Below are 57,671 nucleotides of genomic sequence, written 5' to 3' on the forward strand. Positions count from 1 at the left end.
CGCAGCGCAGGGCCGCCCCAAGCAAGGCCAGCCCCCTCGGGGGGCAGCGACCCGCGCAGCGGCGGAGCGTGGGGGCTGCGCGGCCGCAGCGCAGGGCCGCCCCAAGCAAGGCCAGCCCCCTCGGGGGGCAGCGACCCGCGCAGCGGCGGAGCGTGGGGGCTGCGCGGCCGCAGCGCAGGGCCGCCCCAAGCAAGGCCAGCCCCCTCGGGGGGCAGCGACCCGCGCAGCGGCGGAGCGTGGGGGCTACTGCCTTAGAAGGTGCGGGTGCGCCATGTCGTTGATGTCGGCCCAGTCGAGCTGCATGGGCTGCGTGTCGACGAAAGCCGGCTGGGTGTCCATGGCCATGTCGTCAAGGAAGCCCGTGTCGCGTGCCTCTGCAGCTTGTATTCGGGTTCCTGCTCCACGTCAAACTGGCGGCCGGGCGGGTTGTCGGATGCAGCTTCACTGCACTGGGTTTTGTAGGCCGCCTCTTGCAAGCCCCTCAGCGCCTGAAAGAAGGCCTCGGTTTGCTCGCGCGGGTAGTCGATGGCGTCCCGTCCTTCGCGCAAGGTGCGCAGCACGCCCGGAATGACCTCCATCAGCCGCGGCCGGTTGCGGCTGGCCAATACCAGCTGACTCGACCACAACAGGTCGGACAGGATGTCGGTGTAGCGCGGGGCGGGCGATTCCGTGGGCGACAGCGCGCTCGCCGGGTCCGCAGAGGCCGCAGCGTCCATGCGGGCCTGTGCCCTTTCTGCCCCGTGGGGCATAGGGGGCCTATGCCGGCCATTATGGCCAGCATGGGTTTCCCCAAAAACAGGGAGTGGGCATGGAAATGCCCGCTATTTCAGGGCTTTTCGAGCAAGGCCTGCCAGCCCGCAGCACCTAAGCCGCGCAAGGTCTGCAGGTTGCGCGCCACGATCTGCTCTGCATCGCCCGCGTCCGAGGCCACCGCCCGCTCCACGCTGTCTTCGCGCAGCAGATGCAGCGTGGGGTAAGGCGCGCGGTTGGTGCAGTTGGTCACGTCGTCCGGCGTGGTGCCTTCAAACTGAAACTGCGGGTGGAAACTGGCGACCTGGATGAGGCCTTCCAGCTCGTGCTCGGCCACCACGTCGTCCACCACGTTCTGGAAATCGTTGAACACCTCGAAATCGGGGAACAGCGTAGGGTGCACCAGCAGCGTGGTGTCGATCTCTTCAGCGGGGGTGGCCTGCAACAAGTCCAGCTCTCGGTCCAGCTCATCCAAAAAAGCATCCAGATGCCGCGCCGAACTCACCACGATGCGCACCTGGTTCTTCACGTACACCGCACGCGCAAAAGGACACAGGTTCAGCCCGATCACGGCCTTTTCAATCCAGTGGCGGGTGTCGGCCAGAACTTGTTCGTCAGTCATGAGAGAAAGCGCAATTCGAGAGAGGGGAAATTCAAACCAGAATGCCGCGGAACCGGCTTTGCGGTGCCGCAGGCATTGCCCCCAGTGGGGGGTGACGCGCCGCAGGCGCGGCGCGGGGGGCATCGTGTTCACCCCAAAGCTTTGTAGCGGAAGCGCTTGGGCTTGGCACCCTCTTCGCCCAGGCGCTTCTTCTTGTCGGCTTCGTACTCTTGGTAGTTGCCGTTGAAGAACACCCACTGGCTGTCGCCTTCGGCGGCCAGGATGTGCGTGGCAATGCGGTCCAGGAACCAGCGGTCGTGGCTGATAACCAGGGCGCAACCGGCGAATTCGAGCAGCGCGTCTTCCAGCGCGCGCAGGGTTTCCACATCCAGGTCGTTTGAGGGTTCGTCCAGCAGCAACACGTTGCCGCCTTCTGCCAGCGTCTTGGCCAGGTGCAGGCGGCCGCGCTCACCACCGGAGAGGCTGCCCACGCGCTTTTGCTGGTCGCCGCCAGAGAAGTTGAAGCGGCCACAGTAGGCACGGCTCGGCATCTGGAACTTGCCCACAGTGATCATGTCCAAACCGCCCGAGATGTCTTCCCAAACGGTTTTTTCGTTCGCCAGATCGTCGCGACTCTGGTCCACCACGGCCATTTTCACGGTCTGACCGATCTTCACTTCGCCGCTATCGGGCTGCTCTTTGCCGCTGATCAACTTGAACAGTGTGGACTTGCCGGCACCGTTGGGGCCGATGATGCCGACGATGGCACCCGCCGGGATCTGGAAACTCAGGTTGTCGATCAGCAGGCGGTCGCCGAAGGATTTGCTGACGTTCTTGAACTCAAACACCTCGTTGCCCAGGCGCTCGGCCACGGGAATGAAGATCTCGTTGGTTTCGTTGCGCTTCTGGTAGTCCACATCGCTCAGTTCCTCGAAGCGGGCCAGGCGGGCTTTGCTCTTGGCCTGGCGGCCCTTGGGGTTCTGGCGCACCCACTCCAGTTCCTTCTTCATGGCCTTGGTGCGGGCGTCTTCGGTGCGCTGTTCTTGCTCCAGGCGGGCTTCTTTCTGCTCCAGCCAGGTCGAGTAGTTGCCTTTGTAGGGAATGCCGTGGCCGCGGTCGAGTTCCAAAATCCACTCAGCCGCGTTGTCCAGGAAATAGCGGTCGTGGGTGATGGCCACCACGGTGCCCGGGAAGCGCTTCAGGAATTGCTCCAGCCATTCCACCGACTCGGCGTCCAGGTGGTTGGTGGGTTCGTCGAGCAGCAGCATGTCGGGTTTGGACAGCAGCATGCAGCACAGCGCCACACGGCGTTTTTCACCGCCAGAAAGCAGGCCGACTTTGGCTTCCCAGGGCGGCAGGCGCAACGCGTCGGCGGCAATTTCCAGCTGGTGCTCACTGTCGGTGCCGGCGGTGGAAATGATGGCTTCAAGCTGGGCCTGTTCGGCTGCCAGGGCATCGAAGTCGGCGTCTTCTTCGGCGTAGGCGGCGTACACCTCGTCCAGGCGCTTTTGCGCAGCGCGCACGCCGCTCATGCTGGCTTCCACCGCTTCGCGCACGTTTTGCTCAGGGTCGAGCTGTGGCTCTTGCGGCAGGTAGCCAATGCGGATGCCCGGCATCGGGATCGCTTCGCCCTCGATTTCCTTGTCGATGCCGGCCATGATTTTCAGCAGCGTGGACTTGCCCGAGCCGTTGGTGCCGAGAACGCCGATCTTGGCGCCGGGGAAAAAAGAGAGCGAGATGTCTTTGAGAATCTGGCGTTTGGGCGGCACGATTTTGCCGACCTTGTTCATGGAAAAAACGTATTGAGCCATTGCTGTGTTTGCCTGAGAAATATGCAGCCCGGATGGGCGCTGAACCCAAGATTATCCCAGCATGCGACAATATGCGTTGTTGAGCACTTCAGTTGGCTCAACACCAGCCCTTTGCTGGGGTGTGCAAAAACCACTTGTTGCCACCAAACTCTTGAATCCATCTGCCCCAGACTGGCCAGGCGCTGCTCCTCACACGGAACCGGCAACTGGAGTGGCCGATGCCCCCAGCGCCCTGGACGGGCGCCTCATCAAGCAATGAACTTCGACGATCTGAATCTGGCTCCGGCCATTGTGCAAGCTGTGCGCGAGCATGGCTACGAAACTCCCACCCCCATCCAGGCCGAGGCGATTCCCGCCGTGCTGGCCGGACGCGACCTGCTCGGTGGCGCCCAGACGGGCACCGGCAAAACCGCCGCGTTCACCTTGCCCATGTTGCACCGCCTGCAGGCTGGCGAACGTGCCAAGAACCGCTTCGGCGGCGTGGCCATCCGCGCGCTGGTGCTCACGCCCACACGCGAACTCGCCGCTCAGGTGGAAGAGTCGGCGCGCGTTTACGGCAAGCACCTGTCGTTGACCTCCACCGTCATTTTTGGTGGCGTGGGCATGAACCCGCAAATCAACGCCATGAAACGCGGCGTGGACATTCTGGTCGCCACCCCAGGCCGCCTGCTGGACCTGCAGCAGCAGGGCTTCCTGGACCTCTCCGGCGTGCAAATGCTGGTATTGGACGAAGCGGACCGCATGCTTGACATGGGCTTCATCCACGACGTAAAGAAGATCCTGGCCCTGGTGCCCAAGGAAAAGCAGAGCCTGCTGTTCTCGGCCACCTTCAGCGACGAGATTCGCGACCTGGCCAACAACCTGCTCAAAGACCCGCTGAGCATCCAGGTGACCCCGCGCAACACCACGGTGCAGCGCATCACCCAGGTGATCCACCCGGTAGGCCGTGGCAAGAAAAAAGCCCTCTTGGTCCACATCATCCAGCAGCACAATTGGAGCCAGGTGCTGGTGTTCACGCGCACCAAATTCGGCGCCAACAACGTGGCCGAGTTCCTGACCAAAAACGGCATCCAGGCCATGGCGCTGCACGGCAACAAGAGCCAGGGTGCCCGCACCCAGGCGCTGGCCGGGTTCAAGAGCGGTGAAATCCGCGCACTGGTGGCCACCGACATCGCGGCCCGCGGCATCGACATCGACGAGCTGCCACACGTCGTGAACTACGAGATTCCGAACGTCAGCGAAGACTATGTGCACCGCATTGGCCGCACCGGTCGCGCCGGCAAGAGCGGTGAAGCCGTGAACCTCGTGAGCCTTGACGAAGAAGGCTTCATGATGGACATTGAGCGCTTCACCAAGCAACAGATTCCGGTGCAGATGTTCCCCGAATTCATGCCCGAGCCGGGTGAGAAGGCCGAGCCCATCGCGATGGGTCGCCAGACCATCTGGGGTGGCGCCGGCAAGCCGCCGAGCCGCGACGTGATGGCAGCAGCGGCCAAGGCTGCTCGCACAGAAATGATGCAGCGCGTGCGTGAGAAAAAAGCAGACGCACCGCAAGGCCGAGGCAACGGCAACGGTGGTGGCCAGCGCCAGCGCCCTGCCGGTGACGGTGGACAGCCCGAAGGCCAACGCAGCGAAGCCCGCCGCCCACAGGGTGGTGGTCAGCGTCCGCAAGGCAATGGCGGCGGTGGCAATGGTCAACCGCGCAACGCCGGTGGCCGCGGCGGCGCACAAGGTCAGCGCCCACCGCGCCAGGCCCAGGGCGACCGCATGGACCGGGGTGACCGCCCCGACCGTGGCGACCGCGGCCCAGCCCGCGGTGAAGGCGGCGCCGAGCGCCAGCCCGGCCCGAATGCCCACCTGGGCAGCCTGCGCATTCGCGAGCCGCGCCCACGCGCAGCAGCGCCTGGCGGCCAGCCCGATCCGTTGCGCACCAGCATCGACTCATTGGGCAGCCGTGGCGCGCGCAACAACCGCTCGGGCCAAAGCCAGGGCCGTGGCGGCCCCGGCCGCAACAGCGATACGCCACGCACAGGCCCTGCCGATCCACTGCGCACCAACTACGGCCGCATTCGGTAATCGGTTCCCCCCGCGCCGCCTGCGGCGTCACCCCCCGAGGGGGCAACACCTGCGGCCGGGCAGAGCCCGTTCCGCGGTGTTCTGGGTGGGGCACTGCGCTCCGGGATTTGAGTCTGATCTCGTTTGCGACTTCCCTTTGTCTCGCAGGCTGCCCCTGGGCTAAAGTGGACCCATGGAAACCGATCCCTCACTGCTGCCCGCCCTTCCCGCCAACGCCCCGTCTGCCCTTGCTGGCACCGGGGCGTTGTCGCATCTGCCGCCGCGCTTTGCCACCCTCATGGTCGCCACGGCGAATGTGCTGAATCTGGCGCAACCAGGACGGCATTTCTACGATGGGCAAGACCCCTACAGCCAGGCCGAGTTCGAGCGCAAAGTCAACTGGCTGGGCGAGCGCATCAAGGTGCTCAACGCCGATGTGCTGGCGGTGCAAGAGGTCTGGGACGAGGTGGCCCTTCGCGCCGCCATTGCGCGCAGCGGGCTGCAATACAGCGCCGTGAGCGTGCCCGGCACCGAGAACGGCCCTGGCCAACATGGCGCACAAGGCACACCCCAGGTTGGCATCGTGACGCGGCTGAAAGTGGAGTCGATTGAGTCTCTGGCCGACTTTCCCGACGCTGCGGTGGTGGATGTGCCAGGCATTGGTTCGCAAACCAAGTTCGAGCGCCCGCCCCTGCTGGCCACGCTGCGCATGAAACACGGCCAACCCGTCGCCTTCATCACCGCGCATCTCAAGTCCAAACGACCCAAATTTCTGCAGGACGCCAACGGCCAACCCCTGGAAGACCCCGCCGACCCGGCGGTGCAGGCGGTTGCCTCACTGCGTTCGCTCATCATGCGGGCCAGCGAAGCGCTGGCGCTGCGCTTGAAGGTGGTCGAGTTGCTGCACCGCACCCGCCTGCCACTGGTACTCATGGGCGACCTGAACGACAGCCCGCACAGCGTCACCACCCAGCTGATTGCAGCCACCTCGCAAACGGCCTTCGACAAAGGTGCACGCGACCACGCGCTCTACAGCGCCTGGGACGTGCAGGGCGAGGCCGCGCTGCGTCGCGACGTGGCGTATTCCCACATTCACCAGGGCTACCCGGAAGTGCTGGACCAGGTGCTGGTGAGCGAAGAGTTTGTGGCCACCAGCCGGGCCAGCCTGGGCGACGTGCGTCGGGTGGAGGTGTTCAACGACCACCTGTTTGAAGGCCGCGACCGCAGCCGCAGCGACCACGGTTTCGTGCGCGCGCTGCTGCGCGTGCGCTTGCCCGAGCCGGCCGTCGGCTGATCAGCCACGCACAAACAGCGTCACCAGCGGCTCGTCGCCCACCTGCTGGCTCCAGTGGCCGTGCCGGGTTGGGTCAAACACGGCACCGGCTGGCAACGTGTCGGCCGAATAAAAATGCTCGCCGGGACCGAACACGCGCGAACTGCCGTCTTGAAGACCAATTTCCATTTGGCCCTGCAACACAAACAACCATTGCGGTGCACCGGTGCAATGAAAAGCGCTGCGAAAACCCACCGGGCTTTGCCGCAGCTGGTAGCCGCCAGAAGACATCAGCGGCGACAGCTGGGCAGCGGGCGTGCCTTCGCTCAGCGCCACAGTTTCATCGCGAAACTTCGCGCGGCCATCGGTGTCGGTGTACAGCACCACTTTGTTGAAAACACTCATCGCGGGCTCCTGAAAGGGGTGACTGGTTGTACCAGAAGGCCAACCAGCAACCCGCCTGAGCAGCCACACGCATGCAAACGGCCGATTGACTGTGGGGTCAACCGGCCGTTGTCAGCGCCGACACCGTCAGCGATGTGGACTTTGCGGGGTAAGTTCAGTTGGACGCATTGGTGGGGTAGCGTTTGGGAAACAGCTCGTTGAGCTTTTGGCCCGACTCGCCACCGGCCACGATGTCACCCGTGCGCTGCGCTTCGCGCAACTCGGCACGCACCTGCTCGCGGGTCTTGCCCTGGGCCGTGGCGGTGGCGGGATAGCGGTTGGGGTAAAGCTCATTGAGCTTCTGGCCGGTTTCGCCGTCCGCCACGATGTCGCCCGTGCGCTGGGCTTCACGCAGTTCGGCGCGCACCTGTTCACGGGTCGTTCCTTGGGCCGTGGCTGTGGCGGGGAAGCGGTTGGGGTACAGCTCGTTGAGCTTCTGGCCGGTTTCGCCGTCCGCCACGATGTCGCCCGTGCGCTGGGCTTCACGCAGTTCGGCGCGCACCTGTTCACGGGTTTTTGGAGCATCGGTGTCGGCAGCCAGGGCCTGGCCAGCGGACAAAGCAGCGACAGCCAGCGTGACAGCGGTTAGATAAGAGCGGTTCATGGTGATTTCCTTGAGGTTGAATGAAAAAAGTAAGTGCATCTGGATCGTGCCTAGACAGCGCCTTTGCGTCTTTTCAGTGCGGTTTCGCTTCATTGCACTGTGTTTCACTGCATTTCAAACAGGCCACTGGACCTGTCTGCGCATCGCTTGCTGTCTGGCATCGAAGCGTTAAACGGTTGTTTTTCGCTGCGATGGATGAACTGTAAAGTTTCCAATAAAGAAGAAAAATAGGCCAAAAACCATTGTTGAATTGCTGTTTCAGCAATAATTGAACCCTTGAAACCCGATAACCCATACCTATGGACCGACTGAGTTCGATGCGTGTTTTTCAGCGGGTGATCGATGAAGGCGGCTTTGCCGCTGCCGGACGCGCCCTGGACATTTCACCGGCCGTGGTCACCCGGCTGGTGGCCGACCTAGAAGACCACCTGGGCACCCGCCTGCTGCACCGCACCACGCGGCGCCTGTCGCTCACCGAGGCGGGGGCAGCCTACCTGGAGCGGGTGCGCCCGATTCTGCAAGACGTGGACGAGGCCGACGCCCTGGTGAGTTCACAGACCACCGAACTGGCGGGCGTGCTGCGCATCCTGGCGCCGCCGGTGCTGGCCACCCATGTGCTGGCTCCGCTGGTGGCGGGTTTTCGCCAGGCCTACCCCAAAATCGTGCTGGACATTGAAGTGGCAACCTACCGCGAGCCGCCTATTGAAGACTTCGACCTGACGCTGATTGGCGCAGACGCGTCGTTCGACGCCAACGTGATCGCCCGGCGCATCAACGTGACCGAAGCCATTCTGGTGGCAGCGCCGAGCTACTTGGCGGGCCGGCCAGCGCCGCAGGTGCCAGAAGGCTTGCTGCACCATGCCTGCCTACGAATCAAGCCCGAAGGCCTGGGCAAGCGGCCGTGGACGCTGTTTCGCTCGGACCGCCCCGAAGAGAAGGCCGAACTGGAAGTGCAGCCGGTGCTGTGGGCCAACCACACCGACACCCTGCTCGGCGCCACGCTGGGCGGTGCCGGTATTTCGGCCATACCAGTAGAGCTGGCCGCGCCGCACCTGGCCAGCGGCGCCTTGGTGCGCGTGCTCAGCCCCTGGATTGCGGGGCGCTTCACGCTGTACGCGGCGCTTCCCAGCCGCAAGTTCATGCCGCAACGCACCCGCGTTTTTCTGGACTACCTGAGCGTGCAAACGCAGCGCTCGGTGCTGCGCGCGCTGGCCGCCTGTGAAGGCTGCTGACGCAGCAGCCGGGTGCGCCACCCCAGCGCCGTGCGTGTTTCGAGCGGATCGGCGGGAAAAGCGCTCAGCCGCTCATGCCACGCAGGCCGGCTGCCAGCGCTCCAGCAGCGCCTTCAGGGCGTCTGCGCGCACGGGTCGGTTCAGCGCGCCCACCGACAGCAGTCCGTAGGCCTCGGCGAGCGTCGTGGCCATTTCCAGCACCCGGTGGTCGGTGCTGCTGACCATGGCCAGTGCACCTTCAAATTGCCGGCGTGCCAGCTCTTGCACCAGTTCAACACCGTCCATTTGCGGCATGTTCAAGTCAATCAACAGCAGCAGGAGACGGGTGTTCGCGCCGCTTAGGTGCTCCAACAAGGCCGCGCCATTGGCAAAGGTCTGCACTGGCACGCTGACCAGCCCTTTCAAAAGGCCCTGAAGCTGTACGAGGTGCTGGCTGTCGTCGTCCACACACAAAATACGGGGCTCACCGGCCGCGCCGGTGTCGGTTCCATCGCCAAAGTAGGGCTTCAGCAAGCCCATGCCCGGGCGCAGCTGTCCCGCCAACGCCAAGAGTTCCTTGGGTCGGCCGGAGCGCCAGGCCAGCTCCATACGGTCAAACACATCCCCCAAGGCCACAGCACCCACCGCCCGCGAAGACGACTTCAGGCGGTGCCCCACCAGACCCGCTGCCGGCCAGTCCTGCTGCGACAAGGCCGCCTCCACCTCGGCAATGCCAGCTTCCAGGTTGGCCATGAACTGCAGTTGCAAGCTCTTGATGGTTTCGGCATCGTCGCCCACCAGGCGCGCCAGGGCGCCGCCGTCGACACCGTCGCGCGGCGCGGGCGCAGGGGTTCGGCCTACAGCGGGTGGACTGCTGCTGGCAGGCATCCAGTGTTCGAGCAGCGCTCGCAAGTCGTTCAGCGCCATCGGCTTGCTGAGGTAACCATCCATGCCCACCGCCAGACAGCGCTCAGAGTCACCGCGGCTGGCGTTGGCCGTGAGCGCAATGATGGGCAAGCGGTGATTGGGCAACGGCCGCGGTACCTCTTCCTGGCGCAGCGCACTGGCCAAGGCATAGCCGTCCATGCCGGGCATGAACAAGTCGGTCAGCAACAGGCCGTAACGGTCCGGGCGGGCGCGCCAGCGCTGAAGCGCTGCCAGACCATCGCCCACCGCTTCCGAAGCAAAGCCCAGCAGGTCCAGCTGCCGCTGGATCACTTTCTGGTTGACCTCGTTGTCGTCAGCCACCAGCACCAGGCGCCCCTGAATGGCGGCCAGCTCCGCGTCCACGGGGGGTCGTTCAGGTGGGGCATACAGGTCCGCCGCCAGGGTGGGCTCACCCGGTTCATGCGCCGCCAGCAGCGCCACGGCGTTGAGCAACGTGCGCACATGCAGGCCGTCCATGTTCAGGTGAATTTTGTGGGCCAGAGGGCCTGGTGCAGCCTGCGGCGCACCGCGCTGCACCACCACCAGTGGGTGCTGCGCCAGCTGCTGGGCCAGCCCGGCGTCGCCGGCTATGGCCTCTTCGGCGGCCACCACCACCACGTGTTGCTCGGCAGGGCGAAGGGCGAGCAACCAGTCGGCCGGCGTGCGGCACAGCTCCACATGGGCTCCGGCGGCCCGAAAGTAGCAAGCCCAGTCGCTGGCCAGGTCCTCGTCATCCAGCAGCAGGTTGACGCACACGCCAGTCAATTCCGGCATGGGCACCGCTGCGTACGCACCGGGCACCGGCTGCAAAGGCAGATCAACCGTGAACACGGTGCCCCTGTCCGCCTCGCTATGAAGCGCCATCGTGCCCCTCATGGCCTGCACCAGGCGCTGGCTGATCACCAGCCCCAACCCCGTGCCACCGTATTGCCGGTTGGTGGCCAGATCGCCCTGCACAAAAGCGTGAAAGACGCGCTGCTGCACCTCGGGTGACATACCGATGCCGTTGTCTGCCACCACCAGGCGCAGGGTGTCGGGCGCCGCTTGCGTCAGCCGCAACGACACCCGCCCGGCGTGTTCCAGCCCGGCCGAGAACTTGATGCTGTTGCCCACCAGGTTGATGATGATCTGGCGCAGCCGGACGCTGTCGCCCAGCAGCTGGGGCGGCAACTGGGGGTCGACAAAAGCGCGCAGTTGCACCTGGCGCACCGAGGCCATGGGTTGAAGGATGTCGCAGGCTTTTTCCACCACCTGCAAAGGCTCCATGGGCAATGCCTCCAGGGTCAGGCGCCCTGCCTCGATTTTGGAAAAGTCGAGGATGTCTTCGATCAGCCTCAACAGCGCCTGGCCCGACTCCAGAATGGTCTCAGCCATGTCGTGCTGCTGGGGTGACAAGCGGGTCTGCAGCAGTACCTCAGCCAGCCCGATCACGCCGTTCATGGGCGTGCGTATCTCGTGGCTCATGGCCGCCAGAAAAGCGCTCTTGGCGGCGCTGGCGGCTTCGGCCGATCGGCGGGCACGGTCCAGCTCTTGTGTACGCTGCTCTACCAGGTCGTCCAGCTGGGTGCGGTAGCGGTCAAGGTCTTCGCCCATGCGGCGCTTTTCGGTGATGTCCTCTTTCACCGCCAGGTAGTGGGTCACGGTGCCGTCGGACGAGCGCACCGGCGAAATCACCGCAAACTCAATGTAGAGCGACCCGTCTTTACGCCGGTTGTTGAGAAACCCGCGCCACACCTTGCCTGCGGTGAGTGCGCCCCATAGCTTGCGGTAGCGCGAATTGGGTGTCAGCCCCGACTGCAGGATGCGCGAATTTTGACCCATCAGTTCGTCACGGGCATAGCCCGAGGACGCGATCGCGGCCCGGTTCACGTATTCGATGTTGGCGTCCAGATCGGTGATGACGATGGCTTCTGACGCCTGCTCGGCCGCCAGTGAGAGCTTGCGCAGCATGTTGCCCTCGGCCCTGCGCTGGCTCACGTCGCGCAACACCAAAATCTGCCGTCCGTCGTCAAACGTGCGGGCAGTCACCTCAAAAAAACACACGTGCCCATCGGGGTGGCGGTAGGGCCACTCCACCGCGCCAGACGCCTGCAACATCGCCAACGCCGGGGTACCGTCGCTGCGCCCCCAGCGCAGCTCGGCCAGCGGGCGGTACATGAGTGCAGCCCGGGCAAAACCCAGCAGGCCTTCAGCTTCCGGATTCACGTCCACCACGCGCTGCTGGGCGTCCACCATCAGCACACCGTCGGGCAGCTGCATGAACAGCAAGTCGCGATAGACCTGGGCTTCAAGCCGGTCGGTGATGTCCAGCATCACCCCTTGCACCACCGGCGCCGCCCCGTCCGTGGGTTGCAAGATGCAAATGGCATCTTGAAAGTGCCGCCAGGCACCGGCTGCGTTGCGCAAGCGGTAGGTCAGCTCAAACGGCCGCCCTGCGGCCACCCCACGGGCGAGCGCGTCCAGCGTGCGGTCGCGGTCTTCCGGGTGCAATGCCTGCAACCAGGCCTGCGGGTGGGCTTGCCATTCGTCGGGGGTAAACCCCAGCTCTTGCACCCGAGGGCTCACATACAAAGTGGTGCTGGTCCCGTCCATCGCAGCGCGGTACACAATGCCCGGCGACTGCTCGGCCAACTGGCGAAAAGCCTGCTCGCTTTCGCGCACAAGGTCTTGCTCATACCGGCCCATCAATACGTTTTCCACCGCGTGCGCCAGGTCCACCAGCAGCGCGCGCTCGTCGGCGCTCAGGGTGCGGGCCTGCGGCCCCATCACACACAGCGTGCCCACACGGCGACCGTTGACCCGCAGCGCCGTGCCAGCCATGAAACGAACGCCCGGTTCGGCCGCCACCAGCGGGCTGTGCGCCAATTGCGGGTCCAGGGTGGCGTCAGACACCACCAGCACGCCGTGGCTCTGGAGCACCTGAGCACAAAAAGACAGGTCGGTACAGGCCAACGGCGGCTCACAACCCATGGCCGTGAGAACCCATTGCCGCTGATCGTCACCCACACTGACCACGGCCATGGTGCACTGGAAGGCATGGGCGACCACAAGGGTCAGATCGTTCAGGGTTCGCTCGGACGCTGCGTCCAGCCGGGCGATGGAACGCAAGGACTGCAGCCGAGACAGCTCGTCGGCTGGCAGGAAAGAAGATGGCATGAAAAAGTGGGTGGACAAAAGCGCGAAACATCCGAAACACGCGGCAGCGCGCCGAGTGCAGATGGAAAAAGAGGAGCGGCTGCAAGACTTTGCCGACTACCGGCCTTCAGCGCTGTGGGGAATTCTGGATAACCGTTTGTAAGATACAACTCGAATATGCGTTTATTCACTTAAGTGGGAACACCCTCTTGTGGCTGCGCCATAAAAGAAGTTTGGCGTTTGCGCGCGGGCCACACCGCCACCAGGCCTGACACGCCCCCCATGTCGTTCAAGCCCAACACGCGGATTCCTTCGCGCAGCGCCGTGTCCCCACAGCCCGCATCGGTCAACACGCAGTGCCAGGGAGCCGGCGCGATCGCCGGCGTGTGCTCGAGTGCCACGTCCACCGGGGCACCCCTCGCATGGGAAAGCCGGTGTCGGCCCTGATCCACCAGCTGCCACCGCTGAAGTCCATCGCTGGCAAGACCCACTGCGTTGCGCTGAGCAGCGTCTGCTCATCAGAGCAGGCCGAATCTACCGTTCAAATTCGCGAAGCTCTTTCATCAAAACGCTTCTCTATTGATCCGGCCCTGTGAAGTCACTACTTTTTCGACCGACCTCCCAATCTGCGACACAGGGGATGGATTCAAACTTCGCAGGACAGGATCAATAAATTGAAGTCGCCTAGCAGGCTGTTCTTTTCCTGACACAGCAAGGCTGAGCGTTTGCATGAGGACAAGGGCCTGCTTACAGCCTGTTGAAGGGCTTGAAAAAAAGGGGCATCTACCTCCGATGGCATCTGCACTCATCTGCCTGGTAAGCCACACCACAACGACCTGCGGGCAGCGAAGACGATCCCGACAAGGTTCGTCCGTGTGGTGGCGAAGCGACGAGGGCCCGCAGGTGCGCCACGATCAGGCTTCACAAAAAGGGAAACAGATGGCTCAAACCGCACAGATTGTGGGCACCGTTGAATACCGTGGGGGCGATGGTCCGACGGTCGAAATTCGCAAAGGTCCGGTGGAGGTATCGCTCTCGGTCACCGATGCCACGCCGAGCTGGATTGAGGAGGACGTGCATGGCGCCGCTGCCATGCCCGTCGGCGACCTCCAACGCTACTTGGACGAGGGGAAAATCAAGCTGGATGGACCGGTACGGGATGAACCAACCTGAGCCAGCACAGCGCCAGAAAGTATTGTCCATGCGGCGCCAAATGCCAGGACGTCGGTAAAGCCAGTGGCGCACACAAGAAGCCAGGGGGGCCCGAACCGTCGCCGGCTCGGGCCCCCCTTGGTTGGGCAGCGCTGGAGACGCTTACTTCTTGGCTGGCGGCAGGTCGGTACAAGACCCGTGCGCCACCTCCGCCGCCATGCCGATGCTCTCGCCCAGCGTCGGGTGGGGGTGGATGGTCTTGCCGATGTCCACGGCGTCGGCGCCCATCTCGATAGCCAGCGCAATCTCGCCGATCATGTCGCCCGCGTGCGTGCCGACCATGCCGCCGCCCAGGATCTTGCCGTGGCCATGGGCCTCGGGTGAATCGTCGAACAGCAGCTTGGTGACGCCTTCGTCGCGGCCATTGGCAATGGCTCGGCCGGAAGCTGTCCAGGGGAACAGGCCCTTCTTGACCTTGATGCCCTGCGCCTTGGCCTGGTCCTCGGTCAGGCCCACCCAGGCCACTTCAGGGTCGGTGTAGGCCACGCTGGGGATCACGCGGGCGTTGAAGGCGGCCGCGGCCAGTTCCTTGTTGCCCTGCAGTTCACCGGCAATGACTTCTGCCGCCACGTGCGCCTCGTGCACCGCCTTGTGCGCCAGCATGGGCTGACCCACGATGTCGCCAATGGCGAAGATGTGCGGCACGTTGGTGCGCATCTGGATGTCGACGTTGATGAAGCCGCGGTCGGTCACCGCCACGCCGGCCTTGTCGGCGGCGATCTTCTTGCCGTTGGGTGTGCGGCCCACCGCCTGCAGCACCAGGTCGTACACCTGCGGCGCGGGCGCGGTCCCACCGGGCTCAGCGCTCTCAAACGTCACCTCGATGCCTTCAGGCAAGGCGCGCGCGCCCACCGTCTTGGTCTTGAGCATGATGTTGTCGAAGCGCTTGGCGTTCATCTTCTGCCAGATCTTGACCAGGTCGCGGTCAGCGCCCTGCATCAGACCGTCCATCATTTCCACCACGTCCAGGCGGGCGCCCAGCGTGCTGTAGACCGTGCCCATTTCCAAGCCGATGATGCCGCCGCCCAAAATCAACATGCGCTTGGGCACTTCCTTCAGCGCCAGTGCGCCGGTGCTGTCCACCACGCGCGGGTCGTTGGGCATGAAAGGCAGGCGCACCGCTTGCGAGCCGGCCGCGATGATGCATTTCTTGAACGCGATCACCTGCTTCTTGCCGGTTTTCTCTTGCGAGGTGCCGGTGGTTTCTTCCACTTCGACGTGGTTGGCGCCCACAAACGCACCGTAGCCGCGCACTACTGAGACCTTGCGCATCTTGGCCATGGCGGCCAGGCCGCCGGTGAGCTTGGTGATCACCTTTTCTTTGTGACCACGCAGCTTGTCGATGTTGACCGTCGGCGCGCCAAAGTCCACGCCCAGATCGGCCATGTGGCTCACCTCGTCCATCACCGCCGCCACATGCAGCAGGGCTTTGGAAGGGATGCAGCCCACGTTCAGGCACACACCGCCCAGCTGCGCATACCGCTCGACCAGCACGACCTTGAGGCCGAGGTCGGCCGCCCGGAAAGCGGCCGAGTAGCCGCCGGGGCCGGCGCCGAGCACCAGCAGGTCGCACTCAATGTCGGCGCTACCGCCGAAACTGGCTGGAGCAGGTGCCACCACGGCAACCGCCGGAGCGGGTGCTGGCGAAGCCGCCGCAGCAGGCGCTGCCGCTGGCACAGCAGGAGCACTGGCAGCGCCCTCACCTTCAAGCACCAGCACCACCGAACCTTGCTTGACCTTGTCGCCCAGCTGGACCTTAAGCTCCTTCACCACACCAGCGTGCGACGAAGGAATCTCCATCGACGCCTTGTCGGACTCCACAGTAATCAGGCTTTGTTCGGCCTTGATGGTGTCGCCGGGTTTGACCAGCAACTCGATCACGGCCACTTCGTCGAAGTCGCCAATGTCCGGAACCTGAATATCAATCAGTGCCATAAATTTCCTTATTCGGTTGGGGTCAGAGCACCGCTGTGCGGTGGTCTGACCCGCAAGGCATTAGAGGAGCACACGGCGGAAGTCGCCGAGGATCTGGCCGAGGTAGGCGTTGAAACGGGCCGCAGCGGCGCCGTCGATCACGCGGTGGTCCCAGGTCAGGCTCAGGGGCAGCATGAGGCGCGGCTGGAAGGCCTTGCCGTCCCACACCGGCTCCATATTGCTCTTGCAGACACCCAGGATGGCGACTTCGGGCGCGTTGATGATGGGCGTGAAGTAACGCCCACCAATGCCACCCAGGCTGGAGATGGTGAAGGTGGCACCGCTCATTTCAGCCGGACTCAGCTTGCCGTCGCGCGCCTTCTTGGCCAGTTCGCCCATTTCCTGGCTGATCTGAAGCACGCCTTTCTTGTCGGCGTCCTTGATCACCGGCACCATCAGGCCGTTGGGCGTGTCGGCGGCAAAGCCGATGTGCCAGTACTGCTTGTAGACCAGCGAGTCGCCATCGATCGAGCTGTTGAACTCGGGGAATTTCTTGAGCGCAGCGACACAGGCCTTGATCAGGAAGGCCAGCATGGTGACCTTCACGCCGCTCTTCTCGTTTTCCTTGTTGGTGGACACGCGGAAGGCTTCGAGGTCGGTGATGTCGGCGTCGTCAAAGTTGGTGACGGCCGGGATCATGATGGCGTTGCGCAGCAGGTTGGCGCCGCTGATCTTCTTGATGCGGCCCATCTCCTTGCGCTCGATGGGGCCGAACTTGGCGAAGTCCACCTTGGGCCAGGGGATCAAGCCCAGCTCGGAACCACCACCGCCAGTAGCGGCTGGGGCCTTGGCCTTCTGGGCGGCGGTTTGTACCGCGCCGGCCATGACCGACTTGGTGAAGCCCTGCACGTCGTCCAGCGTGATGCGGCCCTTGGGGCCTTTGCCCTGCACTTCGGCCAGCGGCACGCCGAGTTCGCGAGCGAACTTGCGCACCGAAGGCGAGGCATGCGGCAGGCCCAGCGCAGGGGAGGCGGTGGGGTTGTGGGCGGGTGCTGCGGCCGGTGCCGATACCGTGGCAGCGGCTGGAGCGGCCACGGCAGCTGCGGTAGCGGGCGCCGCAACGTTCGCTGCGGCCACGGGTGCCGGCGCAACGGCGCCAGCAGCGCCTTCCAAAATCGCCAGCAGGTCGCCAATGTTGACGGTATCGCCGACCTTGACCTTGAGTTCCTTCAAAACCCCAGCGTGCGACGAAGGAATCTCCATCGAAGCCTTGTCCGACTCGACCGTGATCAGGCTTTGCTCCAGCTTGATGCTGTCGCCTGGCTTGACCATCACCTCAATGACGGCGACGTCTTTGAAGTCGCCAATGTCGGGCACCATGACGTGAACAGGACCCGACGCGGCGGGCACCGCTGAGGCCGCAGGCGCCGCGGCGGGCACCGCTGAGGCCGCAGGCGCCGCAGCGGCCACCGGGGCGGCAGCGGGTACTGCCGCCACGGGGGCTGCGGCTGCCGCGTCACCCGCAGCCTCCACCACCAGCACCACCGAACCTTGCTTGACCTTGTCACCGATGGCCACGCGCAGTTCCTTGACGACGCCCGCCGTCGAACAGGGAATTTCCATCGAGGCTTTATCGGACTCCACCGTGATCAGCGACTGCTCAGCCTTCACCGTATCACCCACTTTGACCATCAACTCAATGACGGTCACTTCATCAAAATCCCCGATGTCAGGGACTTGTACTTCTATCAATGCCATATCTGTCTCCAATCAGATGTTCAATGCGCCGAGCGCGATACCTTCACCCCAAGAAGCCACAAGACTGGCATGCCAGCCGGCTGGTTTCACCCCTGTCGGGAGCAGTGCTGCAGACGCTGCCGGGGTGGGTGGGCTTCATGCGTAAAGGGGATTCACTTTGTCGGTCTTGATACCGTACTTGGCAATCGCTTCAGCCACCTTGGCCACTGGCACGGTGCCCTCTTCGCTCAGCGCCTTGAGCGCTGCCACCACGATGTAGTGGCGGTTGATCTCGAAGTGCTCGCGCAGCTTGCTGCGGAAGTCGCTGCGGCCAAAACCATCGGTGCCCAGCACCTTGTAGGTGCGGCCCTTGGGAATGAACGAACGGATCTGCTCGGCGTAGTTCTTCATGTAGTCGGTGGAGGCCACCACCGGGCCGGCATGCGGCTGCAGCTGCTGCGTCACGAAAGGCACGCGCTGTGCTTCGGTGGGGTGCAGCAGGTTGAAGCGCTCGGCGTCCTGGCCATCGCGGGTCAGCTCGTTGAAGCTTGGGCAGCTCCACACATCGGCCTGCACACCCCAGTCCTGGGCCAGCAGGTCTTGCGCGGCGATCGATTCGCGCAGGATGGTGCCGGAGCCCAGCAGCTGCACACGCATGTCGCCGGCAGCACCGGGCTTGCACAGGTACATACCCTTGATGATCTGCTCTTCGGTGCCGGGTGTGAGACCGGGCATGGCGTAGTTTTCGTTCAGCAGCGTCAGGTAATAGAACACGTTGTCCTGCTTCTCCACCATGCGCTTTAGGCCATGGTGCAGGATCACGCCGACTTCGTGCGCAAACGTCGGGTCGTAGCTGATGCAGTTCGGAATGGTGCCGGCCAGGATGTGGCTGTGGCCGTCTTCGTGCTGCAGGCCTTCGCCGTTCAGCGTGGTCCGGCCCGAGGTGCCGCCCAGCAGGAAACCGCGCGCCTGCATGTCGCCCGCAGCCCAGGCCAGGTCGCCAATGCGCTGGAAGCCGAACATCGAGTAGTACACGTAGAACGGCACCATGATGCGGTTGCTGGTGCTGTAGCTCGTGGCCGCCGCGATCCAGCTGCTCATGCCGCCGGCTTCGTTGATGCCCTCTTGCAGGATCTGACCGGCCTTGTCTTCCTTGTAGTACATGACCTGGTCTTTGTCGACCGGGGTGTAGTTCTGACCTGCCGGGTTGTAAATACCGATCTGGCGGAACAAGCCTTCCATGCCAAAGGTGCGGGCCTCGTCCACCAAAATCGGCACCACGCGCGGGCCCAGAGCCTGGTCGCGCAACAGCTGGGTGAGGAATCGCACGTAGGCCTGGGTCGTGGAAATTTCACGGCCTTCAGCGGTTGGCTCCATCACGCTCTTGAAGGTGTCGATCGAGGGCACGGTGAAGCTCTCGTCGGCCTTGGTGCGGCGCTTGGGCAGGTAGCCGCCCAGGGCCTTGCGCCGCTCATGCAGATACTGCATTTCCGGCGTGTCGTCGGCTGGCTTGTAGAACGGCAGGCTGGGCAATTCACTGTCCGGGATCGGCAGGTTGAAGCGGTCGCGGAAGATCTTGATGTCTTCGTCGGTCAGCTTCTTGGTCTGGTGCACGTTGTTCTTGCCCTCGCCCGACTTGCCCATGCCAAAACCCTTCACGGTCTTGATCAGAAGTACGGTCGGCTGGCCCTTGTGGTTCACCGCCTTGTGGTACGCGGCGTACACCTTTTGTGGGTCGTGACCACCGCGCTTCAAGTTCCAGATGTCGTCATCGGAGAGGTGGGCCACCATTTCCAGCGCCTTGGGATCGCGGCCGAAGAAGTGCTTGCGCACGTAAGCACCATCGTTGGCCTTGAACGACTGATAGTCGCCGTCGAGCGTGTCCATCATGATCTTGCGCAGGGCGCCGTCTTTGTCGCGAGCCAGCAGTGGGTCCCAGCCACTGCCCCACAGCAGCTTGATGACGTTCCAGCCAGAGCCACGGAACTCGCCTTCGAGCTCCTGAATAATCTTGCCGTTGCCGCGCACCGGGCCGTCCAGGCGCTGCAGGTTGCAATTCACCACGAAGATCAGGTTGTCCAGGTTTTCGCGCGCAGCCAAACTGATGGCGCCCAGCGACTCGACCTCGTCCATTTCACCGTCGCCGCAGAACACCCAGACCTTGCGGTTCTCGGTGTTCGCAATGCCGCGGGCGTGCAGGTACTTCAGAAAGCGCGCCTGGTAGATCGCCATCAGCGGGCCCAGGCCCATGGACACCGTGGGGAACTGCCAGAACTCGGGCATCAGCTTGGGGTGCGGGTAGCTCGAAAGACCCTTGCCGTCCACTTCCTGACGGAAGTTGAGCAACTGCTCTTCGGTCAGGCGGCCTTCCAGGTACGCGCGGGCGTACACACCGGGCGACACGTGGCCCTGGATGTAGAGGCAATCGCCACCGTGGTTTTCGTTTTCAGCGTGCCAGAAGTGGTTGAAGCCGGCGCCAAACATGTGGGCCAGCGAGGCAAAAGAGCCAATGTGACCGCCCAAGTCACCGCCGTCTTCGGGGTTGTGGCGGTTGGCCTTCACCACCATCGCCATGGCATTCCAGCGCATGTAAGCGCGCAGACGCTCTTCAATTTCGATGTTGCCCGGGCAACGGGCTTCTTCGTTGGTCTCGATCGTGTTCACATAGCCGGTGTTGGCCGAGAACGGCAGGTCGATGCTGTTTTGGCGGGCTTCTTCAAGCAGCTGCTCCAGCAGGAAGTGGGCGCGGTCCGGACCTTCCCGCTCAATCACGGCGGCCAGCGCCTCCATCCATTCACGGGTTTCCTGGGAATCCACATCCCCGGCACCACGGCCATTGAGAGCGTCGATCGCTGACATATGTTTGTCTCCTATTGGTTTGAACAAAGCTTACGGCGGCCCTTCCGCCCTGTCACGAATTTTCCCACAGCTTTTTCAAAATTTCAATATGTGCTTTTAGTTTCTATATTGTGAAATATTAGTGAACACGAAACAACGCATGAACCGACCGCATTTGCGCGCGCACAGCGCTGGCGTGGGAAGCTCTCACGTAGACTTCGGTTCAGATGATTCCTTTGCCCAGCACACCGCCCAACGTACCCACCCCGCCCGCAGCCTCCAACTGGTGGAAGCGCTGGTGGCGCAAGCTCCCGCCCTCGCGGCAAGACCGTTTTGCAACGCTCGCGCCGCTGCTGTCGGTGCTGCTGTTTCTGTCGGCCATCGTGGTGGCCATCACCTACCTGCGCTATGAAGAACTTGAGCGCGAACAGGAAGCGGTGACCCGCGACGTGGAGTACGCGCAGCAGCGCCTGCGCCTGCGCCTGCTAGAGCGTCAGGAACAGCTCATGCGGCTGGCCCGAGAGGTGGACAACAAGGAAATCTTGGACGAAGAATTTGAGTTTCAGGTTGAATCGCTGATCAGCCAGTTCCCCGAACTGCTGGCCGTCACCTGGGTCGATAGCCGGCGCAATGTGTTGGCCAGCTACGCGTCACCCAGCGCGCCGCCCCACCTCGCCCGTTTGCCGGGCCGTGCCTTGGCGCCAAACGAAACCGACGGCTCGTTTGACTTGGCGCGCGACCTGCGCCAGCCGATCTATTCGCGCCCGATGGGCGAAGACCCTCGCCTCGCAACGCTCATGTTGCAGGTGCCTTTGTCCGAACAAGGGCGGTTTGCCGGCACCGTCATGGGCGAATATTCGGTGGACGGGCTGATGCGTTTTGGCATCCCGCCCGAGGTAATGGCCCGCTACGCCGTGGCGCTGCTCGATGACCGGGGCCGCGTGCTGGCGGGCAGCCTGCAATCGTCCAACGGGGTGCTGCGCCTGCTGCCCTGGTCGGAACAGCCGCTGGAGCATGAGGTGGCCGTGTCCCCGGTGGGCAACGGCCTGATCTTGAAGGCCCAGGGCTACCGCACCTCACAAGACATCGTGGGCAGCGGCTTCTTCTGGGTCATCGGCGCGCTGAGCGCCCTCACCGTGTGGATGCTGCTGGGCACCTGGCGCCACACGCGTCGGCGCGTACAGGCGCAGCAAGCGCTGGTGGCTGAAACCAATTTCCGCCGCGCCATGGAAAACTCCATGCTCACCGGCATGCGCGCGCTGGACATCCAGGGCCGCATCACCTACGTGAACCCAGCGTTTTGCTCCATGACGGGATGGACCGAAGGCGAGCTGGTGGGCCGCACCGCGCCGTTCCCCTACTGGCCCGACGACGACCACGACCAACTTACCGCGCGGCTGGAGGACGAGCTCAGCGGGCGGTCGACACCGGGCGGTTTTGAGGTTCGGGTGCAGCGCCGCGACGGCAGCATTTTTGACGCCCGCATGTACGTGTCGCCCCTGATCGATCCCAAAGGACACCAGACCGGCTGGATGACCTCCATGACCGACATCACCGAGCCCAAGCGCATTCGTGAAGAACTGTCGGCGTCGTACGAGCGCTTCACCACGGTGCTGGAAAGCCTGGACTCGGCGGTGTCGGTGGCGCCGCTGGGTAGCGACGAAATGCTGTTTGCCAACAAGATGTACCGCCTGTGGTTTGGCACCCGGGGCCAGGGCCACCGGCACCTGGTGGAGCTGGCCGGCAACCAGCCCACGCCGAGCCCGGACAATGGCGATGCGGTGGACGCATTTGCCGGCATGCCGACCGACACCCTGACCGAAGCGGGCGCAGAAAACGCCGAGGTTTTTGTGGAAGAACTCGACCGCTGGCTGGAGGTCCGCACCCGCTACCTCACCTGGGTAGACGGCCGGCTGGCCCAGATGGTGATTGCCAGCGACATCACGCCGCGACGCAACGCCGAGGAACAGGCTTCGCGCCAAGCCGAGCGCGCACAAACTGCCAGCCGCCTGATCACCATGGGTGAAATGGCGTCCAGCGTGGCGCACGAACTCAACCAGCCACTCACCGCCATCAGCAACTACTGCAACGGCATGATTTCGCGCGTGCAGGAAGACCGCATCACGCAAGACGAGTTGCTTGGTGCCCTGGAAAAAACCGCACGCCAGGCCCAGCGCGCCGGTCAGATCATTCAGCGCATCCGTGCCTTTGTGAAGCGCAGCGAACCCAACCCCACGCTGTCCGACGTGTCGCTCATGGTGAGCAACGCGATCGAGCTGGCCGACATCGAACTGCGCCGGCAGCAGGTGCGCCTGACGCCCTACGTCGCGGCCCGATTGCCCAACCTGCTGGTGGACCCGATCCTGATCGAACAGGTGCTCATCAACCTGCTGAAGAATGCCGGCGAAGCCATCGCGCAAGCGGGTCGCCTGCCCGGTCAACGGCATGTGGAGTTGCGCGTTGGCCCCAAGCGCCAGGACGACCAAGACGTGGTGGAATTTGCAGTGCGCGACTCGGGCAGTGGCGTCCCCGACGAAATGATCGAACGCATCTACGAAGCGTTTTACAGCACCAAGAGCGAAGGCATGGGCATTGGCCTCAAATTGTGCCGAAGCATCGTGGAATCGCACCACGGAAGGATGCAAGTTCAGAACATCTACAATGGCGCCGAAGTGGTGGGCTGCTGCTTCAGCTTCTGGATCCCCGTGGTTTCACGGCTGCGACCCGAAGGTACGACAGACAGCACCACCGCACAGTCGTTGACGGACATAGAAAGAGCGAGATGAGTTTGATCCCCAAAAAAGGCACCGTCTATGTGGTCGATGACGACGAAGCCGTGCGAGATTCTTTGCAATGGCTGCTGGAGGGCAAGGACTACCGGGTGCGGTGCTACGAATCTGCAGAAGCTTTCCTAAGCCGCTATGACGCACGCGAAGTGGCCTGCCTGATTGCCGACATTCGCATGGGCGGCATGACGGGGATGGAATTGCAAGACCGCCTGATCGAACGCCAGTCACCGCTGCCAATCGTATTCATCACGGGCCACGGTGACGTACCGATGGCAGTCGAATCCATGAAAAAAGGTGCCCTGGACTTTATCCAGAAGCCGTTCAAGGAAGAGCAACTGGTGGCGTTGGTCGAGCGCATGCTGGAACGCGCCAAAGAAGCGTTTTCCACCTACCAGCAAGCAGCCAGCCGCGATGCACTGCTCTCCAAACTGACCAGCCGCGAAGCGCAGGTGCTAGAGCGCATTGTGGCCGGACGCCTGAACAAGCAAATCGCTGACGACCTGGGCATCAGCATCAAGACGGTCGAGGCTCACCGCGCCAACATCATGGAAAAACTGGGTGCCAACACCGTGGCCGATCTGCTGAAAATCGCCTTGGGTCAGACACCAGCCAAAGCCTGACAGACAGACACTTGAACAGCCCTATCGACGCCTGCCCTCACCGGCGGGCGTTTCCGTTTCAAAACCACTCCTGTCCCAACGCCATGACCGCCCAACTGATCGACGGCAACGCCCTCTCCCGCCAACTCCGTGCCGACGTCGGCGCCCGCGTGACCGCGCTCAAAGCCAGGGGCGTCACGCCCGGTCTGGCCGTGATTCTGGTGGGCGATAACCAGGCCTCTCAGGTGTACGTGCGCAACAAGGTCAAGGCCTGCGAAGATACCGGCATGCACTCGGTGCTGGAAACCTGGCCCGCCAGCTTGACCGAGGCCGAACTGCTCGGCCGTGTGGATGCGCTGAACAGGGACACCTCCATCCACGGCATCCTGGTGCAGCTACCGCTGCCCGCCCACATCGATGCACAAAAGGTGATCGAAGCGATTGACCCGGCCAAGGACGTGGATGGTTTTCACATCGCCAGCGCTGGCGCACTGATGACCGGTATGCCCGGTTTCTGGCCCTGCACGCCCTACGGCTGCATGAAGATGCTGGAAAGTATTGGATACGACCTGAAAGGCAAACACGCGGTGGTGATCGGCCGCAGCAACATCGTGGGCAAACCCATGGCGCTGATGCTGCTGCAAAAAAATGCCACCGTCACCATCTGCCACAGCGGTACCAAAGACCTGAAAGCCATGACGCTGCAGGCCGATGTGATCGTGGCTGCCGTGGGCAAGCGCCATGTGCTCACCGCTGACATGGTCAAGCCCGGTGCCGTGGTGATCGACGTCGGCATGAACCGCAACGAGGAAGGCAAGCTCTGCGGCGACGTTGACTTTGAAGGCGTGAAAGCAGTAGCGGGCTACATCACTCCGGTGCCCGGCGGCGTAGGCCCCATGACCATCACCATGCTGATGGTGAATACGCTGGAATCGGCTGAACGCACGAAGTGATCGCCCCGCGCCGTCAGCGCTGTGCTGATGGGCGTTACGACGGATTTCGGGGCGATAGCCTCCAGAGCACAGCGCCCGCACACAGCCACTGCCCCAGCACCATCAGCGTGCCCAGGCTGTGCCACAGGCGCAAATCGCCACCCGTAGCGCGCGCCGTCACGATCTTTTGTGCAACACCAAATTCTTGCAGCAGCGCCAGCAGCATGGCCGCGAGCACAAAGCCCATGGTGGTGAGCACCCGCTGCATGGCCTGCACACGAGCCGGGTCTACCGCCTCACCCGCCCGAGGAAAGTGCGCTGCGGAACGCTGACGGCGCAGCAACAACAGCAACACCAGGCCGAGTCCCAAACCTGCCCAGCATTGCAGGGAAAACAGCCTGGCCGCGACCGGACCCGCCACCGCAGGGCTGCCCAGGCTGGCAAACAGCGTGGGCACAGCCACGAAGCTGATGCCCGAGATACCGCCCCACCAAAGGGCTGCTACGAGAACCGCCAGTTGCTGTATCACAAGCCCGTCACTCGTAGCGCACCGACACAATGTCGTAGCGCCGGGTACCGCCGGGAGCCTGCACCTCGGCGGTGTCACCCTCTTCTTTGCCAATCAGCGCGCGCGCAATGGGGCTGCTGATGTTGACCAGGCCCAGCTTGAGGTCGGCCTCGTCTTCCCCGACGATCTGGTAAGTCACCGGCACACCGCTGTCTTGGTCCTCCAGTTCCACGGTGGCACCAAACACGATTCGGCCCCCGGCATCCACCGTCAGTGGATCGATGATCTGGGCCGCAGACAGCTTGCCTTCAATCTCAGCGAGGCGACCTTCGATAAAACCCTGACGGTCTTTGGCAGCATCGTATTCGGCGTTTTCGCTCAGGTCACCCTGCGCGCGCGCTTCGGCAATGGCGTTGATCACCCAAGGGCGGTCAACCGTCTTCAGGCGGTGAAGTTCTTCCTTCAGTTTCTCGGCGCCGCGCTTGGTGATGGGGATAGTGGACATAAGATTGATTCTCCAAAAGCAAACCGCCGGGCGTTGCCGCTCGGCGGTGTTCATGAAAAGAGATTATGCCGCGAAAGAAACAGGCGCTCGCCGGGTGGCGGTGCATTTGAAACCAAAAATGAAAACGGGCACCAGCGCCGTTCAGCACCGATGCCCAAGGTACCCAAGCCGCAAATAGCGACCGCTATCAGGCCGTCAGTTGCGCGTGCATTTCCTGCACCGAAATGACGCCCAGGCTGTCGATGTACTTCATGCCTTCCACCGCCGCTTCAGCACCTGCGATGGTGGTAAAGGTGGTGACGCGGGCCAGCAAGGACGAGGTACGGATCTGGCGCGAATCGGCGATCGCGTTGCGGCGCTCTTCCACCGTGTTAATCACCAGCGCAATGTCACCGTTCTTGATCATGTCCACAATGTGCGGGCGGCCTTCGGTCACTTTGTTCACGGTTTGCACCGGCACGCCAGCGGCGCTGATGGCAGACGCCGTGCCGCGTGTGGCCACCAGGTCAAACCCCATGACCACCAGTTCGCGCGCAATCTCCACAGCGCGAGGCTTGTCGTTGTTCTTCACCGTCAGGAAAACCCGCCCGGTAGTGGGCAGCTTGGTACCCGCGCCGAGTTGACTCTTCACAAAGGCTTCGCCAAAGGTCTTGCCCACGCCCATCACCTCGCCGGTGGACTTCATCTCGGGGCCGAGGATGGTGTCCACACCCGGGAACTTGACGAAGGGGAAGACGGCCTCTTTGACGCTGAAATAAGGCGGCGTGACCTCTGCACCAATGCCCTGATCGTCAAGCGACTGACCGGCCATACAGCGCGCTGCTACCTTGGCCAGCTGGATACCTGTGGCCTTGGAAACGAAGGGCACCGTGCGCGAAGCACGGGGGTTCACTTCCAGCACAAAAATCACGTCTGTCTTTTCGCCGCTGGCATCTGTTTCCTGGATGGCGAACTGCACGTTCATCAAGCCCACAACGTTCAGACCTTCGGCCATGGCCGCCGTCTGGCGCTTGAGCTCGTCCACCGTGGCCTTGCTCAGGTAGTAAGGCGGTAGCGAGCACGCCGAGTCGCCGCTGTGCACGCCTGCCTGCTCAATGTGTTCCATCACACCGCCAATGAACACGCGGCCGGTGTGGTCGCGTATGGCGTCCACGTCGCACTCAATCGCGTCGTTCAAAAAGCGGTCCAGCAACACCGGTGAGTCGTGGCTGACCTTGACAGCTTCGCGCATGTAGCGCTCCAGGTCGCGCTGCTCGTGCACGATTTCCATAGCCCGGCCACCCAGCACATAGCTGGGGCGCACCACCAGCGGGTAACCCAGGGCAGCAGCTTTTTCCAACGCTTCAGGCTCGGTGCGGGCGGTGGCGTTGGGCGGCTGGCGCAGGCCCAGCTCGTGCAGCAGTTTCTGAAAACGTTCACGGTCTTCTGCCGCATCGATCATGTCGGGCGTGGTGCCGATGATGGGGACGCCGTTGGCCTCCAGGCCCAAAGCGAGCTTGAGCGGCGTCTGGCCACCGTATTGAACGATCACGCCCAACGGCTTTTCCTTGTCCACAATTTCCAGCACGTCTTCCAGTGTCAGCGGCTCGAAATACAGGCGGTCGCTGGTGTCGTAGTCGGTGGATACGGTTTCCGGGTTGCAGTTGACCATGATGGTCTCGTACCCGTCTTCGCGCATGGCCAGAGCGGCGTGCACGCAGCAGTAGTCGAACTCAATGCCTTGCCCGATGCGGTTCGGGCCACCGCCCAGCACCATGATCTTTTTGTTGGTCGTTGGCTCGGCTTCGCACTCGCCATCACCGTGGCCTTCGTAAGTGGAGTACAGGTAGGCGGTGTCGGTGGCGAACTCGGCCGCGCAGGTGTCCACCCGCTTGTAGACCGGGCGAATGTTTTGCGCGATGCGGCTCGCGCGCACGGCGGCTTCAGTGGTCTTGAGCAGTTTGGCCAGGCGGCGGTCAGAGAAGCCCTTTTTCTTCAAGCCACGCAGCGTGTCGGCGTCCAGCGCCTCCAGGCTGGTTTGCTCCAGCTGCAACTCGATCTTCACGATCTCTTCAATTTGCACCAGGAACCAGGGGTCGATCTTGGTGAACTGGTGCACCTCTTCCATCGACCAACCGGCCGCAAAAGCATCGCCCACGTACCAGATCCGCTCGGGGCCAGGTTCGCCCAGTTCGCGCTCCAGCGTTTCGCGGTCTTGGGTTTTTTCGTTCATGCCGTCCACACCCACTTCCAGGCCGCGCAGCGCTTTCTGGAAGCTTTCCTGGAAGGTGCGTCCCATGGCCATCACCTCACCCACACTCTTCATCTGCGTGGTCAGGCGGCTGTCGGCGGTGGGGAATTTCTCAAACGCAAAACGCGGAATCTTGGTCACCACGTAGTCGATCGACGGTTCGAACGACGCCGGCGTGGCGCCGCCGGTGATTTCGTTGCGCAACTCGTCCAGCGTGTAGCCCACGGCCAGCTTGGCCGCCACCTTGGCGATGGGGAAGCCAGTGGCCTTGGAGGCCAGCGCCGACGAACGCGATACACGCGGGTTCATCTCGATCACCACCATGCGGCCGTCGGCCGGGTTAATGGAGAACTGCACGTTGGAGCCGCCGGTGTCTACACCAATTTCGCGCAGCACGGCCAGCGAGGCGTTGCGCAAAATCTGGTATTCCTTGTCGGTCAGCGTCTGTGCTGGGGCCACGGTGATCGAGTCGCCGGTGTGCACGCCCATCGGGTCCAGGTTCTCGATCGAGCAGACGATGATGCAGTTGTCCGCCTTGTCGCGCACCACTTCCATCTCGTACTCTTTCCACCCCAGCAGCGACTCTTCGATCAGCAGCTCGTTGGTTGGCGAGGCTTCCAGACCGCGCTTGCAAATGGTCTCGAACTCTTCCGGGTTGTAGGCGATACCGCCGCCCGTGCCGCCCAGCGTGAAGCTGGGGCGAATGACAACCGGGAAGCCCACGGTCTTTTGTACCGTCCAGGCTTCTTCCATGCTGTGAGCGATGCCCGAACGCGCGGAACCCAGACCGATCTTGGTCATGGCGTCTTTGAACTTTAGGCGGTCTTCGGCCTTGTCGATGGCTTCGGGCGAAGCGCCAATCAGCTCAACATCGTATTTCTTCAAGACGCCGTTGTGCCACAGATCGAGGGCGCAGTTCAGCGCGGTCTGGCCACCCATGGTGGGCAAAATGGCAAAGCCGCCAGCGTTCAAAGGACGCTCTTTAGCGATGATTTTTTCGACTGTTTGCCAGGTGATGGGCTCAATGTAGGTTACATCGGCCGTGGCCGGGTCGGTCATGATCGTGGCCGGGTTGCTGTTGATCAGCACGACCTTGTAACCCTCTTCGCGCAACGCCTTGCAGGCCTGCACGCCGGAGTAATCGAACTCACAGGCCTGGCCGATGATGATCGGGCCGGCGCCGATGATGAGGACGGTTTGGATGTCGGTTCTTTTGGGCATGGGGTTCGCTAGGTGTCTTTGAGCGCAGGCAACTTCAGGCCTGCCGCTGGGTTTCCAGGTGGGTCAGCAGCGCCTGTATGCGCTCGGCTGGGACGTTTTTTTGCATCAGCTGCAGCAGGCCGTCGCCTTCGATCATGGGACGCAACACGTCCACCTCGGCCGGATAAAACCGCGCATCCCAGGCACTGAGCTCCTCGTTGAAGGTGGCGTCGTCCCAGCTTTTTCCTTTGGCGAGCATGGTCACCAGCGGCATGGCCTTGTTTTCAACAAAGGCTTTGCGGTATGGTTTTTGTGCCCAGCGCTGGGCAAACCACTCTTTGTGGGGCGGCTCCAGCGTCAGCATGCGCTTGGCTATGGCCTTCTCAACCGCGAACACCGGAAAACTGAAGAGCTTCATGGAGGCCTGTGGAAAAAGGATTGGCTGCTTCGGACTGGTTCAAGCGGCGTTGGCTGGCTGCATCAAACCGATGAAACGGTCGAACAGGTAACCAATGTCGTGCGGGCCAGGAGACGCTTCCGGGTGGCCCTGGAAGCAGAACGCAGGCTTGTCGGTGCGGGCCAGGCCCTGCAAGGTGCCGTCAAACAGGCTCACATGGGTGGCACGCAGGTTGGCAGGCAGGTTCTTTTCGTCCACCGCAAACCCGTGGTTCTGACTGGTAATGCTCACGCGGCCGCTATCCAGGTCTTTCACCGGGTGGTTGGCGCCGTGGTGGCCGAACTTCATCTTGAAGGTCTTGGCGCCACTGGCCAGCGCCATGATCTGGTGGCCCAGGCAAATGCCGAAGGTGGGCACGCCGCTTTCAATGATCTCGCGTGCTGCGGCAATGGCGTAGTCGCATGGCTGCGGGTCGCCCGGGCCGTTGGACAGGAAAACGCCGTTGGGCTTGAGCTTGAACACGTCGGCGGCAGGGGTCTGCGCGGGCACCACGGTGATCTTGCAGCCGCGCTGGGCCAACATGCGCAGGATGTTGTGCTTGACGCCGAAGTCGTAGGCCACCACATGAAATTTCGGCGCAATCTGCTCGCCGTAGCCAAAACCCAGCTGCCATTCGGTCTGCGTCCAGGTGTAGGGCTCGGTGGCGGACACCACCTTGGCCAAGTCTTTTCCAGCCATGCTGGAGGCCGCCCGGGCTGCTGCCACGGCCTGCTCGCGATGCGCATCGGTCAGGGCCTCGCCTGCGGGCAAGGCGACGATGCAGCCGTTTTGAGCGCCGTGGGTACGCAAGCGGCGCGTCAAGGCTCGGGTATCCAGTTCGGCGATGGCCACGGTGCCCTCACGCTCTAGGTACTGGGATAGGGTCTCAACGCTGCGGAAGTTGGACGCCAACAGGGGCAGGTCTTTGATGATCAGGCCAGCAGCATGGACGCGGTTGGCCTCCACGTCTTCACGGTTGACACCGGTGTTGCCGATGTGCGGATACGTGAGCGTGACGATCTGCTGGCAGTAGCTGGGATCGGTGAGGATTTCCTGGTAGCCGGTGAGCGAGGTGTTGAACACCACTTCGCCTGTGGTCTGACCAGTTGCGCCAATGGATATGCCTGTAAAGACCGTGCCGTCGGCGAGCGCGAGAAGGGCTTTCGGGTGGACGGGAAGCACGGGGTTCTCCAAATGATTTTTGAGGCTCACTCGCACCTTTCAAGGCGCGCAACCAGGGGAGGAACGCACCATTTCGCAGCGTTTCAGGCAAGCCGAAACACCTTGAACTGGTCGGTGAACCTGGGCAGGAAGCCCGGGCAGACGCGGGGTTGCGCCGTTTGCGGGTAAACCCCGGAATTATAGCCGCAAGGCCCCGACCGCCTCGCCAAGCGCGGCAGCCAGGCCGGTCGTTTTCAACTATTCTGCCCCAAGACGGTGCGCTTTGCGCCTCACCCAGGACCGAGGCAAACCGTGCGCGGCATCAACCCGCAGCCACGGCGCAAGAAACCGCGCTGGCATGCAGACAGATGGCTGCGGCGGCGGCCACATTGAGCGACTCTTCGCCGCCGGGCTGCGCAATGCGCACGGACCGACCCGCCAACGAAGAGAGTTCCGGGCTGACGCCCTGCCCTTCGTGCCCCAGCACCCAGGCACAGGGCCAGGGCAGCTGGGCCTGATGCAACCAGTCTCCCTGGTGCGAACTGGTGCCCACCAATGGCACGGCCAGACCAGCAAGGTCGGCTACCGACAGGCCCTCCACGAGGTGCAGGGCAAAGTGCGCGCCCATGCCTGCGCGCAAGACCTTGGGCGACCAGAGTGCGGCGGTTCCCTTCAGCGCTAACACCTGCCGAAAGCCGAACGCGGCGGCACTGCGCAAGATGGAGCCCACATTGCCGGCGTCCTGTAAGCGATCCAACACCACCGCGGGTTCACCGGGCAACAAACCTGCACCGGTCGGCAGATTCCAGACAAAGCCCACGCCCGCAGGCGATTCCAGCGCACTGATACTGGCCATTAGGGGGGCCGGGATGGTGACGATTTTGTCGGCTGCATCCCGCAGATCGTGTGGCGCCTGCTGCCAGAAGACCTCGGTGAACACAGCCATCTCGGGGCGCCGTCCACGCGCCAGCAGCGCGCGGCAGAGGTGGTCTCCTTCAAGCCATACCTGGCCCTGCTTGCGGTAAGCCGTTGTGTCATGCGCCAGCACACGTAGGCGTTTGAGCAGCGGGTTGTCGCGGGAGGTGATGGGGATGGGTGTGTTCATAAACGGGGGGTTGCTGCAGGCGCCAACGGCTCGCCCGCTGCCGGGGCAGCAACGCTGGCCGCGGCCAGCGCACGCGCCACAGGCGCAAAAGAACGGCGGTGGACGTCCAGAGCGCCATGGGCCTGCAAGGCTTGCATGTGCTGTGCCGTGCCGTAGCCCTTGTGGCGGTCAAACCCGTAAGCAGGGTACTGCTCGTGCAACTCGTTCAACATGCGGTCGCGCGTAACTTTGGCCAGGATGGACGCAGCAGAAATGGCCGGCACCAATGCGTCGCCCGACACGATCGCCTCAGCCCGCACATCAAGGGCTGGCAGGCGGTTGCCGTCCACCAGTACTTTGTGGGGCTTGAGCCGAAGACCCTGCACCGCGCGCTGCATGGCCAGCATGGTGGCCTGCAAGATGTTGAGCCGGTCAATCTCTTCGACCGAGGCCAGCGCAATGCTGCAGCACAGCGCCTTGGCCCGTATTTCGTCGTAGAGCCTCTCACGGCGCGCAGCGGTGAGCTGCTTGGAATCGGCCAGGCCCCTGATGGGCGCGAGGTCGTCCAGGATCACGGCGGCGGCCACCACCGGGCCAGCCAGCGGCCCGCGCCCAGCTTCATCGACACCCGCCAACAAACCTGGGACATCCCAGGCCAGCGGTGCCTGCTCAGGCTTCAAGAACTTTTTCGATCGCATCGGTGGCCCGTTGGGCGGTGTTTTGGCGCAAGCTGTGGTGTAGCGCCGTGAAGCGCTGCTGCAAGGCGCCCATTCTCTCAGGCGCGTCCAGCCATGCGAGCACGGCTTGCGCAAGCGCCTGCGGTGTGGCCGCTCCCTGCAGATATTCCGGCACCACAAAGTCGTTGCACAAAATATTGGGCAAGCCCACCCAGGGCTGCAGCTGCTTGCGCCGCATGATTTGCCAGCTCAACCAGTTCATGTTGTAGGCAATTACCATCGGTCGCTTGAACAGCGCAGCTTCCAGCGTGGCCGTGCCGCTCGCAATAAGCGTGACGTCGCAAGCCGCCAGCACCGTGTGCGACTGCCCTGGCACCACCGTCAACTGCGCACCCAAGCCGGCCGCACGGGCTGCTGCTTCAATTTTCTGCTGAAGGGCGGGCACCGCTGGCACCACCAGCCTGATCTGCGGTCGCTGGCGTATCAAAAGCGCTGCGGCCGCAAAAAACACCGCTCCCAGGTAGTGCACCTCAGAGGCTCGGCTGCCCGGCAAGATGGCTACCACAGTATCGTCATCGGCCAAGCCCAGCCGGGCACGCGCAGCGGCCCGATCGGGCTCCATGGGAATCACATCGGCCAGAGGGTGGCCTACGTACGTGGCATCAATGCCGTGGCGTGCCAGCAACTCGGGCTCGAAAGGGAAAATGCACAGCACATGGTCGGCGCTGCGGCGGATTTTTTCAATCCGCTCGGGCCGCCACGCCCAGATGGACGGACACACAAAGTGCACGGTGCGGATGCCCCGGGCTTTCAGCGCCGCTTCCAGATCCAGGTTGAAGTCGGGCGCATCCACGCCAATGAACACGTCGGGCGGTTCAGCGGCCAACAGGCGCTGCTTCAGCTGGTCCCGGATACCCACGATTTCGCGGTAGTGCCGCAGCACCTCGACATAACCCCGCACGGCCAGCTTTTCGCTGGGCCACCACGCGTCAAAGCCCTGCTCAACCATGCGCGGCCCGCCGATGCCTGTGGCCTGAAGGTCGGGCCATCGCTGGCGCATGCCCTTCAACAGCAAGCCCGCCAGCAGATCACCAGACGTTTCGCCGGCAACCAGCGCAAAACGCCTGGGTTGTGTCATGGGCTCAGCGAACAATGCCGCGCTGGGGTGCGACCTGGCGCAAAAAATCCAGCATCATGGCCACATCGGGACCCGCGTCCGGACTCTTATCGTTCAGGCCAGCGATACGTTCCATGGCTTGCGCAAGCGTGAGATCGTCGCGGTACAAGGCCTTGTGCATGGCCTTCACCGCCGATATGCGCTCGGGCGAGAAGCCCCGGCGGCGCAGCCCCTCGAAGTTCATCGAGCGGGCCTGCGCAGGCTGGCCCTGACACATGACAAAGGGCGGCAGGTCGGCAAACAGCAGCGAACACATGGCTGTCATGGCGTGGGCACCCACGCGCACAAACTGGTGCACCACCGTGAAGCCGCCCAGAATCACCCAGTCATCCACCACCACATGGCCAGCCAGCTGCGAGTTGTTCGCAAAAATGGTGTGGTTACCGACCACGCAATCGTGCGCCAGGTGCACGTAAGCCATGATCCAGTTGTCGTTGCCCACCTCGGTGCGGGCCCGATCGCTCGGCGAACCAATGTTGAAGGTGCAAAACTCGCGGATGGTGTTGCGGTCCCCAATGACCAGTTCACAAGGTTCACCCGCGTACTTTTTGTCCTGCGGTATCGCACCCAGCGAGTTGAACTGGAAAATGCGGTTGTCCCGGCCAATGGTGGTGTGGCCTTCAATCACGCAGTGCGCACCGATGGTGGTGCCTGCACCCACCTTTACATGCGGGCCAATGACCGTGTAAGGCCCCACCGAAACCGACGTGTCCAGCTCTGCGGCTGGGTCCACCAAAGCGGTGGCGTGGATCGTTCCCATAAACAGCTGATCCGGGGGTTCAGGCGATGGTGCGCATGGTGCACATCAGCTCGGCTTCGCAAGCCACGTCAGCCCCCACACGCGTGATGCCCTTGAACTTGAAGATGCCGGCTTTCATGCGATCCAGCGTCACGTCCATCACGAGCTGGTCACCGGGTTCGACCGGACGCTTGAAGCGCGCGCCATCGATGCCGGCAAAGTAGTACACCGTCTTGTCGTCGGGCGTCACACCCACGGTGTCAAATGCCAACAACGCAGCAGCTTGCGCCATGGCTTCGAGCATCAGCACGCCCGGCATCACCGGGCGGTGTGGGAAATGGCCGCCAAAAAAAGGCTCGTTGATGGTGACGTTCTTCAGCGCCTTGATGCTTTTGCCCTTGTCGAGTTCAAGCACACGGTCCACCAGAATGAACGGGTAGCGGTGTGGCAGCTGCTTGAGAATCTGGTGAATGTCCATCATGGTTTAGAGATGCTTTTTTGGGCTTGTGCAAGAGCCTGTTCGACGGCTTTGAGCCGTTCCCGCAGGCGGTTGAGTTGTTTGAGTGAGGCGGCGTTCTTTTCCCAAGCCGCATTGTCGTCGATGGGAAACATGCCGGTGTAGTGGCCTGGCTTGAGCAAGGAACGGGTCACCACCGAAGCGGCCGACACATGCACGCCGTCTGCCAGCGTCAAATGCCCCAACACCACCGCGCCGCCGCCCACGGTGCAATGCGCGCCGATGGTGGCGCTGCCAGCTACGCCCGCATTGCCCGCCATCGCGGTGTGTGCACCGATGTGCACGTTGTGTCCAATCTGTATCAAGTTGTCCAGCTTCACACCGTTTTCGATTACGGTGTCATCAAGCGCACCACGGTCAATACAGGTGTTGGCACCAATCTCGACATCGTCCCCAATGCGCACGGCACCCAGTTGTTCGATCTTGATCCACGCGCCCTCGTGCTGGGCGAATCCAAAACCATCGGCCCCGATCACAACGCCAGGGTGCAACACACAACGTGCGCCCACCACGCAGCGTTCGCCCACGCTGACCCGCGGGTGAAGGCGCGAGTCGACACCAATGGACGCACCGGCTGCCACCACCGCATGGGCCCCAATGCGCGCACCACGAGCGATCCGTGCGCCGGCGGCCACCACAGCAAACGGGCCAATGTCCACCCCTTCGGCCACTAGCGCTGTGGGGTGTATGCTGGCCAGTGGGTCGATTGAGGGTTCTGCACGCTCATCGTGCTCGCTGCGCCACCATTGTGTGAGGCGGGCGAAATACACATAGGGGTTGTCTGTAACGATACAGGCGCCGCGTTGCGCAGCCGCTTCCTGCATGCTGGATGGCACGATCAAGGCACCTGCCTGGGTGGTTTGCAGCTGACTGGCATAGCGCGCCTGGGCAATGAAAGCCAAGTCAGTGGGACCTGCGGTGGCGAGCGGTGCCAGCCGGTCCACCACCGCATCGCGCGGACCGTGCAGTGTGCCGCCCAGGGCATCAACAAGGGTGCCCAATGGCCTTGACACGCCCGAGCCCGCCGCTTTACTTCGCGCCGTTCAAGCCGCTGAGCACCTTGTCGGTGATGTCGTGCTTGGGGTTGATGTAGACGGCCTCCTGGATCACCAAGTCGTACTTTTCGGCCTCGGCCACTTGCTTGATCACGCGGTTGGCACGCTCCAGCACGCCTTGCAGCTCTTCGTTCTTGCGAAGGTTCAGGTCTTCCTGAAATTCGCGCTGCTTGCGCTGAAAGTCGCGGTCTTGTTCCACCAGCTGGCGCTGGCGGATCACGCGCTGCGCCTCGGCCAACGTAGGCGCTTCGCGTTCAAATTTTTCGGACGCACTCTTGAGCTGGGAGGCGAGGGTTTGAATCTCCTTTTCCCGGCGGGAAAACTCCTGCTCAAGCTTCACCTGGGCCGACTTGGCCAGATTGGCTTCGCGAAAAATGCGATCGGTGTTCACAAAACCGACCCGGAAATCCTGAGCTGCTGCAACCATGGTGGAGATTCCAAGGGCGGCAGCCAAGAGAACGTGGCGGTTGAACATGCGAGAAAGGGTCATCATTAAAAGGAGGTTCCGATTTGAAACTGGAATTTCTGGATTTTATCGTTTGCCTGCTTGCGAATGGGGTTCGCATAAGCAAAGCGCAACGGGCCAATGGGCGAGATCCAGCTCAGGCCCAAACCGACGGAAGCGCGCAGATCAGATGCCGACAATTTTTCGCCAGGGCCATACACGTTGCCTACGTCCATGAATCCAAACAAGCGCAGGGTGCGATCGTTGCCCGCGCCGGGGAACGGCGTGATGAACTCGGCGTTGAGCACAACGTTGCGGTTGCCACCGATATTGACTTCATCGGTTGAGTTCAAAATTTTCGACGTAGGACCCAGCGTGCCTTGCTCAAAGCCGCGCACCGAGCCCAAGCCACCCCCAAAGAAGTTCTTGAACACAGGGTAATCACGACCGCCCAGCCCCTTGCCGTAGCCCAGTTCGGTATTGAACGCCAGCGTGTACTGCTTGGTCAGCGGAATGTATTGTTGAAACTGGTAACTGGCCTTGATGTAACGGGTGTCGCCCGCCACGCCCAACTCGGTGTTGAGGCGCTGCAAACGGCCCTCACTGGGTACCAGGGCGCTGTCTCGACCGTCGCGTGCCCAACCGATCGTCAGCGGTACCGACGTGCTGCTTGAACCAAATGTGTTGGCGTAGGTCTGGTAAGCCTCAGGCAGACCGGTTCCCGCCTCGATGCGGGTCTGTTCTGCGCCGACACCAAAAAATACCGTGTCCTGCTCGGTGAAAGGTACGCCAAAACGCACGCTCACGCCCGGCGTGATCAGGCGGTAGTCACCACCCTGCTCGGTGTAAGGCGTCGTGGTCTTGTAGTACAGGTCAAACGTGCGAGATATGCCGTCAGGCGTGAAATACGGGTTTGTGGTGCTCAGCACGAACTGGCGGTTGAACTCGCTGGTGTTCAGATCGAGACCCAGGTAGTTACCGGTGCCAAACACGTTTTCCTGCTTGATACCAGCCACCAAGGAGAGCTTGTCCGCCTGGGAATAGCCGGCGCCCAGCGTCAGGTTACCGGTGGGCTTTTCGGCAACCGAAATGGTCAGGTCCACCTGATCGGGCACGCCAGGCACCTGCTGGGTATCGATGCCGACTTCGGTGAAATAGCCCAGGCGGTCCACCCGGTCGCGCGAAAGGCGAATCCGATCGCTGTCGTACCAGGCCGATTCCAGCTGGCGAAACTCACGGCGAATCACTTCGTCGCGCGTGCGGTTGTTGCCTTCCACGTTGATTCGCCGCACATACACGCGCCGGGCAGGCTGCGCGCGCAATACAAAAGCCACGCGGTTGTTGACTCTGTCGATCTCGGGCGTGGCTTCCACTTGGGCAAACGCGTAGCCGAAAGCGCCGAAATAATCGGTAAACGCCTTCACCGTACGGGACACGTCTTCCACGTTGTAAGGCTCGCCGGCCCGCAGGCTCACCAGCGTTTTGAACTCGGCTTCCTTGCCCAGGTATTCGCCTTCCAGCTCTACCGAGGACACCACATAGCGGTTGCCTTCTGTGATGTTGATGGTGATCGCCATGTCGTCCTTGCCAGGCGCGATGGCCACCTGGGTCGAGTCGATCCGGAATTCCAGAAAGCCGCGCGTCAGGTAATAAGAGCGCAGGTTTTCCAAGTCAGCGTTGAGCTTAGCACGCGAGTAACGGTCGGACTTGGTGTACCAGCTCAACCAGCCGCCAGTATCCAGGTCAAACAAGCCTCGCAGCGTAGCCTCTGAAAACGCCTGACTGCCCACAACACGAATCTCTTTGATCTTGGCTACATCGCCTTCGATCACATTGAAGTTGAGGTCGATACGGTTGCGCTCACCCGGCGTGACCGTGGTCACCACCTGCGCTGCGTACATGCTGCGGTTGATGTACTGGCGCTTGAGCTCCTGCTCGGCTCGGTCGGCTAGGGCTTTGTCAAATGGACGCCCTTCTGTCAGCCCAATATCGCGCAACGCCTTTTTGAGTACATCGGCGTCAAATTCCTTGATGCCGGTGAAGCTCACGTCGGCCACGGTGGGGCGTTCTTCGACGATCACCACCAGCACATCACCATTGACCTGCAGACGCACGTCGCTGAACAAACCCAGGCCGAACAGCGAGCGGATCGCGGCAGAGCCCTTGTCGTCGTTGTACTGCTCGCCGATGCGAAACGGCAGGGAAGCGAACACCGTACCCGGCTCCACCCGCTGCAAGCCCTCCACACGAATGTCGCGCACCGTAAAGGGGTCAACGGCCCACGCAGGGAGTGCCGCCAGGAGCGAAGCTGCGAGCGCTGAGAGCGTCAGAGCACGCAGACCGAAAATGTTATTTTTCATGAAAAGAAGAGTTCAGCCAGCCAAACGGGCCACATCATTGAACAAGGCAATGGCCATCATCGCCATCAGGATCGCGACACCCCCGCGCTGCAGCCGCTCCATCCAGACGTCGGACACGCTGCGGCCAGTGACACCCTCCCAAAGATAATACATCAGGTGCCCCCCGTCCAAGACGGGCAGCGGCAGCAGGTTGAGCACCCCCAGACTGACGCTGATGAGCGCAAGAAACAACAGGTAAGAGGTGATACCGAGGCTGGCCGATTTGCCGGCATAGTCGGCAATCGTCAGCGGGCCACTGAGGTTTTTAATAGATGCCTCACCAATCACCATGCGACCCATCATTTTGAGAGTGAGCCACGACACCTCGGCGGTGCGAACCACGCCCTGCGTGAAGCCATCCAGCACGCCCAAGCGCACCGTCATCATGGCCGGCGCAGCACCAATGTAGGCCCCTACCCGACCGACCCAGGCGCCCGCCTGTTGCTCTGGAACGGGCTTAACCAGCAGTTCCAGACGCTGGCCACGGCGCTCCACCAGCCAGCGCTGCTCAATACCCTGCCCTGCGGAGCCCGTTGCCGAGCGAATGAGACTGCGCAAGCGCTGCCCATCGCTCACAGGCTGGCCATCAACACTTTGCACCACATCACCCGTTTGCAGCCCAGCGGCTGCGGCAGCGCCGCCGTCCATCACGTCGCCCACCACAGGAGCGGTCCAGGGGCCGAGGATGCCCATGCGCTGAAAAAGGCTGGCATCGGCCTCGCGCACATCGAGTTCACTGAGCGCCAAGGTCACGGGTCGCACACTGCCGCCCTCTTCGCTGGCCACCCACAAGGTCATGTCGTCACCCGACAACGCAGCCTGGGTCAGGCGCCAGCGCAAGTCTTCAAAAGAAGAGACCGGGGTAGGCTCGGCGTCGGCCGTGGCCGCTTCCGACACCCACTCTCCGCCCACCAGGCCGGCGCGCTCGGCCAGCGAAGACGCGGCGGGGCTGGCCAACACGGGTTTGGGCTCTTCCACTCCGGTCCAGTTCACCAAAGCATAGAGAGCAACCGCCAGCAACAAATTGGCTGCTGGGCCGGCAGCCACAATCGCCGCCCTGGAGCGCAAAGGCTGGGTGTTGAACGCCAAATGCTTTTCAGCCGGGTCCACCGGAGCCTCCCGCTCGTCCAGCATGCGCACATAACCGCCCAAAGGCAGGGCGCACAACACAAACTCGGTTGGGCTGCCTTTGCGCCGCCAGCTCAGCAGGGGCTTACCAAACCCGATGGAAAAGCGCAACACCTTCACACCACAGGCCACCGCCACGCGGTAATGGCCGTACTCGTGTACAGCGATCAGCAAACCCAAAGCAAGAACAAAAGCAACCAGAGTGAGCATGTGACCTCAGTGACCAGATGAACGGGAAACAGACCAGGCGCAGCCGGGTGGCTGCGTCCTGCGCTGAATCAAGCGAATAGCCGCTGAACGATCAAGTCGGCTCTTGATCGAGCCTCGGCATCAATGGCCAGCAAGTCGTCCAGCGATTGCGGTTTGGAGGGCACCATGGCCTGCAAAGTTGCATGGTTGACCACGTGGATCTGGTCAAAACGCAAACGACTATCCAGAAAAGCCGCCACCGCCACCTCATTGGCAGCGTTCAGCACGGCAGTGGTGCCGGTGGGCCCATCCAAAGCGCCCCAAGCCAGTTGAAGGCCTGGGAAGCGCTCGTCGTCGGGTTTTTCAAAGGTCAGAGCCGCCAGACTGGAAAAGTCCAAAGCCGCCGCACCCGACGCCATGCGCTCAGGCCATGAAAGTCCATACGCGATGGGCACTCTCATGTCGGGCGTGCCCAACTGAGCCACCACGGAAGCGTCGGTGTACTGCACCATCGAATGGATCACACTTTGTGGATGAATCACCACCTCAATTTGCGAAGGCGCCAGTCCGAACAGGTAGCGCGCCTCGATCACCTCCAGCGCCTTGTTCATCATAGTGGCGGAATCGACCGAGATTTTTCGTCCCATGACCCAGTTCGGGTGGGCGCATGCTTCTGCGGGCGTCACCGCAGCAAGCGTGGCCGGATCGCGTGTGCGAAACGGCCCGCCCGAGGCGGTCAACACAATTTTCTGCACACGGCGCGCCCAAGTCGTGGGGTCTTCGGGCAGCGACTGAAAAATGGCCGAATGCTCGCTGTCAATCGGCAACAGGGTAGCGCCGCCCGCGCGAACAGCCTCCATGAACAGATCACCGCCCACCACCAGCGCTTCCTTGTTGGCCAGCATCAGCTTTTTGCCCGCACGGGCCGCAGCCAGGCAAGGCGCCAGGCCAGCAGCACCCACAATGGCGCCCATCACCGCATCCACGGCAGCGTCGGTACTGACATCGCACAGCGCCTGGGGCCCAGCCAGCACCTCAACGCTCAAGCCGAGTTCGCGCACGCGGTCCTGAAGTTGCCGGGCATGGTCGGCACTGGCCATCACGGCGAAACGGGGTGAAAACTGCTGGCATTGCGCCAGCAACAGTTCGACCTGGGTGGCTGCGGTTAGCGCAAACACCTGGTAGCGTTCCGGATGGCGGGCCAGCACGTCCAGCGTGTTGGTGCCAATCGAACCGGTTGAGCCCAGAATAGTGACAGATTGCATGGTGGTCATGTGTCAGAGCGTGGCCAGCATCATGGCCAGCGGCAGTACAGGTAACAAAGCATCCACGCGGTCCAGCACACCCCCGTGGCCCGGCAGCAACTGACTGGAGTCTTTGACCCCCGCGCTGCGCTTGACCAAGGACTCCACCAGGTCGCCCACCACGCTCATGGCCACCAGAAACAACAAAGCAAGCGCCGCCAGCGCCGGACCCTTTGCCCACAGCAGCGCATACAGGCTGCTGTGGTCGCCAAGGCCTTGTGCATCGGCATACAGCCAGCCGCCCGCCGACACAAAAACGCCCAGCAAGCCGCTCACGGCACCCTCCCAGCTTTTGCCAGGGCTGATGGTGGGCGCGAGCTTGCGGCGCCCCAGCGCCTTGCCGCCGAAATAAGCGGCAATGTCCGCCATCCAGACCAGCAACAGCACGGACAGCAGAAAATCGAGCCCCATAAGACGCGCCTGCACCAGCGCAAGCCAGGCGCAGGCGATCAGAAAAAGACCGGTCCAGAGTCGCAACGCAGCAGGCCAGCCTGCCCAGCCGGATACACCTCGCCGCAGCATGACCACCGCCAGCACCACCCAAAGAGCACCCACCGCCAGCCACAACGGACGCCACGGTACCGCCAACCCACCTGCAGCCCAAAAAGCCGCCAGCGCAAGGCCCAGCCCACCCCCCAGCACCAAGGCGCGGGTGGAGGGGCAACCGTTCAGGCGAGCCCATTCCCAGCCTGCAGCCACGATCATCAGCAAGGCCAGCAGGGCAAAAGGCTCGATGGCGTCATGGAACAATGCGGGCAACAAAACAGCCAGCAGCACCAGTGCGGTGATGATGCGCTGCTTAAGCATGCCGCGGCTCCGCAGCTGTCAATGGCGCGCCGGCAGCGCTTTGTTCGGCCGTTTGTCCAAACCGGCGCTGACGACCCGAAAAATCGGTCAATGCCTTGTTGAGCTCTGCCGCATCAAAATCGGGCCAGAGGCAATCGGTGAAGTAAAGCTCGGTGTAGGCGGACTGCCAAAGGAGAAAGTTGCTGATACGCAATTCACCCCCGGTGCGGATCAAGAGATCGGGATCACCCACATGGGAGAGGGCAGTGGCCTCGGACAAGCTCTGCTCGGTGATTTCTTGCCCAGCCTGGGCCAGCTGGCGGGCAGCCTGCACCACGTCCCAGCGACCACCGTAGTTAAAGCACACATTGAGCGCGAGGCGGTCGTTGCCAGCCGTTTCGGCCTCGGCTGCTTCCAAACCCTGCACAACACGCCGCGATAGCTGGCTGCGGTCGCCAGGAAAATACAGCCGCACACCGTGTTTCTTCAAGCTGGGTACTTCGCGCGAGAGCGCCATCACCAACAACTCCATCAGGCCCGAGACCTCTTCTGCAGGGCGCTTCCAGTTTTCAGACGAAAAGGCGAACACCGTGAGCACCGCGATGCCCCGCTCAATGCATGCTTGCACCGTCTTGCGCAAAGCGTCCACCCCTTGCTTGTGACCCGCAACACGGGGCATCCAACGCTTTTGCGCCCACCGCCCATTGCCGTCCATGACAACCGCGACATGGCGTGGCATTCCGTTGGAGGGCGGGCATAGGGGTAAAAAGGGTTCAGCCATGAATGGGGTCGGTCAGGGTGCGGGGATCGTTGGAGAAAGTCTGGCGTCAGACCTCCATGATGTCCTGCTCTTTGGCCGCCACCAACCGGTCCACCTCGTTGATCATGCGGTCGGTCAGCTTTTGTACATCGTCCTGCGCCCGGCGCTCATCGTCTTCCGATGCCAGCTTGTCCTTCACCAGCTTCTTCACCGACTCGTTGGCGTCACGGCGCAAATTGCGGATGGCAATCTTGGCGGCCTCACCGTCGGTACGCACCACTTTGGTCAACTCCTTGCGGCGCTCTTCGGTCATGGGAGGCATCGGCACACGGATCATGTCGCCCTGGCTCGAAGGGTTCAGACCCAGGTCCGACTCACGAATCGCCTTTTCAATCTTGGCGCCCATGCTTTTTTCCCAGGGGGCCACGCCAATGGTGCGCGCGTCCAGCAGCGACAGGTTGGCCACCTGTGACAGCGGCAACATCGAGCCGTAGTAGTCGACATGCACCGTGTCGAGCAGCTGCGGGTTGGGTCGTCCGGTGCGGACTCTGGACAGGCTGTTTTTCAGGGCTTCCAGGGACTGCTGCATTTTGTGTTCAGCGGTCTGGCGAACTTCGGCGGTACTCATGAATACTCCTCACTGCGACTTGGGTAGGTGATGCCTGAGAGGCATCAAACGTGAACCAGCGTGCCTTCGTCCCCGCCCAGCACCACATTGCGCAGTGCGCCGGGCTTGAAGATCGAGAACACCTTGACGGGCAGTTTCTGGTCGCGGCACAGCGCGAAAGCGGTGGCGTCCATCACCTGTAAATTTTTAGCCATGGCTTCGTCAAAGGAAAGGCTGGCGTAGCGCGTGGCCAGCGGGTCTTTGTTGGGATCGGCGCTGTAGACGCCGTCCACCTTGGTGGCCTTCAGCACAATTTCAGCACCAATTTCAGCGCCGCGCAGCGCCGCAGCCGTGTCGGTGGTGAAAAACGGGTTGCCGGTGCCAGCCGCGAACACCACGACCTTGCCCTCTTCCAGGTACTGCAAGGCCTTGGGGCGCACATAAGGCTCCACCACCTGCTCAATGGAGATGGCAGACATCACTCTTGCCACCAGACCGGCCTTGTCCATCGTGTCGGCCAGGGCCAGGGAATTCATCACCGTAGCCAACATACCCATGTAGTCGGCTGTGGCGCGGTCCATACCGACCGAGCCACCCGCGACACCGCGAAAAATATTGCCGCCACCGATCACGATAGCGACCTGAACACCCAGTCGGGTGACTTCAGCGATTTCCTCCACCATGCGAACGATGGTGGCCCGGTTGATACCAAATGCGTCGTCGCCCATCAAGGCTTCGCCCGACAACTTCAGCAGGATCCGTTTATAGGCAGGCATGGAACAACTTTCTCGAATGCAAAAATAAAACGCTCAGCAGATGAGTGTAGCGAGGCACGCACCGTTTGACACTCTAGCCGCCAGGTCTACCGTTTGAAACCGGCACCCCACAAGACAACGGGCCTTGCGGCCCGTTGTAACTTCTCAGCAGGGGCACGGGCAAGCCCCGCCGGGTATCAGGCGCCTTTGGCGGCTGCCACCTGGGCGGCAACCTCAGCGGCGAAATCGTCCACCTTCTTCTCAATGCCCTCGCCCACCACATAAAGGGTGAAACCCTTGACGGTGGTGCCAGCCGCTTTGAGCATCTGCTCAACAGTCTGCTTGTCGTTCTTCACGAAAGGCTGGTTGAACAAGGACACTTCTTTGAGGTACTTCTGCACAGCGCCGTCGATGCGCTTGGCCACGATTTCGTCGCTCTGAGCTGGCTTACCTGCAGCCACCAGCTCTTTGTTGGCTTCATCGGCCTTGGCCGTGGCAACCGAGCGCTCGCGCTCAATGAACTCGGCAGGCACATCAGCGCTGGTCAGCGCCACGGGCTTCATGGCGGCAATGTGCATAGCAGTGTCCTTGGCAGGCACTTCTTCGCCATCAAACTCGACCAGCACGCCAATACGGGTGCCGTGCAAGTAGCCAGCCACCTTGCTCGCGCCGCTGTAACGCTTGAAACGGCGGAAGCTCATATTCTCACCGATCTTGCCAATCAAGCCCTTGCGGACTTCTTCCAGGGTCGGGCCAAAACCATCCTGGCTGTAAGGCAGCTCGCCCAGCGCGACCAGGTCGGCTGGATTGTGCTCAGCCACCAGGCGTGCAGCCGCGTTGGCCAGTGCCAGGAAGCTGTCGTTCTTGGTCACAAAGTCGGTTTCGCAATTGACTTCCACCATGGCGCCCGTGGTGCCTTCGATGAAGCTCGTGACCACACCTTCAGCCGTCACGCGGCTGGCAGCCTTGCCGGCCTTGGTACCCAGCTTGACGCGCAGCAACTCTTCAGCCTTGGCCATATCGCCCTCGGCTTCGGTCAGCGCCTTTTTGCACTCCATCATCGGCGCGTCGGTCTTGGCGCGCAATTCAGCGACCATGCTTGCAGTAATTGCCATTTTTCAGTTCTCCGTTGACCGCACCGCCTCAGCCGGCGGCACGCATCGTTCAATTGATCCAGTTGACTTGTGAAAAAGGGGCCCATGAGCCCCTCTTTCTCGAAAGAGCAGCGATTAGGCCGCTGCGTCTTCCTTGACTTCCACGAACTCGTCGTTGCCTTCAGCGACCACGGTCTTGACGAGGTCGTTCACGGCGCTGTTGCGACCTTCGAGGATAGCGTCAGCAATGCCACGGGCATACAACGCCACGGCTCGGGCCGAATCGTCGTTGCCAGGAATCACGTAGTCAATACCCACGGGCGAGTGGTTGGTATCCACCACACCAACCAGCGGGATACCCAGCTTCTGCGCTTCAAGCACAGCAATTTTGTGGAAACCGACATCGATCACAAAAATAGCATCCGGCAAGGCAGCCATATCCTGGATACCACCGATGTCTTTTTCCAGCTTTTCCATTTCGCGAGAAAAGGTCAGCTGCTCTTTTTTGGACATGCTGTCCAGACCGGCTTCTTTTTGGGCCTGCATCTCTTTCAGACGCTTGATCGAAGTTTTGACCGTCTTGAAGTTGGTCAACATGCCACCCAACCAACGCTGGTCTACAAACGGCACGCCGGCACGACGGGCCTCCTGAGCCACGATTTCACGCGACTGGCGCTTGGTACCCACCATCAGGACGGTGCCGCGGTTGGCGGTCAGCTGACGTACAAATTTGGCAGCATCTTCGAACAGCGGCAGCGTCTTTTCGAGGTTGACGATGTGAATTTTGTTGCGATGACCAAAGATGTACGGAGCCATCTTGGGGTTCCAGAAGCGGGTCTGGTGACCAAAGTGGACACCGGCTTCCAGCATTTCGCGCATGGAGATAGACATAAGATTTCTTTCCAGAGGTTGAGACTAAAATCCAGCCCCTATCGCCTGGTTGTGCAGCGCTTCTGCGCTTGCACCTCCCAGGCAACACCCGGTCGGGCTGGTTTGCGATTGACCTTGCCGCCTATGTGGCGTCTGTCCATACTCATGGACAGACCACCTGCAGCAAAGCCTGTCGATTATAGCAGCCGCACGGGAACCACCCCATCAACCACCGTCGCCTGTGCCCGCTTCAGCGGGCGTAATGACGTTTGAGCCATTTTCATGCCCCGCCACCGCTTGCAGCGCATCCAGAACCCCGTATCGGCCCACCCCAATCGTTGTGCCCACGCCAGCGGGAGGCCCGCTTGAAGCTCGCCGTCGTCGGATCGGGTGTTGTGGGCATCACCACCGCCTACGAATTGGCGCTGGACGGGCACGAGGTGACCGTATTTGAACGGCGAAATACAGCCGCCGAAGAAAGCAGTTTCGCCAACGGCAGCCTGATCGCACCCGGCTGGAACGCATTCGGGGGCGCCAATGGCCTCGGCATGGGTGCTTTGATGCCGTGGGCCAGCGCTGGCACTGCCCTGAATCTGGGCAGTTGGCCGCGTGGCAAAGAATGGCCTTGGCTGTGGCAATGGCTGCGTGCGGGCAAGGCCGAACGCCAGCTCACGCTGCAGCCAGCCGTTCATCGGTTGACCCAGTACAGCCATGAGCGCTTGCAAGCTTTGGCAGGCGCTTTGCAGCTGGATTACGACCGCACCGAAGGCATGTTGGTGCTCTGGCGCACAGAGCAAGGCCATGCAAAAGCCCAGCCAGCGCTTCAGGTGATGGCCGATATGGGCTGGAAATACCGCGTGTTGTCCGCCGAGGAAGCCCGCCTGCGTGAGCCGGCTCTGAACCCGGACACCGCACTGTATGCGGCACTGGAGATCACTGGCGAGGCCTCGGCCAACTGCCGCCAGTTTGCCCTGCAACTCAAAGCCGAAGCGCAAAAGCTCGGTTGCCGTTTTGAATTCGGAACCACCGTGGAGCGCATCACGCCAGAGGCCAACCCGTCCGCTGGCGTGAAACTGACCCTCTCGCCAACCGTGCCTGCGGCTCGCAGCAACAAATCCATGCACGTCGACGGTGCCGTTTTGTGCGCCGGGGCGGCTGGCGCCACCTTATTGCGAACACTCGGTGTGCGGCTGCCCGTGCTGCCCGTATTTGGGCATTCCGTTAGCGCAGCAGTGCGCGAGCCACTGGACGCACCCCTTTCAGCGGTGTTTGATGTACGCCAACAGGTGTCCATTTCGAGGCTCGGGCAACGGGTCCGGGTTTGTGGTGGACAGCAATTTGGCCGTTCTGCCGGGGTCAAATCGGCTGGCGAATTGAAACGGCTCTACCAAGTTCTGTCCGACTGGTTCCCAGGCGCTGCCCGCATGGCAGGCACCCACGGGAGCGCGCAGGAATGGTGCGGGGCACAAGCCCGCCTGCCCGACGGACTGCCCGCACTGGGGCCGACCCAACTGCCTGGTGTATGGGTCAACCTGGGTCACGGTAACAGTGGCTGGTCCATGGCCTGCGGCAGTGCGCGCCTGCTGGCCGACCACATCCGAGGCACCAAGTCCGACATTGATGGGGCTGAATACAACCTCACACGCTTCGGACGCTGAGGGCGCGCGCCTCGCTCGGAGTGCGCAACATCAGCAATCCGTGGCGGAATGCCCGCATACCCACGTCAGCCTGCGCATGGGTGAGCACAAGGGCACGTCATCAGCACGACACGCTTCGCACCTGCTTGACTGGTGTCGCATCAGGCCGCACGATGGCCTTACTCAATTTCCCAAACCACCACAAGGAGTAACACCATGGGCATGTTCAGCTTCATCAAGGAAGCCGGCGAAAAACTGTTCGGCATCGGCAAAGCAGAGGCCACCGCACCCGTAGCCGCCACCGCAAGTCCCGAGCAGATTGCCGCGCTGAGCCAGACCGCAGCCCAGGCTATCGCCACTTACATCAACAGCATGGGACTGAAGATCGCGGCGCTCGACGTTGGCTTCGATCCAGGAAGCGGAACGGTGACCGTAGCGGGTATCGCGCCCGATCAGGCCACGCGTGAAAAAGCGGTGCTGTGCTGCGGCAACGTCGCCAGCGTCAACCAGGTCAACGACCTGATGACCGTGGCCACCCCAGAACCTGCGTCGCAGATGTATACGGTGGTGAAAGGTGACAACCTGTCCAAGATCAGCAAAGCGTTTTACGGCACGCCCAACAAATACACGCAGATTTTTGAAGCCAACAAACCCATGCTGACCCACCCGGACAAGATATACCCGGGCCAAGTCCTGCGCATTCCAGCCGCCTGATCGGGCCCGCCGGTGTCCATGCGAGCCGTTCGTCCATCTGGGTCCGACCCGCTTTACAACGTTGCGACTACGCGGTCTATCGAGCAATCGGCGGCCGCCCAACTGCCACCGCACGGGTTGATGGCCAGGGCGGGACTCTCTGTAGCGCAGTTGGCGTTGGCGCTGGAGCCTCACGCCCGCTGCATCTGGATCGCTTGCGGACCAGGCAACAACGGGGGCGACGGCATGGTTGCGGCCACTCACTTGCACCAATGGGCGCAGACTCGCGGAGGCACCACGCGGGTGGTGGTGACCCACTGGACGGGCATGACCCCGCAAGATCGGTCACTTCCCCCCGATGCACGCCATGCCCTGAGCCAGGCGCAGGCCGCTGGCGTGTGCTTTGCCGCGCACCCACCTGAGCACTTTGACCTCGCGATTGACGCGGTGTTCGGCATTGGTCTGGCACGGCCAACCCAGGGCATGGTCGAGCAATGGATGGCGCGTTTGCGAAGCACCTCGCAAACGTTGCTCTGCGTGGATGTACCCAGCGGCCTGGACGCCGACAATGGCGCATGGACACCCTTGAGCCATGAACGCCAAGGATCTCAGGGCACACGCCACACGCTCGCGCTGCTCACACTCAAGCCCGGCCTGTTCACAGCCGCTGGAAGGGATGCTGCAGGTCAGGTCTGGTTTGATGATTTGCAGGTCACGCCGCTGGCCCACCACCGGCCCTGCGCGCACCTCAACGGCTGGGCAGAACTTGCCCCGGGACAATGGAGGCAACCCCACGCAAGCCACAAGGGCAGCTTTGGCGATGTGGTTGTGGTCGGCGGACAAGACCTCGCCGTCAACGGATCTGGGATGACCGGTGCAGCCGTGCTGGCCGCTCGCGCAGCCCTGCACGCGGGCAGTGGCCGCGTTTATGTGGGACTGCTTGAAGCACACGCACCCACCGTGGCAGGCGCCGTGCGCTGGGACCCGACAAGTCCCGGATTGATGTTTCGCGACGTCAACACCTTACTGGACAGCCCCCTACTGGCCACCGCCGCTGTGGTGTGCGGGTGTGGCGGCGGGTCGGCCGTGGCTACGGTTTTGCCCCATATCCTTTCGCGTGCGCGCACGCTTGTGCTGGATGCCGATGCACTCAATGCCATCGCCGATGACGCAGCACTTCAGACGCTTCTGAGCGAGCGCGGAGACCGAGGCTGGTTCACCGTCCTCACCCCACACCCGCTGGAGGCTGCAAGGCTGTTGAGCCGCAGCACCGCCCAGGTGATGGCCGACCGGCTGGGGACAGCCCAGGCCTTGAGCGAACGCTTCAAAGCCGTGTGCGTGCTCAAGGGATCAGGCACCGTTATCAGCGCACCCCAGCAAACACCGCTGATCAACCCCACAGGCAACGCCGGACTGGCCACAGCTGGCACAGGTGATGTGCTCGCAGGCATGCTGGGCAGTGCCTTGGCACAGCCCGGGTTGGCTCCAGAGCAAGGCCAACAGCGGCTGGCCCAAGCTGTGTTCCAGCATGGCTGGTTGGCCGACCATTGGCCGGTTGATGCGGGTCTGCTGGGCTTTGAAACTGCCGGTGTGCCAACGCTCACGGCAAGCCGGCTTGCCGAGCGGGTACAGCCGCTCTCATACCCCTGATCGGGGCAGGCCAGGCCAGCGGTCCAGAGCCTCTCGGCGCTGTGCTCAGGGCTCAGCCGAGCAACATCAAGCCGACCTGCAACAAGATGATCAACACCAGCACCGACAGGTCGACCCCACCCACCGTGGGCACGATTCTGCGAACCGGCCGCAGCACGGGTGCGCAAAGTCGGTCCAAGGTACCCAGCACGGGAGACTGCGGCTGCACCCACGACAACACAGCGTAGGCCAGCAAGAGCATCATCAGACCCTGCATCAAGGTCCGCAGCAGAAGCTTGATGGCCAGGGTGGGAATCGCCAGCAGCATCGCGGCTGGTGAAGCTTCTACCGGCGTGAGGGTGGCAGCCAGCATCAACCACAAGCCGCCGTAAGCCAATGCAAACAGCAGCGCAGCCATCAGGCTGCCCCAGTCCACGCGGCTTTGCACCAGACTGCGGGGCAGAATGCGGCGCACCGGTGCGACCAGCCAGTCGGTCAGCGCGATCACTAATCGCCCCGGCTGGGCCGACATGTGGATACGCTGGTGGTTCATCCAGGCCCGCAAAAGAGCCGCCGCGACCAGGAAGAAGAAAAAGGTGTCGAGCAGGAAAAAAACAATGCGCATGCAGGTTCCTGTGGGCAGTCAAAGAAAGGCTGATGCGTGAGCACGCCACCAAAAAATCACCCCGAGTTTAGAGCGTGCGCCGAAAGCCAGAAATCAGTGCTTCACCCGCCCACCAGCAGCAAAGGCGCACGGGGCACCCGAGGATCGGGCTCCAGCCCTGCGGCCAGACGCTCCAGTGCCGCAGCCCGCGAGGCCTGAAGAAAGTCCAGCATGATGGGCGAACTGTCTGCCAGCGCATGTCGGTCGTGGTGAAACTCCGGGTGCCATTGCACACCACGGGCATAGGCATCGCCGGTCCAGCGTATGGCTTCCACCAGCCCGTCCAGCGTGGAAACAGCTTCCACCACCACACCTTTGCCCAGCTGGGCGACCGCCTGGTGGTGGATACTGGTCACACGCAACTGCGACGAGGTTGGGTACAAAGCGGTCAGCGCACTGCCTTGCAGAAACGTCACGTCGTGCTCCAGCTGGTCGTACAGCTCGGTGTCTACATGCGGATGCGCGGCGGGGCACTGGGTCGCGATGTCCTGGTACAAGGTGCCACCAAACGCCACATTCAAAAGCTGCGCCCCGCGGCACACACCCAACACGGGCTTTTTCTGGGCGAGAAATGCGCGCAGCAAACTCAGTTCGTAACGGTCGCGCACCACGTCGCCCTGCCAGCGCGGTTCAATGGGCGTCTCACCGTAGGTCTGCGGCGCCACATCTGCACCACCCTGCAGCACCAGAGCATCCAGTTCCTGCACCACATGGTCCACCTTGAGATGCCGCGCCGCATGTTTGCTGTCGTGGGCCACGGCCGGCACCATGAACGCGACAGCGCCGTGCTCCATGATCCAGTGTGCTAAAGATTGCTCAATATATTGCAAGCTCTTGTTGCGAAAACCGAGCTCAGATGGAACTTGATAAAGCAGGCGAGCTGACACCCCGATGCGCAGCGGCCGCTCAATCAGGGGTTGCGCCTTCTTGCGCCGCGTTGCTGTAGCCGCTGTCGCGGGACCCACAGACGTACTGCCGGTCTTGCCTTCAATGGACAACCGCCGCTTACGCGGCGGTGTGGTGGCGCTTTCCATGCTCCCCACGAGGCGCCTAGCGACGGCTCTTGCGGGGCTTACCGGTCGCAGGCCTGGCACCACTGCGTTCGGCCTTTTTACCTGCCGCTTTGCGCACCGAGGCCTTGACCTCCAGCACGGGCGGCAGCTGCGCAGCGCCAGAGCGTACGGCAGCAGAGGCTTCGTTGTTGCGACTGCGACGCGATTTTCCCGCGCGACCGCTACCCGCCTCACTGGCGTCTGGCTGCCCCGTCTTGTCGCGCAGAGCGCGCAACACCGCATCGTCGTTGTCAGTCACCAACCGAAAATCGATCCGGCGCCCGTCCAGGTCAACCCGGCTTACCTGCACCTTCACCCGCGAGCCCAACGCGTAGCGGATACCGGTGCGCTCGCCTCGAAGCTCTTGGCGCGCTTCGTCAAACCGGAAGTACTCACCGCCGAGCTCGGTGATGTGTACCAGCCCCTCGACGTACATCGCGTCCAGGGTGACAAACAAGCCGAAACTTGTCACCGACGTCACCACGCCGCTGAACTCCTCGCCCAGGTGCTCGCGCATGTATTTGCATTTGAGCCAGGCTTCCACATCGCGGCTGGCTTCGTCTGCACGGCGCTCGTTCGCACTGCAATGCAGCCCGGCCGCCTGCCAAGCCAATGTGTCGACCGAAGGCTTCTTCACCGGCTCGCCTGCCACCGGCGGCTTGACACGGCTGGCCAGCCGCTTGCTCAATTTGGCATGCGCTTCACCCGGGGTCGGCAACACAGGCAACTGGTAGCGCTTGCCTGACAAGATGGCCTTGATGACCCGGTGCACCAACAGGTCGGGGTAACGGCGGATCGGGCTGGTGAAATGGGTGTAGGCGTCAAACGCCAGGCCAAAGTGGCCCTGGTTGAGTGGCGTGTAGATGGCCTGCTGCATCGAACGCAGCAACATCGTGTGAATTTGCTGCGACTCGGGGCGGTCCTTGGTGGCGCTCGCGATCTTTTGAAACTCCGACGGATGCGGGTTGTCGCTGATGGTCTGCGTCACGCCCATCGCCTTGAGGTAGTTGCGCAGGATGTCTTGCTTCTCAGGCGTGGGACCTTCGTGCACGCGGAACAGCCCGGTGTGTTTGCCTTCACCAATGAAATCCGCCGAGCACACGTTGGCGGCCAGCATGGCTTCTTCAATCAGCTTGTGGGCATCATTGCGGGTGCGTGGAATGATTTTTTCAATCCGACCGGACTCGTCGCAAACAATCTGGGTTTCCACCGTTTCGAAATCCACCGCACCGCGCACCTGTCGCGCCACCAACAAGGCCCGGTAGACATCGTGCAGATTGACCAGGTAAGGCACCAGCGCCTTGCGCTGAGCCGCTTCGGGGCCACGGGTATTTTGCAAAATAGCGGCCACTTCGGTGTAGGTGAAGCGGGCGTGGCTGAACATGACAGCCGGATAAAACTGGTACGCGTGGATCTCGCCTTTGGCGTTCACCAGCATGTCGCAAACCATGCAGAGCCGCTCGACGCCCGGGTTCAATGAGCACAGGCCGTTGGACAGCTTCTCGGGCAGCATGGGGATCACGCGGCGTGGGAAGTAAACAGAGGTAGCGCGGTCGTATGCGTCCACGTCAATGGCCGAACCGGTTTCCACGTAGTGACTCACATCCGCAATCGCCACCAGCAAACGCCAGCCCTTGCCCCGTCCCACTTTTGCCGGCTCACAGTACACCGCATCGTCAAAGTCGCGCGCGTCTTCACCGTCAATGGTCACCAGGGGCACATCGCGCAAGTCAATACGGTGCAAGTGGTCTGATGCGCGCACGTGATCGGGCAAACTGCGCGCCTGGGCCAGCGCCGCATCAGAAAATTCGTGCGGCACGTCGTACTTGCGCACCGCAATTTCGATCTCCATGCCCGGATCGTCAATGTCCCCCAGCACTTCTTTCACGCGGCCCACCGGCTGCCCATAGAGCGCGGGTGGTTCGGTCAGCTCGACCACGACCACCTGCCCAGCCTTGGCAGAGCCCATCGCGCCTTTGGGTATCAATACGTCTTGGCCGTAGCGTTTGTCCTCGGGCGCCACCAGCCAGACGCCGCTTTCCTGCAGCAGTCGGCCAATGATGGGAGAGTTCGAGCGTTCAACGATCTCGGTCACTCGGCCCTCGGGGCGGCCCTTGCGGTCAAGGCGCACGATGCGCGCCTTGACGCGGTCCTTGTGGAGGACGGCACGCATTTCGTTGGAGGGAAGGTAGATGTCGGCCTGTCCATCGTCGCGGACTACGAAACCGTGTCCATCGCGATGCCCAGAAACCACACCTTCAAATTCGGCCAACAGGCTGTTCTTTTCGTTCACTATTATTTTGGAAATTTTTAAATGCTATACTAGCGGTTTCCTGAGATGCCCAGGTGGCGGAATTGGTAGACGCACTAGTTTCAGGTACTAGCGCCGAGAGGCGTGGAGGTTCGAGTCCTCTCTTGGGCACCACAATCATAAGGGCTTGCTGACGTAAATGTTGGCAAGCCCTTTTCTTTTGCGTTCGCAAAACGGCCGAGATGCCAAGCAACGCGGCGGCGGGTGAGAGCACCAATATCTGCAGCGTTCTTTCGAAAACAGGGAAAAATCACCATATAATGACATCTTTCCTGAGATGCCCAGGTGGCGGAATTGGTAGACGCACTAGTTTCAGGTACTAGCGCTGAGAGGCGTGGAGGTTCGAGTCCTCTCTTGGGCACCAAAGATTCAAGGACTTGCTGACATGTGTTGGCAAGTCCTTTTTCTTTGGTTACTTGCTTGGTAAAAGCCGTCAGTGCCTCGCATGGGAACTCATCGTGGTGTGGGCGATGCCAGCAGGTTGGCGCCCAGACCCCATCCACATCACCCCCTTTCGGCTCAGCGTGCCCACCCACTGGTCGAGTGTTCTGCTGACCAGCAGCCGGAACACCGGTGATGCACACCCGCCAGGAGCCAATTAGAACGGTACCGCCAGCAGATCATGCCCCTCGGCCGCCACAATGCGCGCCTTGGTGAACTCACCCACTTTCAGGGTCTTGCTGATTTTTTCGGGGGGCAGCAGGCGCACCACGCCATCGATCTCGGGCGCATCGGCATAACTGCGGCCCACACCACCCTTTTTACCCAAACCGGGCGCCGAATCCACCAGCACCTGCATGGTTGCACCTACGCGCTGGCGCAATTTCTCAGCCGACACCGCTTCTGCCACCGCCATGAAACGTGCTCGGCGCTCTTCGCGGACTTCAGCGGGAACCGGGTTGTCCAACGCATTGGCGGCTGCGCCCTGCACCGGTGAGAAAGCAAAACACCCGGCCCGGTCGATCTGCGCCTCTTGCACAAAATCGAGCAGATGCTGAAACTCCGCTTCGGTCTCGCCCGGAAATCCCGCGATGAAGGTGCTGCGAACCACGATCTCTGGGCACAGTTCGCGCCAACGCGCAATGCGCTCCAGGTTCTTTTCACCACTGGCCGGGCGCTTCATGCGTTTGAGCACATCGGGGTGGCTGTGCTGCAAGGGCACATCCAGGTATGGCAAACACAGGCCTTCGGCCATGAGCGGAATGATCTCGTCCACATGCGGGTACGGGTACACATAGTGCAGGCGCACCCAGGCACCGTAGCCCTTGGCCAATTCGCCCAGCGAACGCACCAAATCCAGCATGCGCGTCTTGACCGGCTTGCCATCCCAGAAGCCCGTCCGGTATTGCATGTCCACGCCATAGGCAGACGTGTCTTGGCTGACCACCAGCAACTCCTTGACACCCGCTTCAAACAGCTTGCGCGCCTCGGTCAGCACGTCGCCGATGGGTCGACTCACCAGGTCTCCCCGCATGGACGGAATGATGCAAAAAGTGCAGCGGTGGTTACAGCCTTCGCTGATCTTCAGATAGGCGTAGTGGCGCGGGGTCAGCTTGATGCCCTGAGCCGGAACCAGATCCACAAACGGGTCGTGTGGCTTGGGCAAGTGCAGATGTACCGCCGTCATCACCTCGTGCGTCGCGTGGGGACCTGTGACAGCCAACACACTCGGGTGCATTTTGCGCACCAGGTTGTCACCGTCGTCGGCAGTGCGCGCACCCAGGCAGCCCGTCACAATCACTTTGCCGTTCTCAGCCAAAGCCTCACCGATGGTGTCCAGGCTTTCGCGGACGGCATCATCAATGAAGCCACAGGTGTTGACGATCACCAGATCGGCACCAGCAAACGTTTTGGAAGTCTGATAACCCTCAGCGCTCAGCTGGGTCAGGATGAGTTCGGAGTCGGTCAGCGCTTTGGGGCAGCCCAGGCTGACAAAACCGACTTTTGGCGCCGCAGCGCCCGGTGTAGCAACAGTTTCAATCATGCGCCGATTGTCTCAGACTGCCCGCTACCGCACACGCCGACAGCGCGCCGTGGCAATCTATCGCTTCAGACCCAAAGCGGCCATCATTTGCTCGCTGTTCTTTTGCATCTGCTCCTGCATTTGCGTGAAAGCGGTGCGCGACTGCTCCATGTAAGTACCCATCATCCCCTGCATCATGGGCGACTGCACGTTCATGAATTGCTTCCATGCCTCAGGGTTCAAGCCGCTGGACTGCTCGGTCATCTTGTGCTGTAGATCCATGAATATCTGGACGTTTTTCTCCAGATACGCCCCCATGAAATCCTGCATGGCATGGCCATAGAAACGGATGATGTTGGCCAGCACCTGCTCAGTAAAGATGGGCACGCCTGCGGTTTCCTCTTCCAAGATGATCTGCAGCAAGATGCTGCGCGTCAGGTCATCGTTGGTCTTGGCGTCGCGTACCACGAACAGCTCGTTGTCCATGACCAACGACTTGACCTCGGCCAAGGTGATGTAGGACGAGGTGTCGGTGTCGTACAGACGACGGTTCGGGTACTTTTTGATCACCCGCACGGCGCCTGCAGGGGAAGAGCCGGCCTCGGCCTTGTTTTTTTGCACGAAAAATCTTTCAGAATGGGACGGTACAGAGCCCGCCTGTGGGGCAAAGGATACGGCACATTCTAAAAACCGAAGCTGACATCCGTCTGCGTGGGTTTTCCCGATACCAGTCCACGAGCACATGGCCGCTTGCAGTGCGTTTCAAACATGGGGGGCGCTGGAGAAACAGCAACCACCATGAAGCCACAGCTCAGAAAGCAAAATGCCCTTGTAACTCAATGAATTACAAGGGCATTTTGGTAGGCGCGATTGGACTCGAACCAACGACCCCCACCATGTCAAGGTGGTGCTCTAACCAGCTGAGCTACGCGCCTACAAACCGTTCGAAGTCTCAAATTATAGCAGTGTTTTGGTCGTCTTTTCAAGACAGCGCACTCATTTGCGCCTGACCACCCGCACACCAGCCACATCGCCGACCACAGACATGGCCCGCGCCACCTGGCGCGCGTCTGCCACCTCAATGGTGAAGGTCATCCAGGCGATTCCCTTGACCGATTGGGTCTGCACACCGATGACGTTCATTTTCTCTCGGGCAAACACATCTGAAATATCGCGCAGCAGGCCTTGACGGTCCAACGCTTCCACCGCGACATCGACGGGGTAGTAAGCGCCCTCGCCTCGGCTGGCGTTGCTTGACCCACCC

General features: G+C 62.2%; 48 protein-coding genes and 3 tRNA genes (1 of these 51 running past the window's edge). 14 read left to right on the plus strand and 37 right to left on the minus strand.

What is annotated here, in order from left to right; all coding sequences use genetic code 11:
- Positions 1-251: 251 nt before the first annotated feature.
- The 3 genes from ACTG4K_RS15500 to ettA form a co-directional block, all read right to left on the minus strand.
- Complete coding sequence (locus tag ACTG4K_RS15500) at positions 252-749, minus strand: DUF1631 family protein (RefSeq protein ID WP_439115121.1); 498 nt, start codon at positions 747-749, stop codon at positions 252-254.
- 77 nt (positions 750-826) lie between these two features.
- Positions 827-1,372, minus strand: coding sequence for a DUF1415 domain-containing protein (locus tag ACTG4K_RS15505; RefSeq protein ID WP_439115122.1), 546 nt, complete (start codon positions 1,370-1,372; stop codon positions 827-829).
- A gap of 128 nt (positions 1,373-1,500) precedes the next feature.
- Positions 1,501-3,162, minus strand: a complete 1,662-nt coding sequence (ettA, locus tag ACTG4K_RS15510) for an energy-dependent translational throttle protein EttA (RefSeq protein ID WP_439115123.1) — start codon at positions 3,160-3,162, stop codon at positions 1,501-1,503.
- Between the two features lie 255 nt (positions 3,163-3,417).
- On the opposite strand from ettA, the gene ACTG4K_RS15515 reads away from it, so the two are divergent.
- A complete protein-coding gene (locus ACTG4K_RS15515; RefSeq protein ID WP_439115124.1) occupies positions 3,418-5,238 on the plus strand; it encodes a DEAD/DEAH box helicase in 1,821 nt (606 codons plus the stop codon).
- 244 nt (positions 5,239-5,482) lie between these two features.
- A complete protein-coding gene (locus ACTG4K_RS15520) occupies positions 5,483-6,511 on the plus strand; it encodes an endonuclease/exonuclease/phosphatase family protein (RefSeq protein ID WP_439115252.1) in 1,029 nt (342 codons plus the stop codon).
- Here the strand turns inward: ACTG4K_RS15520 and ACTG4K_RS15525 are convergent, their stop codons facing one another.
- Both ACTG4K_RS15525 and ACTG4K_RS15530 read right to left on the minus strand, forming a co-directional pair.
- Positions 6,512-6,895 carry a hypothetical protein gene (locus ACTG4K_RS15525; protein ID WP_439115125.1) on the minus strand — a complete coding sequence of 128 codons (384 nt, stop codon included), beginning with the start codon at positions 6,893-6,895 and terminating at the stop codon, positions 6,512-6,514.
- 154 nt (positions 6,896-7,049) lie between these two features.
- On the minus strand, positions 7,050-7,538 hold the full coding sequence (locus ACTG4K_RS15530) for a DUF4148 domain-containing protein (protein WP_439115126.1): 489 nt from the start codon (positions 7,536-7,538) through the stop codon (positions 7,050-7,052).
- Positions 7,539-7,837: 299 nt separating this feature from the next.
- Here ACTG4K_RS15530 and ACTG4K_RS15535 point away from each other — a divergent pair, with 299 nt between their 5' ends.
- Positions 7,838-8,770, plus strand: a complete 933-nt coding sequence (locus ACTG4K_RS15535; RefSeq protein ID WP_439115127.1) for a LysR family transcriptional regulator — start codon at positions 7,838-7,840, stop codon at positions 8,768-8,770.
- A 72-nt stretch (positions 8,771-8,842) separates the two neighbouring features.
- Here the strand turns inward: ACTG4K_RS15535 and ACTG4K_RS15540 are convergent, their stop codons facing one another.
- The gene (locus tag ACTG4K_RS15540; protein WP_439115128.1) at positions 8,843-12,832 is read right to left on the minus strand and encodes a PAS domain S-box protein; all 3,990 of its coding nucleotides are present in this window, start codon (positions 12,830-12,832) and stop codon (positions 8,843-8,845) included.
- Here ACTG4K_RS15540 and ACTG4K_RS15545 point away from each other — a divergent pair.
- The 3 genes from ACTG4K_RS15545 to ACTG4K_RS15555 all read left to right on the plus strand — a co-directional run bounded on the left by ACTG4K_RS15545 (position 12,831) and on the right by ACTG4K_RS15555 (position 13,984).
- Complete coding sequence (locus ACTG4K_RS15545; RefSeq protein ID WP_439115129.1) at positions 12,831-12,974, plus strand: hypothetical protein; 144 nt, start codon at positions 12,831-12,833, stop codon at positions 12,972-12,974. The two genes, ACTG4K_RS15540 and ACTG4K_RS15545, sit on opposite strands and share 2 nt — an antisense overlap.
- Before the next feature lie 259 nt (positions 12,975-13,233).
- Positions 13,234-13,407, plus strand: a complete 174-nt coding sequence (locus tag ACTG4K_RS15550) for a hypothetical protein (protein ID WP_439115130.1) — start codon at positions 13,234-13,236, stop codon at positions 13,405-13,407.
- Between the two features lie 196 nt (positions 13,408-13,603).
- Positions 13,604-13,984, plus strand: a complete 381-nt coding sequence (locus ACTG4K_RS15555) for a hypothetical protein (RefSeq protein WP_439115131.1) — start codon at positions 13,604-13,606, stop codon at positions 13,982-13,984.
- 141 nt (positions 13,985-14,125) lie between these two features.
- Here ACTG4K_RS15555 and lpdA read toward each other — a convergent pair whose 3' ends face one another.
- The 3 genes from lpdA to aceE form a co-directional block, all read right to left on the minus strand.
- A complete protein-coding gene (gene lpdA / locus ACTG4K_RS15560) occupies positions 14,126-15,958 on the minus strand; it encodes a dihydrolipoyl dehydrogenase (protein WP_439115132.1) in 1,833 nt (610 codons plus the stop codon).
- 60 nt (positions 15,959-16,018) lie between these two features.
- A complete protein-coding gene (gene aceF, locus ACTG4K_RS15565) occupies positions 16,019-17,695 on the minus strand; it encodes a dihydrolipoyllysine-residue acetyltransferase (RefSeq protein ID WP_439115133.1) in 1,677 nt (558 codons plus the stop codon).
- A gap of 135 nt (positions 17,696-17,830) precedes the next feature.
- Entirely contained in the window at positions 17,831-20,533 is a 2,703-nt protein-coding gene (gene aceE / locus ACTG4K_RS15570) for a pyruvate dehydrogenase (acetyl-transferring), homodimeric type (RefSeq protein ID WP_439115134.1), read from the minus strand.
- A 206-nt stretch (positions 20,534-20,739) separates the two neighbouring features.
- Between aceE and ACTG4K_RS15575 the strand changes: the two genes are divergently transcribed.
- The 3 genes from ACTG4K_RS15575 (at position 20,740) to folD (ending at position 24,853) form a co-directional block, all read left to right on the plus strand.
- The gene (locus ACTG4K_RS15575) at positions 20,740-23,298 is read left to right on the plus strand and encodes a PAS domain-containing sensor histidine kinase (protein ID WP_439115135.1); all 2,559 of its coding nucleotides are present in this window, start codon (positions 20,740-20,742) and stop codon (positions 23,296-23,298) included.
- A complete protein-coding gene (locus ACTG4K_RS15580) occupies positions 23,295-23,921 on the plus strand; it encodes a response regulator transcription factor (protein ID WP_439115136.1) in 627 nt (208 codons plus the stop codon). Before ACTG4K_RS15575 ends, ACTG4K_RS15580 begins: the two co-directional genes overlap by 4 nt.
- An 83-nt stretch (positions 23,922-24,004) precedes the next feature.
- Positions 24,005-24,853 (plus strand): bifunctional methylenetetrahydrofolate dehydrogenase/methenyltetrahydrofolate cyclohydrolase FolD, encoded by an 849-nt coding sequence (gene folD / locus ACTG4K_RS15585; protein ID WP_439115137.1) that lies wholly within the window; start codon positions 24,005-24,007, stop codon positions 24,851-24,853.
- Positions 24,854-24,887: 34 nt separating this feature from the next.
- Here the strand turns inward: folD and ACTG4K_RS15590 are convergent, their stop codons facing one another.
- The 21 genes from ACTG4K_RS15590 to rpsB form a co-directional block, all read right to left on the minus strand.
- On the minus strand, positions 24,888-25,361 hold the full coding sequence (locus ACTG4K_RS15590) for a DUF4149 domain-containing protein (protein ID WP_439115138.1): 474 nt from the start codon (positions 25,359-25,361) through the stop codon (positions 24,888-24,890).
- A gap of 7 nt (positions 25,362-25,368) precedes the next feature.
- Positions 25,369-25,845, minus strand: coding sequence for a transcription elongation factor GreA (gene greA / locus ACTG4K_RS15595; protein WP_439115139.1), 477 nt, complete (start codon positions 25,843-25,845; stop codon positions 25,369-25,371).
- Positions 25,846-26,032: 187 nt separating this feature from the next.
- Positions 26,033-29,296, minus strand: a complete 3,264-nt coding sequence (gene carB / locus ACTG4K_RS15600) for a carbamoyl-phosphate synthase large subunit (protein ID WP_439115140.1) — start codon at positions 29,294-29,296, stop codon at positions 26,033-26,035.
- A 34-nt stretch (positions 29,297-29,330) separates the two neighbouring features.
- The gene (locus ACTG4K_RS15605; RefSeq protein WP_439115141.1) at positions 29,331-29,693 is read right to left on the minus strand and encodes a hypothetical protein; all 363 of its coding nucleotides are present in this window, start codon (positions 29,691-29,693) and stop codon (positions 29,331-29,333) included.
- A 39-nt stretch (positions 29,694-29,732) separates the two neighbouring features.
- The gene (gene carA, locus ACTG4K_RS15610; protein ID WP_439115142.1) at positions 29,733-30,893 is read right to left on the minus strand and encodes a glutamine-hydrolyzing carbamoyl-phosphate synthase small subunit; all 1,161 of its coding nucleotides are present in this window, start codon (positions 30,891-30,893) and stop codon (positions 29,733-29,735) included.
- A gap of 301 nt (positions 30,894-31,194) precedes the next feature.
- Positions 31,195-31,977: a TrmH family RNA methyltransferase gene (locus ACTG4K_RS15615; protein ID WP_439115143.1), complete on the minus strand. Its 783-nt coding sequence runs from the start codon at positions 31,975-31,977 to the stop codon at positions 31,195-31,197.
- The gene (gene rnhB, locus ACTG4K_RS15620; RefSeq protein WP_439115144.1) at positions 31,974-32,654 is read right to left on the minus strand and encodes a ribonuclease HII; all 681 of its coding nucleotides are present in this window, start codon (positions 32,652-32,654) and stop codon (positions 31,974-31,976) included. The genes ACTG4K_RS15615 and rnhB overlap by 4 nt, the downstream gene beginning before the upstream one ends.
- Positions 32,626-33,771: a lipid-A-disaccharide synthase gene (gene lpxB / locus ACTG4K_RS15625; RefSeq protein ID WP_439115145.1), complete on the minus strand. Its 1,146-nt coding sequence runs from the start codon at positions 33,769-33,771 to the stop codon at positions 32,626-32,628. Before lpxB ends, rnhB begins: the two co-directional genes overlap by 29 nt.
- Positions 33,772-33,775: 4 nt before the next feature.
- The gene (lpxA, locus tag ACTG4K_RS15630; RefSeq protein WP_439115146.1) at positions 33,776-34,570 is read right to left on the minus strand and encodes an acyl-ACP--UDP-N-acetylglucosamine O-acyltransferase; all 795 of its coding nucleotides are present in this window, start codon (positions 34,568-34,570) and stop codon (positions 33,776-33,778) included.
- A 19-nt stretch (positions 34,571-34,589) separates the two neighbouring features.
- Complete coding sequence (gene fabZ / locus ACTG4K_RS15635) at positions 34,590-35,030, minus strand: 3-hydroxyacyl-ACP dehydratase FabZ (RefSeq protein ID WP_439115147.1); 441 nt, start codon at positions 35,028-35,030, stop codon at positions 34,590-34,592.
- Positions 35,027-36,079 (minus strand): UDP-3-O-(3-hydroxymyristoyl)glucosamine N-acyltransferase, encoded by a 1,053-nt coding sequence (lpxD, locus tag ACTG4K_RS15640; protein ID WP_439115148.1) that lies wholly within the window; start codon positions 36,077-36,079, stop codon positions 35,027-35,029. The genes fabZ and lpxD overlap by 4 nt, the downstream gene beginning before the upstream one ends.
- Positions 36,080-36,095: 16 nt before the next feature.
- Positions 36,096-36,548 (minus strand): OmpH family outer membrane protein, encoded by a 453-nt coding sequence (locus ACTG4K_RS15645; protein ID WP_439115149.1) that lies wholly within the window; start codon positions 36,546-36,548, stop codon positions 36,096-36,098.
- 65 nt (positions 36,549-36,613) lie between these two features.
- Positions 36,614-38,926 (minus strand): outer membrane protein assembly factor BamA, encoded by a 2,313-nt coding sequence (bamA, locus tag ACTG4K_RS15650; RefSeq protein ID WP_439115150.1) that lies wholly within the window; start codon positions 38,924-38,926, stop codon positions 36,614-36,616.
- 12 nt (positions 38,927-38,938) lie between these two features.
- On the minus strand, positions 38,939-40,303 hold the full coding sequence (gene rseP, locus ACTG4K_RS15655; RefSeq protein ID WP_439115151.1) for an RIP metalloprotease RseP: 1,365 nt from the start codon (positions 40,301-40,303) through the stop codon (positions 38,939-38,941).
- A gap of 68 nt (positions 40,304-40,371) precedes the next feature.
- The gene (ispC, locus tag ACTG4K_RS15660; RefSeq protein ID WP_439115152.1) at positions 40,372-41,547 is read right to left on the minus strand and encodes a 1-deoxy-D-xylulose-5-phosphate reductoisomerase; all 1,176 of its coding nucleotides are present in this window, start codon (positions 41,545-41,547) and stop codon (positions 40,372-40,374) included.
- Positions 41,548-41,559: 12 nt separating this feature from the next.
- Entirely contained in the window at positions 41,560-42,393 is an 834-nt protein-coding gene (locus ACTG4K_RS15665; RefSeq protein WP_439115153.1) for a phosphatidate cytidylyltransferase, read from the minus strand.
- Positions 42,386-43,153: a polyprenyl diphosphate synthase gene (gene uppS, locus ACTG4K_RS15670; RefSeq protein ID WP_439115154.1), complete on the minus strand. Its 768-nt coding sequence runs from the start codon at positions 43,151-43,153 to the stop codon at positions 42,386-42,388. Before uppS ends, ACTG4K_RS15665 begins: the two co-directional genes overlap by 8 nt.
- A gap of 46 nt (positions 43,154-43,199) precedes the next feature.
- Positions 43,200-43,760, minus strand: a complete 561-nt coding sequence (frr, locus tag ACTG4K_RS15675) for a ribosome recycling factor (RefSeq protein ID WP_439115155.1) — start codon at positions 43,758-43,760, stop codon at positions 43,200-43,202.
- 44 nt (positions 43,761-43,804) lie between these two features.
- Complete coding sequence (gene pyrH / locus ACTG4K_RS15680; protein WP_304840340.1) at positions 43,805-44,515, minus strand: UMP kinase; 711 nt, start codon at positions 44,513-44,515, stop codon at positions 43,805-43,807.
- 176 nt (positions 44,516-44,691) lie between these two features.
- Complete coding sequence (gene tsf / locus ACTG4K_RS15685; protein ID WP_439115156.1) at positions 44,692-45,609, minus strand: translation elongation factor Ts; 918 nt, start codon at positions 45,607-45,609, stop codon at positions 44,692-44,694.
- Between the two features lie 114 nt (positions 45,610-45,723).
- Positions 45,724-46,479, minus strand: a complete 756-nt coding sequence (gene rpsB / locus ACTG4K_RS15690) for a 30S ribosomal protein S2 (protein WP_439115157.1) — start codon at positions 46,477-46,479, stop codon at positions 45,724-45,726.
- 344 nt (positions 46,480-46,823) lie between these two features.
- Here rpsB and ACTG4K_RS15695 point away from each other — a divergent pair, with 344 nt between their 5' ends.
- From ACTG4K_RS15695 to ACTG4K_RS15705, 3 genes are all read left to right on the plus strand, one after another.
- On the plus strand, positions 46,824-48,116 hold the full coding sequence (locus tag ACTG4K_RS15695; RefSeq protein ID WP_439115158.1) for an FAD-dependent oxidoreductase: 1,293 nt from the start codon (positions 46,824-46,826) through the stop codon (positions 48,114-48,116).
- 195 nt (positions 48,117-48,311) lie between these two features.
- Complete coding sequence (gene lysM, locus ACTG4K_RS15700; protein ID WP_439115159.1) at positions 48,312-48,809, plus strand: peptidoglycan-binding protein LysM; 498 nt, start codon at positions 48,312-48,314, stop codon at positions 48,807-48,809.
- 18 nt (positions 48,810-48,827) lie between these two features.
- Complete coding sequence (locus ACTG4K_RS15705; protein WP_439115160.1) at positions 48,828-50,438, plus strand: NAD(P)H-hydrate dehydratase; 1,611 nt, start codon at positions 48,828-48,830, stop codon at positions 50,436-50,438.
- A gap of 52 nt (positions 50,439-50,490) precedes the next feature.
- On the opposite strand, the gene ACTG4K_RS15710 is transcribed toward ACTG4K_RS15705, so the two are convergent.
- The 3 genes from ACTG4K_RS15710 to rnr all read right to left on the minus strand — a co-directional run bounded on the left by ACTG4K_RS15710 (position 50,491) and on the right by rnr (position 54,426).
- Positions 50,491-51,042, minus strand: coding sequence for a YggT family protein (locus tag ACTG4K_RS15710; RefSeq protein ID WP_439115161.1), 552 nt, complete (start codon positions 51,040-51,042; stop codon positions 50,491-50,493).
- Between the two features lie 101 nt (positions 51,043-51,143).
- The gene (locus tag ACTG4K_RS15715; RefSeq protein WP_439115253.1) at positions 51,144-52,046 is read right to left on the minus strand and encodes a gamma-glutamyl-gamma-aminobutyrate hydrolase family protein; all 903 of its coding nucleotides are present in this window, start codon (positions 52,044-52,046) and stop codon (positions 51,144-51,146) included.
- Positions 52,047-52,131: 85 nt separating this feature from the next.
- Positions 52,132-54,426: a ribonuclease R gene (rnr, locus tag ACTG4K_RS15720; protein ID WP_439115162.1), complete on the minus strand. Its 2,295-nt coding sequence runs from the start codon at positions 54,424-54,426 to the stop codon at positions 52,132-52,134.
- A 47-nt stretch (positions 54,427-54,473) separates the two neighbouring features.
- Between rnr and ACTG4K_RS15725 the strand changes: the two genes are divergently transcribed.
- Positions 54,474-54,558 (plus strand) — tRNA-Leu (locus ACTG4K_RS15725).
- 165 nt (positions 54,559-54,723) lie between these two features.
- Positions 54,724-54,808, plus strand: a tRNA-Leu gene (locus ACTG4K_RS15730).
- A 234-nt stretch (positions 54,809-55,042) separates the two neighbouring features.
- Here ACTG4K_RS15730 and rimO read toward each other — a convergent pair.
- The 4 genes from rimO to ACTG4K_RS15750 form a co-directional block, all read right to left on the minus strand.
- A complete protein-coding gene (rimO, locus tag ACTG4K_RS15735) occupies positions 55,043-56,428 on the minus strand; it encodes a 30S ribosomal protein S12 methylthiotransferase RimO (RefSeq protein WP_439115163.1) in 1,386 nt (461 codons plus the stop codon).
- A gap of 57 nt (positions 56,429-56,485) precedes the next feature.
- Positions 56,486-57,028: a polyhydroxyalkanoate synthesis repressor PhaR gene (gene phaR, locus ACTG4K_RS15740; RefSeq protein WP_439115164.1), complete on the minus strand. Its 543-nt coding sequence runs from the start codon at positions 57,026-57,028 to the stop codon at positions 56,486-56,488.
- A 237-nt stretch (positions 57,029-57,265) separates the two neighbouring features.
- Positions 57,266-57,342 (minus strand) — tRNA-Val (locus tag ACTG4K_RS15745).
- Positions 57,343-57,403: 61 nt separating this feature from the next.
- On the minus strand, positions 57,404-57,671 hold the end of the coding sequence (locus ACTG4K_RS15750; RefSeq protein ID WP_439115165.1) for a RelA/SpoT family protein. It continues 2,057 nt past the right edge of the window; only the last 268 of its 2,325 coding nucleotides appear in the window; the start codon falls outside the window, past its right edge — the gene reads right to left on this strand; it ends in the stop codon at positions 57,404-57,406.

It is taken from the genome of Hydrogenophaga sp. (genome assembly GCF_965657535.1).
In the GTDB taxonomy this organism is placed as follows: Bacteria; Pseudomonadota; Gammaproteobacteria; order Burkholderiales; family Burkholderiaceae_C; genus Hydrogenophaga.

Excerpts from the sequence above, each read along its gene's own strand:
- ACTG4K_RS15665 (WP_439115153.1), bottom strand. The coding sequence starts at position 42,393 with ATGCTTAAGCAGCGCATCATCACCGCACTGGTGCTGCTGGCTGTTTTG.
- ettA (WP_439115123.1), bottom strand. The coding sequence starts at position 3,162 with ATGGCTCAATACGTTTTTTCCATGAACAAGGTCGGCAAAATCGTGCCG.
- rpsB (WP_439115157.1), bottom strand. The coding sequence starts at position 46,479 with ATGTCTATCTCCATGCGCGAAATGCTGGAAGCCGGTGTCCACTTTGGT.
- rseP (WP_439115151.1), bottom strand. The coding sequence starts at position 40,303 with ATGCTCACTCTGGTTGCTTTTGTTCTTGCTTTGGGTTTGCTGATCGCT.
- ACTG4K_RS15605 (WP_439115141.1), bottom strand. The coding sequence starts at position 29,693 with ATGAAGCTCTTCAGTTTTCCGGTGTTCGCGGTTGAGAAGGCCATAGCC.
- ACTG4K_RS15545 (WP_439115129.1), top strand. The coding sequence starts at position 12,831 with ATGAAAAAGTGGGTGGACAAAAGCGCGAAACATCCGAAACACGCGGCA.
- pyrH (WP_304840340.1), bottom strand. The coding sequence starts at position 44,515 with ATGCCTGCCTATAAACGGATCCTGCTGAAGTTGTCGGGCGAAGCCTTG.
- ACTG4K_RS15525 (WP_439115125.1), bottom strand. The coding sequence starts at position 6,895 with ATGAGTGTTTTCAACAAAGTGGTGCTGTACACCGACACCGATGGCCGC.
- ACTG4K_RS15515 (WP_439115124.1), top strand. The coding sequence starts at position 3,418 with ATGAACTTCGACGATCTGAATCTGGCTCCGGCCATTGTGCAAGCTGTG.
- carB (WP_439115140.1), bottom strand. The coding sequence starts at position 29,296 with ATGCCCAAAAGAACCGACATCCAAACCGTCCTCATCATCGGCGCCGGC.
- greA (WP_439115139.1), bottom strand. The coding sequence starts at position 25,845 with ATGTCCACTATCCCCATCACCAAGCGCGGCGCCGAGAAACTGAAGGAA.
- ACTG4K_RS15575 (WP_439115135.1), top strand. The coding sequence starts at position 20,740 with ATGATTCCTTTGCCCAGCACACCGCCCAACGTACCCACCCCGCCCGCA.
- ispC (WP_439115152.1), bottom strand. The coding sequence starts at position 41,547 with ATGCAATCTGTCACTATTCTGGGCTCAACCGGTTCGATTGGCACCAAC.
- ACTG4K_RS15540 (WP_439115128.1), bottom strand. The coding sequence starts at position 12,832 with ATGCCATCTTCTTTCCTGCCAGCCGACGAGCTGTCTCGGCTGCAGTCC.
- ACTG4K_RS15710 (WP_439115161.1), bottom strand. The coding sequence starts at position 51,042 with ATGCGCATTGTTTTTTTCCTGCTCGACACCTTTTTCTTCTTCCTGGTC.
- rnhB (WP_439115144.1), bottom strand. The coding sequence starts at position 32,654 with ATGCGATCGAAAAAGTTCTTGAAGCCTGAGCAGGCACCGCTGGCCTGG.
- uppS (WP_439115154.1), bottom strand. The coding sequence starts at position 43,153 with ATGGCTGAACCCTTTTTACCCCTATGCCCGCCCTCCAACGGAATGCCA.
- frr (WP_439115155.1), bottom strand. The coding sequence starts at position 43,760 with ATGAGTACCGCCGAAGTTCGCCAGACCGCTGAACACAAAATGCAGCAG.
- ACTG4K_RS15705 (WP_439115160.1), top strand. The coding sequence starts at position 48,828 with ATGCGAGCCGTTCGTCCATCTGGGTCCGACCCGCTTTACAACGTTGCG.
- lpdA (WP_439115132.1), bottom strand. The coding sequence starts at position 15,958 with ATGGCACTGATTGATATTCAGGTTCCGGACATTGGCGACTTCGACGAA.
- ACTG4K_RS15535 (WP_439115127.1), top strand. The coding sequence starts at position 7,838 with ATGGACCGACTGAGTTCGATGCGTGTTTTTCAGCGGGTGATCGATGAA.
- folD (WP_439115137.1), top strand. The coding sequence starts at position 24,005 with ATGACCGCCCAACTGATCGACGGCAACGCCCTCTCCCGCCAACTCCGT.
- ACTG4K_RS15615 (WP_439115143.1), bottom strand. The coding sequence starts at position 31,977 with ATGAACACACCCATCCCCATCACCTCCCGCGACAACCCGCTGCTCAAA.
- lpxA (WP_439115146.1), bottom strand. The coding sequence starts at position 34,570 with ATGGGAACGATCCACGCCACCGCTTTGGTGGACCCAGCCGCAGAGCTG.
- aceF (WP_439115133.1), bottom strand. The coding sequence starts at position 17,695 with ATGGCATTGATAGAAGTACAAGTCCCTGACATCGGGGATTTTGATGAA.
- ACTG4K_RS15555 (WP_439115131.1), top strand. The coding sequence starts at position 13,604 with ATGGCATCTGCACTCATCTGCCTGGTAAGCCACACCACAACGACCTGC.
- lpxB (WP_439115145.1), bottom strand. The coding sequence starts at position 33,771 with ATGACACAACCCAGGCGTTTTGCGCTGGTTGCCGGCGAAACGTCTGGT.
- tsf (WP_439115156.1), bottom strand. The coding sequence starts at position 45,609 with ATGGCAATTACTGCAAGCATGGTCGCTGAATTGCGCGCCAAGACCGAC.
- rimO (WP_439115163.1), bottom strand. The coding sequence starts at position 56,428 with ATGATTGAAACTGTTGCTACACCGGGCGCTGCGGCGCCAAAAGTCGGT.
- ACTG4K_RS15645 (WP_439115149.1), bottom strand. The coding sequence starts at position 36,548 with ATGGTTGCAGCAGCTCAGGATTTCCGGGTCGGTTTTGTGAACACCGAT.
- aceE (WP_439115134.1), bottom strand. The coding sequence starts at position 20,533 with ATGTCAGCGATCGACGCTCTCAATGGCCGTGGTGCCGGGGATGTGGAT.
- ACTG4K_RS15500 (WP_439115121.1), bottom strand. The coding sequence starts at position 749 with ATGCCCCACGGGGCAGAAAGGGCACAGGCCCGCATGGACGCTGCGGCC.
- lysM (WP_439115159.1), top strand. The coding sequence starts at position 48,312 with ATGGGCATGTTCAGCTTCATCAAGGAAGCCGGCGAAAAACTGTTCGGC.
- ACTG4K_RS15580 (WP_439115136.1), top strand. The coding sequence starts at position 23,295 with ATGAGTTTGATCCCCAAAAAAGGCACCGTCTATGTGGTCGATGACGAC.
- fabZ (WP_439115147.1), bottom strand. The coding sequence starts at position 35,030 with ATGATGGACATTCACCAGATTCTCAAGCAGCTGCCACACCGCTACCCG.
- bamA (WP_439115150.1), bottom strand. The coding sequence starts at position 38,926 with ATGAAAAATAACATTTTCGGTCTGCGTGCTCTGACGCTCTCAGCGCTC.
- ACTG4K_RS15530 (WP_439115126.1), bottom strand. The coding sequence starts at position 7,538 with ATGAACCGCTCTTATCTAACCGCTGTCACGCTGGCTGTCGCTGCTTTG.
- ACTG4K_RS15550 (WP_439115130.1), top strand. The coding sequence starts at position 13,234 with ATGGGAAAGCCGGTGTCGGCCCTGATCCACCAGCTGCCACCGCTGAAG.
- ACTG4K_RS15505 (WP_439115122.1), bottom strand. The coding sequence starts at position 1,372 with ATGACTGACGAACAAGTTCTGGCCGACACCCGCCACTGGATTGAAAAG.